The following is a 57671-nucleotide window of genomic DNA, read 5'->3' as shown; positions in this document are numbered from 1 at the left end:
CATAGACATTCACATCAATTAAATCTAGTTGTAATTGTTGATGTTTTTTCAAGAGGTAGCAAGAAAGTACACCAGCACCACAACCAAAGTCTAAACCTTGTCCACTTAGCTCCTCTGGTAAATTATTTAATAATAATTCACTGCCTTTATCTAATTCGCCAAAACTAAATACACCAGGTAAAGAACGGATCGTAAGTGAAATGTCATTAATATTAAGCTGATAGTCTTTTATCCACTGCTGTTGGTTAAAAACAGCGACAGGCTTGCTCAATTGAGCATAAATAACACTACAATGACGCGCTGAATCGATAGCATTACTGTGGTTTGAATAAGGCGTTAATAATGTCGCGACACTTTTTATGCCACACTTTTTTTCGCCGACTAAAATAATATCTGCATTTTCTTTAAGGTGAGGTGTTAAGTTTGCAAGTAAGTATTCAATTTCAGTTTTTGCTTTAGGAATATAAATTAATAATAGGTCGAACTTTTCTTGGTTCTCTTTTCCTTGGTAATCCGCTGTGAAGTGAACATTCGATGATGTTAATTTATCTTTTAGTTTGTCGTAATAACGAAAATCATTAAAACAAAAGCAGCTTGATGATGCTATTCTTTCAAGGTTAATAGGGTAGCTGTCGTCGATATTACCTGCGACCAAAATAGATTTGCCTGTAAATAACGATTCATTACGCTGTAAAACCTGGCTTGGATTTGAAAAAACTTGATTAAGTGCCATTATAAATTCCTGTTACAGCTTGTTATTCGAAGCTTAAACGATGATGCAAAGTGCAAGGAAAAGCATTATACCAATCGTAATTAGTATGTGAGCTAATATTTCGGTTTGTATTATATTGTTATTTTAGCGATTACTCACCTACACATGAAAAAAAGTTTGTCACAAGGATGTTATGAAGTTCACTAATAAATTTACGTTTATTACTAGTGCTATTGTGTTGACCTGTATTAGTTTAGTCTTGATCGGAGGCATGTTTAGTTTGCGGTCACTAACGTTAAAGCATCATCAACAATTACTTGATGGTGTTATTGAAGTGATTGAAAAGCAAATAGATAAACAAACTACTGCAACTCAATTTGACTCTTGGTTGCCTGATTTACTGGATGCTTCTGGTATTGTCCGTTTAGAAGTTAAACGCGATGGTTTGACGGTCTATCAAAACTATTATGCAAGTCGTCAATATTATCCGATGCGCTTGTTACTGCGTTATTCCTATGAGCTAGAAAAATATCCTGGTGTGCGTTTGATACTGCATACCCGCCAACCTTTTTCTGAACTTAAATTTACCTTTTGGCCATTGGCTGGTGTCGGCACAGCCATCTTGTTGAGCTTAAGTTTGTTGTATTTTGCGCTGCGTTGGATAAGGCGATCTTTCTACGGTGCTGAGTTATTAGAGCGTCGCGCACATTATTTATTACAAAACAATCCAACTGCACGTTTCGCACAAGAGGGCGAGTGGCCTAAAGCGGCAAGCCAAGCGTTGGACGTATTATCGGAACGATTAGAAAACAGCCTTAAAGAACGTAGCGTTTTTGATATTCATATCAGGGGCAAAGCGTTTTTAGACGAAGATACAGGGCTTGGTAACCGTTTAGCCTTTGATAATATGCTAGAGACAGTAGCAAATGATGAAAGTTATACATCAAATGCATTAATATTAATTAGTTTGACTGAATTAAGCACATTGAAATATGAGTTCGGTGCAGAACAAGGCGCGAAGGTCATTGAGCAAATGGTTGATTTACTCAAAAGCTTTTGCAGTCGTTATGACGATAGTTTTTATGGCAGTGTTAAGAAGCCTGAATTTGTTATTCTATTACCACAAATGGCTTATCAAGAAACAAAAGTGGTTGCAAAACAATTAACTAAAGCGTTATATCAATTGCAATTACCAGACTCTTCCCTCATTGAAACCTTTTTTCATATCGGTGTGGTTAATTTTCCTTTCGGTACACAAATCAATCATATTATTGATGATGCTAATCGTGCTTTATTAGTCGCTGAACACCAAAAAGTAAGCGGATGGCATTTATCTGAAGAGAACTTGAAACATACTGTGATTAGTAAGGGCACGGTGCATTGGCGTGGTTTGTTAACGGATGTATTAAACAAAGAAGCGCTGTTGTTATATCGACAACATGTTGTAAAGCGCGATCCTACCCATATTCTCTATTCAGAATTGTGGTCTCGTATCATAGGATATGACAATGAAGTTATCGCCGCAGGCACGTTTATGCCAATGGCTGAAAAGTGTGGGCTGTGCGATCAAATAGACAGGCAAATGTTAGAAAAAGTACTGGCATTATTAGTGGTTAGAGGTGAATCCTGCAAGCCAATAGGCGTTAACTTAAGTGCTCGTTTCTTAATGAATAAAGAAAGTCGTAAATGGTTAATGTTTGAGTTAATGCAAAAAACTAAAATGATTCGAAATAACTTAGTGATTGAAATATCTGAGCATTTGATTGAACAACATTATACTCCTTTACGTTCCGCGTTGATCGCGTTACAAAAAATAGGCTGTAAAATTGCAGTAGATAATGTCGGTAAGTCTGTTGTGAATACGCAATATATACTCGACTTCAATATTGATTATTTAAAGCTTCATGCAAGTTTAATAAGAGATATTCACCTTCGTAGTACCAACAAAGTTGCAATACAAAGCTTAATGGCTAGTTGTTTGAATAGTCATGCTCAAGTTATTGCTGTTGGTATTGAAACTGAACAAGAATGGAAGTGCTTACTTCGCCTAGGCGTTTGTGGAGGACAGGGGACTTTGTTCTCAATTCCAAAAGAAATGAAAGTTTAAATACACCAAGGATAAGCTCAGTAAAGTTTGCATATTACCTAAAGAGAACATAAAGTTTTCAGGATAGTTTGCTTGTTTAAACTGAAGGGGTAAATCTTTTTTGTGCTTTTAGCCCTGCTAAACCTTGTAAACCTCCTGTATGTAAAGCAACTATGTTAGTGCCTACAGGGAAATAATCTTGTTCGATTAACTGCCACAATGCATAAAACATTTTACCGCTATAAATTGGCTCAATAGGGATATCGGTATCCGATGTAAATTGACGACAAAAATCAGCGAGTGTCGGTGAAATTTTTCCATAACCACCTTCATGAAAATTAGTATGTAAATGCCAGTTTATTTTTCTTTCTTGTTCTACAAAGTCTTTAACTGTTTGCGTTAAATAATGTGCATCTTTGAGCACTGCAATACCATTAACTATGGTATTCGGGCTGTATTTTAATGCTCCACTAATAAGACCTGCTAGTGTCCCTGCACTGCCTGTTGCAGTGAATATATGATCGATTGATTGCTGCTTATCTGTTTGTTTATTTATTAGCTTATATTGCTGGGTTAGCTCTTCTACAACTTCCTCTACTCCAGGTATGGCTAACTTATTACTGCCTCCTTCTGGGATAATATAAGCAGTGGGGTATTGAGCTTGAAGTGTTGTTAAATATTCATATTGTTCTTTTAATCGATAGGTTTTTCTATCTATAAACTGTAATTCCATCCCCCATTTTTGGACCTGAGCTAAAGTAGGGTTCGATGCATAATGTGCCTCACCTCTAATAATGCCTGTTGCCTGAAACTTAAAATGGTTACAAGCTGCCGCTAAAGCGTGAATGTGATTTGAAAATGCACCCCCAAAGCTAATTAGGTGGTTTTTATTATTAGCCTCTGCATAAAGTAAGTTATATTTTAATTTTCGCCATTTGTTCCCTGAAATATCTGGATGTAATAAATCATCACGTTTAACGGAGACTGTAATAGATTTTTCAGTAAGCAGTGGGTGAGTAAGTACTTGCAAGGGACTGTGTCCCATTGTTTGATATAAAGTGCTTTCTATAAAACTCATCTCTCTTCCTGCTGTATTTAAAGTAGCTATTTTCCTTATATTTTACCTTATAGTTGAATATATTTAGTTTTTATTTAGAGTCGATTTTGTGATTGTTGTTTAAGTAAGACGCTAAGCTTGTAACAATGATGGAAGACTAAGATCATGATTTGTAATCATGCTTAAAATTAAAATTAAAATTAAAATTAAAAAACTAAAACTGCGTATCATTCAGCGATACTTAAGGAATATTATGTTTGAATTTAAAACCATCGCATTATTTATAGTGACGGCTGTTGCTGAAATAGTAGGGTGTTATTTACCTTACCTTTGGCTTAAGCAAGAAAAAAGTATTTTGCTTTTGATTCCTGCTGCCTTCAGTCTCGCTTTATTTGCTTGGTTATTGTCATTACATCCAGCAGCTTCTGGTCGTGTCTATGCGGCATACGGTGGTGTTTATATATTTGTTGCGATGATATGGCTTTGGGCTGTTGATGGCGTTAAACCTACTTTATGGGACATGGTAGGCGCATCAATCGCGCTTGTTGGTATGGCTATTATTATGTTTGCGCCAAAAAGTTCATAGAGATTATTAGGAGTATAGAGTGAGAGAGCAATTAAGAACGAAAATAATTGATGTCTGCAATAAAAAAATAAGCGCCAAAGGTGATGGTGTTGGCGTTTCATTTTATGCTTTTTTTGCAAATAAAAATGATAACCCTGATTTGTTGATGGAGGCTGCAATATGGTGGATTCAAATCCATGAATTAGATCATTTTGTTAAAGCTAAGGTTATTAAAGAGATGGTTGAAAGAGGTTTGTAATGATCTCTTAGCAAAAGAATAAGTATTGTTCATTCATTTTATTTTATATTTGACGTTAAGAGCTCGTTAAAAATTTAACTGTATTTAAGTATCTTTATCGTCATTTTTACTTTTGATTACCCGCTAATTATTTCCTCGTACTGTCGTAAGTCCCCTTATTATGTCGTAAATATATAATCGCTCAATTGATGAATAGGTATTTATTTTCATTTTTAATTTATGTTTTATGCGCTTAAAGCATCATGCCACCTCACTTTAAACTTAAAATGTAAGTGGACTTTTTTTCTTTTTTATTGCGCAACCACACTTTAATGATTAAAAAAAAAGAGAGCTTGTGATGTAAGTTACAAATTAATAATTAAAGAAATTTTTATTTTTGCGTGTATGGCAGTCTGTTAACAACTTAGCAACAACAAATGAGTATTTTTGAAACCTATTTGACTTATTTAATTGGTCGTTTCATCTCTTAGTTTATTGCTTAGATGACAAATCATTCAATCATAACCTTACATGGAGTTTAAAATGCTAAAGTCTTTTTATAAAAGTACCTTAATAGCAGCTGTAGTCATGGTGACAAGTGCTAATGCTTTTGCAGCCGATAAAGTTTACCGATTAAAATTAGCTGAAACATGGGGGCCAAATTTTCCAGTGTTTGGTGATTCTGTTAAAAATATGGTCAAAATGGCAGAAGAAATGTCTAACGGCCGTTTAAAAATTCGCGTTGATTCAGCTAACAAACATAAATCACCATTTGGTGTGTTTGATATGGTTAAAATCGGGCAATACGATATCGGGCATTCTGCAAGTTATTATTATAACGGTAAAGTACCTAATACTTTATATTTTACAACGATGCCATTCGGTATGACGGCTAGCGAACAATATGCTTGGTTCCAATATGGTGGTGGTCAAGAGTTAATGGATGAAGTGTATAGCGCTCATAATCTAGTCCCTTTTCCTGGCGGTAACACTGGCGTACAAATGGGGGGGTGGTTCCGCAAAGAAATTAATACTGTTGAAGACCTTAAAAACTTAAAAATGCGTATTCCTGGTTTTGCTGGGGAAGTGTTAGCTAAATTAGGTGCTACACCGGTAAATATTCCACCAGGTGAGCTTTATACTTCACTAGAACGTAATACAATCGATGCATTAGAGTGGGTAGGCCCATCATTAGATTTACGTATGGGCTTTCATAAAATAGCACCTATTTATTACATGGGGTGGCATGAACCTGCAACAGAGTTAATGTTTATTGTTAATAAGAAAAAATTAGAAAAACTTCCTGCCGATTTACAAGCAATTTTAAAAGTAGCAATGCGTAAAGCGTCATACGATATGTATGTGCAGTCTTATGCATTAAGTGCTGAAAACTGGGCTGTAATGAAAACTGAATACCCTGATATTCAAGTTAAAACATTCCCGCCAGCTGTGTTAAGTGCGATGAAAAAAGCCAATGATGAAATTCTTGAAGAAAAAGCAAGTAATGACCCAATGGCTGCCAAGATCATCAAGTCACAAGAAGACTATTTAAAATTAGTACGAGTTTGGACTGATATATCTGAATATGGTTATATTAAAAGCACCAAAGAGCTAGCTAAATAGCAATACAAAGGCTACTTATCGTAGCCTTTTTCTTTTCTCGCCTGTCTACTAGAAGGAATTATCTTAAATGGAAAGTCTGCAAAACGTCTTCGATCGCTTTTCTGATGTCATCGGTAAAATAGCCGCTACATTGATGATTTTATTATTAATCAATGTTTTTTATGATGTGGTTGCACGTTACTTTTTTAAATCTAGTTCTATCGCTTTTCAAGAATTGGAATGGCATATATTTGCCTCTATGTTTTTACTGGGTATCGCTTATACATTAAAAGAAGAAGGGCACGTACGTGTTGATATTCTTTATGAAAAGCTCAGTGATAAAAATAAAGCTTGGATTAATAGTCTTGGTTGTATTTTCTTCCTTTTACCTTTCTGTAGCCTTGTCATTTGGTATGGCTATGACTTTACTCTGGAATCTTACAGTTTAAATGAAGTGAGTGGTGATCCTGGTGGTTTATCGCATCGCTGGCTAATTAAAGCAATGATCCCTCTTTCTGCCCTTGCACTTATTTTTAGTGGTTTAGGTATGTTGATAAAAAATCTGCGCTGTATTTTTGAAAAAGATGTTTAAAAGGGAGTTTTTATGATTGGCATTATTATGTTTGGTGTAGCACTCGTGCTATTACTGACAGGTTTTCCCGTCGCATTTGTATTTGCAGGTGTTGCATTAATTTTTGGTGTGTTTGCTGAAGGTTTTGAATTATTTGCCTTTATGCCATACCGTATTATGAGCATCATGGAAAATTCAATCATGATGGCAGTTCCTATGTTTATTTTCATGGGGAACGTATTACAAAAAACCAAATTAGCCGAGCAATTGTTAGAAGCAATGGGGCAGTTATTTGGCCGCGTTAGAGGTGGTGTTGCTGTTTCCACTATTCTAGTAGGTTGCTTATTAGCAGCATCAACTGGGGTTGTTGGGGCCTCTGTCGTTGCAATGGGAGTTATCTCTCTACCTGTTATGCTTAAATATAATTACGATAAAAAATTAGCGACAGGGGTTATTTGTGCGTCTGGTACATTAGGACAAATCATACCTCCATCTATTATCTTAATTATTCTTGGCGATGTAATGGGGGTACCTGTTGGTGACCTATTTAGAGCTGCGGTGTTGCCTGGGGCAATATTAGTTGGTGCGTTTATATTATATGTTTTAATTTACGCTTACTTTAAACCAGAAGCCGCGCCTGCGTTACCTGAGTCTGAGTTTTCTGGTCCTGGGGGATTTGCACCTTATTGGATTGCGTTTAAAGCTATTGCGCCACCTTTAGTGTTAATTTTCTCCGTATTAGGTTCAATCTTTTACGGCATTGCTACACCGACCGAATCATCTGCCATTGGTGGTGCAGGCGCTATTTTATTAGCTCTTCTATATAAACAATGCTCATGGAAGATCTTGTGGGAGTCATCGATTGAAACTGTCAAAGTAACTGCGATGGTATTTGCTATCTTTATTGGTGCAACTGCATTTTCAATGGTATTTTCTTACACGGGTGGTGAAGAGTTAATTGAAGAGTTAATGTTTAGTTTACCTGGTGAGAAATGGGGCTTTTTAATTATTACCATGCTGGTTATTTTAGTACTTGGTTTCTTTATCGATTTTGTAGAGATTTCATTTATTGTCGTTCCTATGCTGTACCCAATCGCTGAAATGATGGGCATTGATTTAACGTGGTTTGCTATCTTAATCGCAATGAATCTACAAACATCCTTCTTAACACCCCCCTTTGGCTTCAGTCTCTTTTATCTAAAAGGGGTCGCCCCGCCCGAAGTCAAAACGATGGATATTTACAAAGGTGTTATTCCGTTCATTGGATTACAGTTATTAGTATTAGCTTCAATTGTTATTTTTCCAGGCTTTTATGGCTTCGAATAATAAGGTGAAATGGACTAACGCATAAAGGCATTTAATACATAAGCCATTATGATCGCAATAATCTATTAATAATTCATAAAGCCTCTCTCGTAGAGGCTTTATTTATTCTCATTAAATATTTTATTGCTCTATTTCTAAAGCCTACTGATAAAGTCGTTCTACAAAGCCATTCTCTGAACATTCTTAATAATATCTTTAAGTACCGTTTTATAACGTTGATCAGCGTTGTAAGCATCTACACCAATAGTAGCCTTATGGATACGAGTGATTGCTATTATAACAATCTGGATAAATAAATAGTCTATTTAGGCATTAGGAAAAATGGATGATAGCAAGGCGTTGATTACAGTAACTCGTTATTCTCATTACAAAATTAACAACGAAGCTAGGGTTTATTTTAACAAGCATAAATGACTAGATAATTACTTAGATTGGTATTAGTAGGAAGGTTGACAGTAGAGCACTAAGCATCATAAGTTAAGCATTTAAAACATTAATGTTAGTCGTGTAAATATTTTATTGGAAGTGACTGTTTAGATTGGAAGGTATTGCGTTAATACAATTATATTTTATGGGGAGCCAATAACAAAGAAGCCTGTTTAAAACAGGCTTTTTATAATGATACGTTTATCTATCTTATTTTACTTCTTTACCTGATGCTTGTAAGTCAGCATGGTATGAAGAGCGTACTAATGGGCCACAAGCAGCATGTTCAAACCCCACTGATTTTGCCATCTCACCTAAAGCATCAAACTCTGCTGGTGGAACGTAACGTTCAACAGCAAGATGTTGTAAGCTAGGTTGTAAGTATTGACCTAATGTTAGCATCGTCACGCCATGAGCCGCTAAATCTTTGATTACGACTTCAATATGCTCATTCGTTTCACCCAGACCCATCATCACACCTGATTTAGTCGGGATGGTAGGATGTTGTTCTTTAAATTTTTGTAACAGTTGTAATGACCATTTGTAATCAGCGCCTGGACGTACTTGTTTGTACAAGTGTGGTGCGGTTTCTAAGTTATGGTTAAATACGTCTGGTACGTCTTTTTCAAAACAAGCTAATGCTTTATCCATACGGCCTTTAAAGTCAGGCACTAGAATTTCAATTTTAATGGCTGGATTCAATAGACGAATTTCACGAATACAGTCAGCAAAATGTTGCGCTCCACCATCACGTAAATCATCACGGTCAACAGAAGTAATCACTACATATTTTAGCTTCATATCTTTTATTGTTTCAGCTAGTTTCTTAGGCTCATTTTCATCAACAGCAAGTGGCTTACCATGGCCAACATCACAGAAAGGGCAACGACGTGTACAGATATCACCTAAAATCATAAAGGTCGCTGTACCGTGGTTAAAACACTCATTTAAGTTAGGGCAAGACGCTTCTTCGCACACAGAATGTAGTTTGTTCTTTCGTAACGCAGCTTTAATTTCGTTAACGCGAGTGTTATCTGCCGCTAGCTTTATCTTCATCCAAGATGGTTTCTTTAAAATAGTACCTTTATCAGATGGAATTACTTTAATTGGAATATGAGACATTTTATCTGCGTCACGCAGTTTGTTGCCGGCTGTTAATTGGCTTGGCTTAGTGTTCATTAATGAAACTCTCTATCTGTGTGTATTGTAAATTCTGATTTAATTTTTCAATCAATAACGGCGATAATTCTGCGACAGAAGATGTTATTCCTAGATCGCGACACTGGGTCATTTCTAATCCAGCATAACCACATGGGTTAATTTGTAAAAAAGGTGAAAGGTCCATATCCACATTTAACGCTAAACCATGAAATGAACAACCTTTGCGGATTTTCAATCCTAATGACGCAATTTTTTTTCCATCAACATAAACACCAGGTGCATCGGGTTTAGCTACTGCGACAACATTATTATCTGCTAATACATCAATAATTGCTTGCTCTATAATACTGACTAAGCTGCGTACATTGAAATTTTTACGACGAATATTAATCAATAAATAAGCAATTAATTGGCCAGGAGCATGGTAGGTAATTTGCCCACCACGATCGCTTTTTACCACAGGAATATTACTATTAGTCAATAAATGCTCTGCTTTGCCTGCTAACCCTTGGGTAAAAACAGGTTTGTGTTCAACTAACCATATTTCATCAATACTATTTTCGTCACGTTGTTCTGTGAAGTCACTCATCGCTTGCCATGTTTCTTGGTAAGGAGTAAGACCTAAATAGCGTATGATTAATTTATCTTGAATTGCAGTCATGATGTCGGCTTATAAATGTATTGGTTTATAAAATAAAACGAACGTGTTCAAGTTTATTTAATTCAGTATAAATCTCTTCTATATGTTCTTTGCTCGTCACAATAACGGGGACTGCTAAAGAATGGTAAGTCCCTTTAGAGCTAGGCTTTATTGTCGGAGAATAATCACCCGGCGCAATTAACTGAATAACGCGAATAACGTCAGGGAGCAGTTCTGGATGAGCGACACCCATCACTTTAAATGACAAACTACATGGGAATTCTAATAACTCATCAAATTTAGTATTTAATGCCATGCTTGCCTCCAGAGCAAAATAGACGTTGAAACTAAAAAGTGAGGTTTCTTAACCTCACTTTAGATTATTGGTTAATGTTATACGATAAACATTATTGGTATATGGGGATGTTTTTAGCCAAACCAACCAATAAATAACAATTTAATGTAATCAATAACACGACTGAAAATACCACCTTCTTCCACTGTTTCTAGTGCAATTAAGTCGTAAGTCGCAATTGACTCGTCAGCAAGTGTATAATTTACTTGGCCTACTTTATCACCTTTTTGAATTGGTGCGCGTAGCTCGTTATTAATGACAAAATCAGCTTTTAAATTTTGAGATTGATTGCGTGGTAACGTTAATGGTGTATCAACAGGAACACCTAAACGAATGTTTGCTTGTGTACCCATCCAGATGCGTTCACTTGCAAGCTGATCATTTGCTTTATACGGTGTGATTGTTTCGAAGAAACGGAAACCCCAGTTAAGTAATTTTTTACTTTCTACTTTACGTGCATCATCAGAACGAGTCCCCATCACAACACTGATTAAACGCATGCCATCTTTTGTTGCAGATGACACTAAGCTGTAACCTGCTGCACTAGTGTGACCTGTTTTCATACCATCTACATTTAGGCTTTTATCCCATAACAAACCATTACGGTTGTATTGTACGATACCATTGTATTTGAATGATTTTTCGCTATATATTTTGTACTCATTTGGTACGTCAGTGATAATTGCTTTTGCTAATATTGCCATATCTTTTGCAGTGGTATGGTGCCCATCAGCATGTAAACCGTGGCTGTTTACAAAGTGCGTATCATTCATGCCTAACTGTAATGCCCAAGAGTTCATTAAATCTGCAAAAGCGGGTTCACTACCAGCAATATGTTCAGCCATTGCAACACAAGCGTCATTACCTGATTGAATGATGATACCGCGGTTTAAATCTTCGACGGTTACTTCTTTACCAATTTCGATAAACATTTTTGAAGAATCAGGGAAATTCTTTGACCATGCATTATTAGAGATAGTTACTTTATCTGTCAGTTTAAGATTTCCTGACTTTAGCTCTTGGCCGATGATATAGCTGGTCATCATTTTAGTTAATGACGCTGGTTCTAGCGTATCTTCACTATTATTTTCAGAGAGAACTTTTCCTGAATCAAAATCAATTAATAAATATCCTTTGGCGGCAATTGAGGGAGCTTTAGGAATAATCATAGGAGCGGAAAACGCATTAATACTAAATAGGAAAGTGATAAGCAGTAGGCTTATTTTTTTCATGTTACATACCTTCAAGGTTGTTAAGTCGAAAAATTGTTACGCACTATAGCAGATGAAGCTTTATTTGCTAAGGGGCTATACAGATTAGTTGGTTAATTTTAATGCCTTTTTATATTTAAAATATTTAAATAATAACCGTTTAGTCATTTTATTAACATAAGAGGGTTAGGCAAGTAAATGTTGAGTAAGTTCGATTATGGTTTTATGAGAGATCATTTAATTGTGACATATCGGTGCATTGCAATAGCAAGTGGCGCACCAAAGTGGTGCGTAAAAGTTGTTGGAATTTGCTTTTTTAATGCTAAGTTATTGTTATAAATGGTTTATATTTTTTGGCACGTTAGTTGTTAATAAATACACATAAACTAACGTTAATTACACCTTGAAGGAATATACGATGAAAATGTTAACCGCAATTATTAAACCATTTAAATTAGATGAAGTACGCGAAGCTGTAATGGGTATTGGCATCGCGGGTGTGACGGTTTCTGAAGTAAAAGGATTTGGTCGTCAAAAAGGGCACACGGAGTTATACCGTGGTGCTGAATACCAAGTTGATTTTTTACCAAAAGTAAAATTAGAAATTGCGGTTAAAGACGATGATATTGAACGTTTAGTTGAAGCTATTATTAGCGCAGCTAATACAGGGAAAGTAGGTGATGGCAAAATTTTTATTCAGCCATTAGAGCAAGTTGTTCGTATTCGTACTGGCGAATTCGACGAAGAAGCACTTTAAACCAAATTTAATAAGTTAAGGATTACTATTATGGAAACAACAGTTACAGAACTACGATTTGCGCTGGATACCTTTTATTTTTTAATATCAGGTGTCCTTGTTATGTGGATGGCAGCAGGTTTTGCCATGTTAGAAGCAGGTTTAGTTCGCTCTAAAAATACCACTGAAATTTTAACTAAAAATATCGTGTTATATGCAATTGCTTGTACGATGTTTTTATTAGTGGGTTACAACATTATGTATGTTGATAACAGCGCTGGCGGTTGGTTACCTTCTTTTGGTTCTTTAATCGGTACTCAAGCTGAAGGTGCAGACCATTCTTTAGAGTCTGATTTCTTTTTCCAAGTGGTATTCGTTGCAACTGCAATGTCTATTGTATCGGGTGCTGTTGCTGAGCGTATGAAACTATGGGCATTCTTAGTTTTCACTGTCTTCTTAACTGGTTTTATTTACCCAATGGAAGGTTACTGGACTTGGGGCGGTGGTTTCTTAAGCGAAGCTGGATTTAGTGATTTCGCTGGTTCAGGTATTGTTCACATGGCCGGTGCTGCAGCAGCATTAGCAGCGGTATTATTATTAGGTGCTCGTCGTGGTAAATACGGTAAAGATGGTAGTGTTCACCCGATTCCTGGTTCAAACATGCCACTTGCTACATTAGGTACATTCATTCTATGGATGGGTTGGTTTGGTTTTAACGGTGGTTCTCAACTACTTATCTCTGACGCTGAAAATGCATCAGCTGTAGGCCTTATCTTCCTTAACACTAACGCAGCAGCAGCAACAGGTGCTATCGCAGCATTGTTAGTGAGCAAATTCAAATGGGGTAAAGCAGATTTAACGATGATTCTGAATGGTGCATTAGCAGGTCTAGTTGCTATTACAGCTGACCCACTATCTCCATCACCATTATTTGCAGCCGTTATTGGTGCAGTTGCTGGTGTGATTGTTGTTTACAGCATCATTACTTTTGATAAATTGAAAATTGATGATCCAGTAGGTGCTTTATCTGTACACGGTGTGTGTGGTCTATTTGGTTTATTAGTTGTTCCAATGTCAAATGACGGTGCTTCAGTAATGTCTCAGTTATACGGTGCAGCAGTTATCTTCGGATTCGTATTTGCAGCATCTTGGGTTGTTTGGTCTATCATCAAAGTAACAATGGGTATCCGTGTTACTGCTGAAGAAGAAGATGCAGGTATGGATTTACACGATTGTGGTGTTGAAGCTTACCCTGAATTTAAAGACTAATTACAACTTATAACTCATACCTTAACAGTATGAGTAAATTGTGAATCAAATAAAAATCCCTATCTTATTCATTAAGGTAGGGATTTTTTTATATTAAATTTTTATGAATCAATCTAAACTCGTTTTATTGAGTGCGTACTTTTATTTTAATTAAGGAATGATTATGTCTAAAAAATTTCATTTATTAAGTCTTTCTGCGATCGTATTGTTGAGTGCGTGTTCTAGCAGCGAACCAACGCAAGAAACAGTTGTTGGTGACATCCCAAGTTGGATATTAAATCCTCAAGTCGAAGATGGTATTGCAGTCTCTGAGTGTGTTTTATGGTCTGGTAATCTTTCTATTGATAAACAACAAGCCCTTGCTAATGCCCGAACATCACTGGCTCAGCGTATCGAAACACGTGTCAGTGCAATGGATAAAACTTACCGTGATAAAATAGAAGTGGCTTCAGGTGCTGAATCTGGTTCTACTTTCTCTAGTGTTTCAAAACAAATTACGCAACAGACATTAATCGGTACTAACCCACTTAAAACAGACATCGTTAAAATCGCAGACAGAAATAATTTATGTGTATTAGTTGGAGTTGGCCAAGAATCAACAAAAGCTATTTTCGATGGTTTAGTTAAGACCTCAGAACGTCCAATGAATGCAGGGCAAAAAGATTTGTTGTATCAAGAGTTCAAAGGGCAACGAGCAAGTCTTCAACTTGATAAAGAGCTAGATAAACTTAACGTTCAATAAATACTAAATGTAATCTCTGAGTTTTGAAAAAAAGGTATTAACTGTTGTTAATGCCTTTTTTTTTATTGTTTTTTTAAGATAAGATGTAGTTACCTATTTGGAGGTGTTTATTGATGGTATTAAAATTCAACTGGCATAGTTATTGCTTTTTACTATTACCAGTGTCAAAAAGAGGCTAAATACAATGAATATCAATGCAGCATCAATGTTTCAAGAGTTACAAACACAAGGTTTAGAAGCAAAAGGCTTAAACAATGAGTTAAGTACTAAAGCCACTAATCCTGCACCAGCTGATTTTTCTGCCATGCTTAAACAAGCAATTGACAATGTTAATGGGCTACAACAAAGCTCATCAGAATTACGTAATGGTTTTGAAATGGGTAATCAGGACATTAGCTTATCTGATGTCATGATTGCCTCTAATAAATCAGGTCTAGCCTTTGATGCGACAGTACAAGTTCGTAATAAAATGGTTGAAGCTTATAAAGAAGTAATGAGCATGCCTGTTTAACTGCAATTATTTTACATTTAATCGTTAAAAGGAAAGTCTGTGCCTAATACAGAAAATAATGCAAATTTATTGTTAGATAATAATGAAAGTGCACCAATAACCTCAGAGAAAGGGGCGATCTCATCATTTTTCTCTAATGTGGATGTATTGCGCCAAATCAGCATGATCATTGGTTTATTGATTGTATTAGCTATCGTGGTCATTATCTGGTCATGGGGTAAAGAAGCGGACTACCGCCCTTTAGGTACTTATCAAACAGACGAACTTATTACTACATTAGACTTTTTAGACCAACAAAAAATCCCTTATAAATTAGAAGGGAACAACGTGTCGGTCATGTCAGACCAATATCAAAAAGTTAAACTACTGATGACTCGCGCAGGTTTGGTTAATGATAATACTGAAAATGGCGATGATATCTTATTACAAGATATGGGGTTTGGTGTAAGCCAGCGCGTTGAAAAAGAAAGATTAAAATTAAGCCGTGAGCGTCAATTAGCATTAGCAATTAAAGAAATGAAGAATGTGACTAATGCCCAAGTCTTATTAGCTATCCCTAAAGAAAGTGTGTTTGCACGTAAAGAGCGCCAAGCCAGTGCGACAGTGGTTGTGACGACAACACGATCTTATGCATTATCTGCTCAAGAAGTTGATTCTATTGTTGATTTAGTGGCTTCTGCAGTACAAGGGTTATCACCAAATAGCGTAACAGTAACCGATCAACGAGGTCGTTTATTGCATTCAGGTAGTAGTACAGGAAGCTCAGCACAAACTAGCAAAGAATTTAGCATGCAGCGTGAGCGTGAAGAAGAATACAAATCAAAAATAGACGCTATCTTAATTCCTGTATTAGGTATTGCAAACTATGCTTCTGAAGTTGATTTAGTCATGGATTTCACTGTTGTTGAAGAAACTAAAAAAACCTTTAACCCTTCTAATCAAGCGGTGCGCAGTGAAATGTTGATTGAAGATAAATCATCATTATCGTCATCTTTTGGCTCTGTTCCTGGTGCTCTGTCTAATCAACCACCAGCAAATGGCGCCATTCCTGAAGAATTAGAAGAAGCCAATGACAGCACTAATAATAGCAATGGCAGTTCTCGAACGGAGTCGACCCGAAACTATGAAGTTGATACTACGATCACACATACAAAACATAAAGTTGGAAAGGTAGACCGCCTCGCTGTTTCTGTGGCGCTAGACTATATTAAATCAGTCAATGATGCGGGTGAAGTGAGTTACTCACCAAGAAGTGTTGAAGAAGTAGAGAATCTTAAGCAGTTATTATTAGGTGGATTAGGTATTAATGCTGAACGTGGCGATATTTTGGCGCTGGCTTCAGTCAGCTTTAATCGCCCTGAAATGGAAGCTATTGTTGAAGAAGCCTTCTGGGAAACGGAAACATTTCAAGGTTATGTAAGATTTGGTGGTAGTTTGTTTGTCATTATTTTGACCTTGTTATTAATTGTTCGTCCGATCATGAAAAAACTACTGTATCCAGATGCTATTGAAAAAGCGGAAGATTACGAATTAGGTGGCGCGATTGGTTCGGTAGGCAATGATAATTTACAGTTATTGTCAGATGAAAATAACGAAAGCCTTGATTTCGGCATGACGAACGGACAAATACAATTACCTGACTTACATAAAGATGAAGACCTATTAAAAGCAGTGAGAGCCTTAGTGTCAAACGAACCTGGGTTATCAGCACAAGTTATTAAAGAATGGTTGGTAGAAGATGAGTGAGAACGATAAAAAGAAAGAATCAACTAAAGTTGCTACCTTTGATGTTACAGAATTAAGTGGGGTAGAAAAGTCTGCATTATTGATGTTGAGTCTAACCCCTGCGGATGCTGCGCAAATTTTTAGAAATTTAGAGCCCAAGCAAGTACAAAAGCTAGGGATGAAAATGGCTTCATTAGAAGACTCATCGCAAGCAAAGGTAAGTAGTGTTCATCGCGCTTTCATAGAAGACATTCAAAAATTCAGTAATATTGGATTGGACAGTGAAAACTTTGTTCGTACTTCATTAATTGAAGCGTTAGGTGAAGATAAAGCGGGTAATTTAGTCGACCAAATTATTCTGGGTAGTGGCTCTAGAGGTTTAGATTCTTTGAAATGGATGGATGCTCGTCAGGTTGCTAGTATTATCCTTAATGAACATCCTCAGATTCAAACCATTGTTTTATCTTATTTAGACCCAGAACAGTCGGCTGAAATTTTAACGCAATTCCCAGAAAAAGTGCGTTTAGATTTGATGATGCGTATTGCTGATTTGGAAGAAGTTCAACCAGCTGCATTACAAGAACTTAATGAGATTATGGAGAAACAGTTTGCCGGGCAAGCTGGTGCACAAGCGGCGAAAATGGGTGGCGCTAAAGCTGCTGCTAATATTATGAACTATTTAGATACCGCTATCGAAGGTCCTCTGATGGACTCTATACGCGAGTCAGATGAAGATATGAGTCAACAAATTCAAGATCTTATGTTTGTATTTGATAATCTTATCGATGTTGACGATCGAGGCATTCAAACATTGCTACGTGAAGTGCCACCAGAACAATTGCAATTAGCACTTAAAGGCGCTGACGAACTCCTTAAAAATAAAGTCTTAGCGAATATGTCGAAACGAGCAGCTGACATGTTAGCTGATGATATTGAAGCAATGGGACCCATCAGAATTAGTGAAGTAGAAAGTGCGCAAAAAGAAATTCTTAATATTGCACGTCGTTTGTCTGATGCTGGTGAGTTAATGTTAGCCGGTGGTGGCGGTGATGAGTTTTTATAACCTTAGTTATTAATTAACGTTTAATCTCTATTTTTTAAGCATCACTTTTAATGAAATTAAGGTACATGAATGGCTGCTGATACAGATAACGATTTTCAAGAATGGGTATTACCTGATTTTGAAAATGATGATGCTTTAGATCAAGGTGAAGTTGATTTATTTGGTCGACCTGCTAGTTGGTATCAAAAGCAAGAACCAGAAGATATAGAATTGAAAGAAGATGCACCCAAACCATTAACCTTAGAAGACATTGAATCAATTCGTGCATCTGCTTATGAAGATGGTTTTAATGAAGGCAAAGAGGCTGGTTTTGCTGAAGGGATAGAGGAAGGAAAGTTACAAGGTTTAAATGAAGGCCATGAACAAGGGGTAGCTCAAGGTTTAGAGCAAGGTTTAATGGAAGGTAAAGTGAAAGTGGAGGCTCAAACGCAGCATTGGGAACAACTTGTTTCTAGATTACATGCTCCGTTAGAAAAGTTAGATGATACTGTTGAGTTCCAACTAATTAAACTGGCGACTAATCTTGCAGAGCAAATGGCACGATGTGAAGTCACTATTAACCCTCAAATTATTCTACAAGCCTTAAAACAAGGTGTTGAGGCATTACCTGTTAACGAGCAGAGTCTTGTTATCTCACTTAACCCAGAAGATCTCATTTTTGTGCAAGACGCTTTTTCAGAAGAAGAATGTAAAAAAAGAGGTTGGGATCTCCGTGCTGAACCTACTTTGCTGCGTGGTGATTGTCAGATACATACACAAACATCCAGTATTGATTACGCTTTTTCAATCCGTGTTGAACAAGTCTTAAAAAGCTTCCTCAAAGAGAATTATCAAAATACGCCTGAAGTTAGTAACGATGGTGATATTAGTAATGATCAGCCATTAGATTATGAAATGAAAACCGAAGAGGAATTACACACAATACTTGAGTCTGAAGCTGAACAAGCGAAAAGCGATAACGATCTCAGCGCCGCTGAACATTCAGAGGCTGAATTGAATAAGACTGAAGTAGGCAATATTACAGATAATACCGAAGCAGTTTCTTCAGGGGCAAATTTTTCAGACTCTGCTGAGTTAAATCAATCTGAAGACATCACCGAAACGAATTTTGATGCAAAGTCAGAGACGGTAAACTCTTAGCATGAATAAACTATCGCAACGTATTGAACAATATCAAGTTAGTGAAGCGATTACTCACCCTGTTGTCGCGGGAAAGTTAGTGCGTGTGGTAGGGCTTACTTTAGAAGCCGTTGGTTGTAGTGCTGCCGTGGGTAGCATGTGTAAAGTGCAGACCAATGACGGTTATATTGATGCAGAAGTCGTTGGATTTTCAAATGACCGATTATTCCTGATGCCAAGTGAACGTCTTACTGGCGTGTTGCCTGGTGCTAAAGTTATTCCTCAAACAACAGAGATAGGTATTCCTGTTGGCATGGAGTTATTAGGCCGTGTCTTAGATGGGATGGGTAATCCTATTGATGGTAAAGGGGAAATCAAAACAAATTCTATGAGTGGTTATAGCAATACGCGTATTAATCCTCTTTCACGTAAAGCGATTAAGCAACCTCTTGATACTGGAATTAAAGCAATCAATGCTTTGCTTACTGTTGGTCAAGGCCAACGTATGGGGCTTTTTGCTGGTTCAGGCGTGGGTAAAAGTGTTTTATTGGGCATGATGACACGTGGCACTAATGCCGATGTTGTTGTGGTGGGTTTGATTGGTGAGCGTGGTCGAGAAGTAAAAGAATTTATTGAAGAGATTCTAGGTGAAGAAGGACGTTCTCGTGCCGTTGTTATTGCTGCTCCTGCTGATGCATCGCCATTAATGCGTTTAAAGGGCTGTGAAACTTCATTGACGATTGCGGAATATTTTCGAGATCAAGGGTTGAATGTTTTATTGTTAATGGACTCATTAACACGTTTTGCACAAGCACAACGTGAAATAGCATTAGCTATTGGTGAACCGCCAGCAACAAAAGGATATCCACCTTCTGTGTTTGCTAAATTACCGGCTTTAGTAGAACGGGCGGGTAATGGTAATGAAAATCAAGGATCAATAAGTGCCTTCTTTACAGTATTAACTGAAGGGGACGATCTTCAGGATCCTATCGCTGATGCATCACGAGCTATTCTAGATGGACATATCGTATTATCTCGAACATTAGCCGATTCTGGTCATTTCCCTGCCATTGATGTTAGCAAATCAATTAGTCGTGTCATGCCAATGGTGACTTCAGATGAACACCAAACATTAGCGCGTGTGTTGAAACAGGCATATTCTTTATATGAAGAAAATAAAGAGTTAATCACCATCGGAGCCTACTCACGTGGTAGTGATCCTCGTATCGATAAAGCGATTCTAATTAAGCCAAGGTTGGATCATTTCTTGCAGCAAGGAATGAAAGACAGTATCAGTTATAACGATTGTTTGACACAGCTTGCTATATTGACGCAGGAGTTTGTTAATAGTTAAAGGATTTAAGTCATGGCCGCTAATGCATTACAGCTTGTTTATGAGCAAAGAGAAAAGCAAGTTGAACAAGCTCTACATACTTATCAGCAAGCTCAAAAAGAATTGTTTGAGCAGCGTAATCAATTACAAAACTTACATCAATATCGCCGCCAATATATAGCGCAGTTGAGTGAAAAAGGCTCGCAAGGGTTAACGATATCTACACTTGCTAAATACCAACAATTTATTGTTCAAATAGATCAAGGTCTCTCCAATCAACAATCTACTTTAGTTAAATTCGAATACGCAGTACGTAATACAAAACGTAAATGGACAGATAGCCAAATTGCGCATAAAGCAATGGGCTTATTATTAGAAAAAAAAGCTCGTGAAAAAATAAAGTTAGAAGACAAAAAAGAACAGCAACTATTAGATGAGTTTGCCACTTTCCAGTTTTTCAGAAAGAAACAAGCAGAACAAGAGTTTAATTAACTTTTTGGACTACAAATTGCTTACCTAAAGTGATTGATGGCGTTTTATAAAAGCGGCAATAACTTACATATTAAACAAACATAAAAATCAGAGAGAATATTTTATGGTTCAGTCCTTGTTATTAAATGGTTCAACAAGCTTAAAGAATAGCGAATTGAAAGTGCGCAATGATAATGATATTGCAAGTAAAAGTGAGGATGTTTTAAAGCAAGTCGACTCTAAAAATAAACAACAAAATTTCTCTGAAGTGTTAAAAGAAAATATAAATAGCGACAGCCTTAATAAAGAAGCTATTAATAAAGAAAGTGCTGATAAAGAAAAGAGCACGGATGTATCTGCATTAGAAGAAGCATTGATTAGTAAAGAGCAGCAGTCTAAGTTAAGTCACAATGTAGATGATGCTAAGGATGAAGATTCACAAAATTTATTAAATGAAGAGCTTGAGAATAATCTAGATTCAAGTGTTGAAATCAATGTGCTTATTACTGAAAATAAAATCAATAATGAAGTTAAAAATGAAGCTCAATTAGCAAACTTAGAAAAAGTCGGTTCTGAAAGTATTAACGATGATATTGATTATTTGGATCGTGTTGATGAGACCAATGATGTTGATATTATTAATGCCGATAATCAACAATTAAAAGTCACAAGTTCACAGCAAGATCAATTATTATCAAGCATTCAAGCGGCACAACAAGTCAATACTAATATAAGCAATACAAATACTTCCGTAGAAGAAGCTTCAGTAATAAGTACTGAAACAATAAAGAGCGAGCTAATAAACAATAATGCAATAAATACTAAGGCAATTGAAATTGACCAATTTTCTAATGCAGATGAAAAGAATAAAAGTGATTTACTCACTTCTACAGAAAAAGTAGGACAAGCATTAACAGGTAAAGCTATTAATAATAGTGTTGAAAACACAAGTGATGAAGCGGAGTTGACACTAACAGATTCAAACAATGAAAGTAGCCTACAATTGCTAAACACTGATAAAAGTGATGTCGCTCTGAATCCAGTAAAAGCTGAAGCATCGATTACTTCGTCTGTCGCAGATGTTAATGGTACAAAACCGATTCAAACTAACCTAATGCAAACAGAAAAATTAGTTGCTGTAAATCAACAGGTTCAAGCTAATAATAATTTATTAGAGCAGCCTTTAGATATTCAATCGAAACAAGCTGCATCAGCTATCGGTGAACGAGTCATGATGATGATTTCACAAAGTAAACAAGAGGTTCAAATTAGGCTAGACCCCGCTGAATTAGGATCTATTTTTATTAAAGCACATGTTCATCAGGATCAAGTTCAACTCAACATTCAAACTCAAGCTGGGTTAAGTAAAGATATTATTGAGCAAAATATGCCTCGATTACGCGAACAATTAGCCCAACAAGGTCTTCAATTGGGAGAAGCTAATGTCGAGCAGCAATCTCAACAACAAAACCAATCGAGTGGGCATGGTCAAGGTCAAATGAGTACCATGGCTGAAAAGCTTGGTCAGAATGTAGATCTCACTGAAGACAATCAAACAGCAATGTGGATACCCTCTAAAATCGCCTCTAAAGAGCAAGGAATTGATTATTATGCATAAAACATTAATAGTTACTGGCTAACGGCAAAATAACAATTAAAATCAGTGTATTATTCACAGAAATACGCCGCATGCTAACCGTAAAAGTAATGAAGGAAGTAAATTAAAATGCCTGAAGCAAATGAATCATTAGATGGAACTAATCCTAAACCAGCAGGCAAAAAGAAGCTGATCATTATTATTGTTGCTGCCGTGCTTATTCTTTCAATTGTTGGTGCCGCTGTCTTTTTTGTTTTTTTTAGCGGAAACCCTGAAAGTTCAAATGAAAATACTGAGCAAACGAGCGAAGAGGTTGTCGCTGAAACACCGAAAATGACCGCTAATTATGTGCCTATGCCAAGACCTTTAGTTTTTAATGTATTAGAAGGTAATCGTAATAGAACCGCACAAATTAAAGTACAGTTAATGGTCATCGATAAAGCGAGTGAAATATTGGTTAGAAAACATATTCCTTTATTAGAAAGCACATTAGTGAGTGTTTTTGGTGAAGCTTCTGCAGAGCAATTACGCAGTCCACAAGGCAAAAATGAATTACGAAAAACGGTTCTTGAAGCACTTAATAAAGCAACCACAATGGTTGAAAATCGTGCACTTATCCATACGGTATTATTTACCGGTTTTGTTTTACAGTAATCGATAAGGATTAAGTATGGATTTATTATCTCAAGAGGAAATTGACGCGCTATTGCATGGTGTTGATGACGTTGATGAGGATATGATTGAAAATAATGAAATGAACTCGGGTGATTCCCATGCGCATTTCGACTTTTCATCTCAAGATCGTATTGTACGTGGACGTATGCCAACATTAGAATTGGTAAATGAACGTTTTGCGCGTCATTTACGGATCAGTTTATTTAATATGTTACGTCATACCGCAGAGGTTTCTATTAATGGCGTACAAATGCTTAAATTTGGAGAGTACGTTCACACTTTGTTCGTTCCAACTAGTCTGAATATGGTGCGTTTTCGCCCACTAAAAGGCACCGCGTTAATTACCATGGAAGCGCGGTTAGTGTTTATTCTTGTTGAAAATTTCTTTGGTGGCGATGGTCGTTACCACGCTAAAATTGAAGGCCGAGAATTCACTCCAACAGAGCGTCGTATTATTCAAATGTTATTAAAAATAGTCTTTGAAGACTATCACAATGCTTGGGCACCCGTTATGGATGCTGAATTTGAATATTTAGATTCTGAAGTCAATCCAGCGATGGCTAACATCGTTAGCCCAACAGAAGTGATTGTGGTTAATTCTTTTCATATTGAATTGGACGGTGGTGGTGGTGATTTCCATATCGCAATGCCGTATTCAATGCTTGAACCTATTCGAGAATTATTAGATGCAGGCGTACAAAGCGATAAAGAAGATACAGATCAACGTTGGTCACAAGCACTTGAAGACGAAATAATGGATGTTGAAGTTGAAATTGAAGCTCGCTTAGTTGAAAAGCAAATGAAGCTACGAGAAATGATGGACTTTAAAGCGGGTGATATTATTCCTATTGATTTACCGGATAGCTTATTGGTCTCCGTAGAGGGGTTACCTTCTTACAGAGCGACATTAGGTAAAACCAGTGATAATTACGCATTAAAAATAACTGAAAAAATCAAACGTCCTGAGATGCAAAAAACACAAATTCATTTAGAAGATTTAAAAGAAACAACCAAATAGCTACACGCAGTTAAATTATACGTAGCTAAATGATACATAGTTAAATAACTCGTTATTCAAATTATTGGTTACCCAAATAGATAGGAATTAAAGTATGAGCACAGAGCAAGATATGGCAGATGATTGGGCGGCAGCATTAGAAGAGTCTGGTGATGCAGATTCAAGTGCTAAAACGATTGATCTTGATGAGTTAAAAGATACTGCCAAACCAATGAGTGAAGAAGAGTTAGCGCGTTTAGATAATATATTGGATATCCCCGTAACGATCTCGATGGAAGTGGGGCGAAGCAAGATTAACATACGTAACTTATTACAGCTTAACCAAGGTTCTGTGGTGGAATTAGAGCGCATTGCTGGTGAACCGTTAGATGTATTAGTTAATGGTACCCTTATTGCGCATGGTGAAGTAGTGGTTGTAAATGATAAGTTTGGTATTCGTTTAACTGATGTTATCAGCCAAACTGAACGTATTAAAAAATTAAAATGAGCCGAATCATTCCTACATTCATAAAGGCTATCCTTTTAAGCTTATTGAGCTTACCTGTGATGGCATTTGAAGAAACAAGTGAACGCCCTGAGTTAGCAATAGGAACTATGCTTGGATCTTTGATATTAGTGCTTGCTTGTATTTTCTTATTTGCGTTTTTAATGAAAAAAAGCAACTTATTACGTCATGGAAGCAATAAAAATCCAATTAAAATCATTGCAACACAGTCATTAACTAACAAAAGTCGTGTTCAAATTATTGAAGTGCATGGTAAGCAGTATTTACTAGGTGTAAGTGAGCAATCTGTTAATTTATTAGATCAACTAGAAACACCTCTGATTGATAAAGAATTAGAAGTAGACGTTCAAAGTACACCGTCATTGGCGGCTGCTTTTGCGACTGTATTATCTAAAGCAGGGAAGAAAAAATAATGAAGAAACTGCTTATCTTGTTATGCACTGGCTTATTCCTGTTTGCCTCTAATGCAATTGCAGAACCAGGTGCTTTATCTGCCGTGACGGTAACGACGAGTGCTTCTGGCGATCAAGAATACAGCGTGACATTACAAGTCCTCGCATTCATGACCGCACTGAGTTTCTTGCCTGCTATGTTAATTTTAATGACCTCTTTCACACGTATCGTGATTGTTATGTCAATTTTACGACAGGCGCTTGGTTTACAAAGCTCTCCTTCAAATCAAGTCATTAATGGCATCGCTTTATTTCTTACTTTTTTTATTATGGCGCCCGTTTTTGACCGTATTAACGAAACTGCATTACAACCTTATCTAAATGAAGAAATGACCATTGTTCAAGCGCTTGAGCAAGGTAAAAAGCCGATGATGAAATTTATGTTGTCGCAAACGCGTCTAAAAGATTTAGAAACCTTTATGGAAATAGCGAATGTTCAAGTTGATACGCCAGAGGAAGTGCCTATTACAGTACTTATACCTGCTTTTGTCACCAGTGAATTAAAAACCGCGTTTCAAATTGGTTTTATGTTATTTATCCCTTTTTTGATTATCGACTTAGTTGTTGCAAGTATTTTAATGGCGATGGGGATGATGATGTTATCGCCAATGATTATTTCATTACCTTTTAAATTAATGCTGTTTGTCTTAGTTGATGGTTGGAATTTAGTGATGGGTAGTTTAGCTAATAGCTTCGGATTATAAGGGTACTTATGGAACCGGAAGTTTTTGTAAATATTTTCAGACAAGCTTTATGGTTGGTGATGATTTTAGTCTCCGCCGTCATTATCCCAAGTTTGTTAATTGGTTTAATCGTTGCTGTATTTCAAGCGGCAACTTCTATTAATGAACAAACATTGAGTTTTTTACCGCGTTTAATCATGACATTATTTGCATTAGCTTTCGGAGCTCATTGGGGGTTTGGTAAGTTAATGGAATTTTTTATAGCCATGATTAATCAAATCCCACAAGTGGTGGGGTGATGGTTTTTTCGGCTGATCTTATCTTAGATTTTATTGCTAGTTACCTATGGGCATTCAGCCGTATTGCCGCAATGTTAATGGTCATGGTCGCGATTGGTTCCAATACGGTGCCTACTAGGATCCGTTTGTTTTATGCGTTAAGTGTTACCCTTCTTGCTTTACCTTCATTACCGCCAGCCCCTGATAATATAGAACTGTTCTCACTCGGTAGCTTTATCGTTGTGATGCAACAAATATTGATTGGTGTTGCGATTGGTACTATTTCAGTTTTTGTAGTGCAAACATTTGTAATTGCAGGCCAAATTATTGCTATGCAAACCAGTTTAGGTTTTGCTTCTATGGCAGATCCTATGAGTGGCCAAACATCTCCCGTTGTTGGGCAATTCTATGTGTTGTTGGTTACTTTATTATTTTTAGGTGTGGACGGGCACTTATTAATGATTGAAATGATCATTAATAGCTTTGAAACGTTACCCATTTCTGAAAGTGGTTTACTCGCCTTAGATTATTATAAAGTCGCTGGTTGGTTTGCCATTATGTTCCATGCAGCACTCGCTTTTTCTATCGCGTCTATGGTGGCAATGTTATTGGTTAATCTATCTTTTGGGATCATGACTAAGGCCGCACCCCAATTAAATATTTTTAGTTTAGGATTTTCGATTAGCATGGTATTTGGTTTATTTGTTCTATGGATTACGCTATTAAATGTGCCATTTCATTTTGAAAATCAATGGATCAAAGGGATTACCAGTATGTGCGAAGTGCTTAATAACCCTTGTGTAAAACCCTAATGACTCTTCTTTTTGCTAACTCGACATTAAAAGGCTAATCAATGGCTGAAAATGAAAATGGTACTGAAAAGTCCGAGGAAGCCACCCCCGACAAAATCCGAAAATCCAAGGATAAGGGACAGGTTGCTCGATCTAAAGAATTAGCAACCGCGTCAGTTTTAATTGCCGCCGCACTGTCTATTTTTATGTTTGGTGATCGCTTAGCTTACGAACTATCAATCATGATGAAACGTGCTTTTACATTTGAACGTGCTGATATTTATGCACCTGAACAAATGTGGCATGCATTAGTTGATGGCTTTAGTGGTTTGGGCATGCCCATGTTTATGATCTTACTGATGCTCTTTATTATCTCTATTTTAGGTAGTTCATTATTAGGAGGAATGATCTTTAGTACGAAAGCAATGATGCCTAAATTTAGCCGCATGAGCCCTAAAGCGGGTTTTAAACGTATGTTTGGTATGCAAGCTTGGGTTGAATTAATCAAATCTATTTTGAAAGTGGCTGTGGTTATTTGTGGCGCTTGGGCTATTTTAGCCGCAACGTTCGAGCATATATTACACCTGTCAGTAAGTCAGCTACCGGGTAGTGCATTTGAAGCCTTAGATATGCTGAGCTGGATGTTTCTTTTATTGTGTTTATCGTTATTAATTATTGTGGCGGTGGATGTCCCTTATCAAATCCATAAGCACAGTGATGAGTTGAAAATGACCAAACAAGAAGTGAAAGATGAGTATCGTAATTCTGAAGGTAAACCTGAAGTTAAACAGCGTATCCGTCAATTACAATATGAAATGTCGCAACGAACCATGATGCAAGATGTGCCAGATGCGGATGTTATTGTGACTAATCCAACACATTATTCAGTCGCATTAAAATATGATAAAGAAGGCGATAGACCGCCTTATGTTGTTGCTAAAGGTGTCGATTTTATGGCGCTCAAAATTCGCGAAGTAGGTCGTGAGAATGAAATCCCTGTGATGCAGTCTCCACAACTATGCCGTGCTGTTTACCATACAACGGAAATAGGTGAAGATATTCCAGAAGAGTTGTTTATCGCCATTGCAAAAATATTAGCTTATATCTATCAATTAGAGCAGTTTAGAAAAGGTAAGTCGGGTCGCCCTAAAACATTACCAACAGATATCCCTGTACCAGATGGTTTTATTTACCCTAACTAAGATGTTTGATTAATAAGCATTAATTGAATATATATTAGATGTATTGAGGTCGAACCCTATTTTTTACTGTTATTTATAAAATATTACTTTGTAGTTAGTAATTCGATGTAATTATCTTTATATTAATAAGCTAAACTGATTAGATTGAATTACGATTAAAAATCCTGGGTTGCAGCAGATAAAATATAAACATCGCTAGATAACATGTAAATATCATCACATTCATTTTTAGGTGGCACTATCAATAGTATTTTAACATCTCTATGGTCTAAACGTTCCGTTGTACTCGGTGGATTAGGCACGCCAATAATCGTGTTAGCGGCGTTGGGCATGGTTATTTTACCTATGCCGACTCTGTTACTCGATATCTTATTTACGTTTAATATTGCACTCGCATTAGTTGTATTATTGGTTTCTATTTATACAAAACGCCCATTAGATTTTGCCGCTTTCCCAACCGTTCTTTTAATTGCAACACTGTTACGTCTCGCCTTAAATGTTGCATCAACTCGAGTCGTATTGTTAGAAGGGCATGAAGGTGGGGATGCCGCGGGTAACGTTATCGAAGCATTTGGTTCGGTTGTTATTGGTGGTAACTTAGCGGTTGGTTTAATTGTTTTCATCATATTAATGATCATTAACTTTGTGGTGGTTACAAAAGGTGCCGGGCGTATCTCAGAAGTAAGCGCACGTTTTACCTTAGATGCAATGCCGGGTAAACAAATGGCTATTGATGCAGATTTGAATGCAGGATTAATCAATCAAGAAGAAGCGCGCTTACGCCGACAAGAAGTGACCATGGAAGCTGATTTTTACGGGTCAATGGATGGTGCGAGTAAGTTTGTTAAAGGTGATGCTATTGCAGGGATCATGATCCTATTCATTAATATTATTGGTGGTTTTATTATTGGAATGGTGCAGTACGACTTACCTTTGTCACAAGCTGCTGAGATTTATACCTTGCTAACGATTGGTGATGGTTTAGTTGCACAAATACCTTCTTTATTATTATCTATTGCCGCGGCAATCACTGTTACGCGTGAAAATACTGAAGCAGACATGGGTAGCCGTATGCTGGGGCAAATGTTTGATGACCCTAAAGCATTAATGATCACCGCAGGTATTTTATTGGTGATGGGTATCGTACCGGGTATGCCACACCTTGCCTTTTTAACGTTAGGTGGTATCGCCGCTGGTGGTGCATATTGGCAATTAAAACGTATCAAAACTAAAGAAGAAACTGCATTAGCGATTAAAAACAATGGTGGGCCGGTAAATGATGGGCCTGCGGAAGTTAAAGAGTTAGGTTGGGACGACGTTCGTAGCGTTGACACTATCGGTTTAGAAGTGGGTTATCGACTTATTCCTTTGGTCGATAAAGCACAAGGAGGGCAATTATTGGATCGCATTAAAGGGGTACGTAAAAAGCTATCTCAACAAATGGGTTTTTTAATTCCACCTGTTCATATCCGCGATAACTTAGACCTAGCACCGAATAACTATTCAATTTCTTTGATGGGCGTTACTTGCGGACATGCTGATATTTATCATGATAAAGATATGGCGATCAATCCTGGACAAGTTTTTGGCCCTATTGATGGTGTTACAGGTATCGATCCTGCCTTTGGATTAGAAGCCGTATGGATTGAAGAGGCACAACGGGAGCAAGCGCAAGCATTAGGTTATACAGTTGTTGATACGGCAACAGTAGTTGCAACACATCTGAGTCAAATTCTTAGTAACCATGCTGCGCAATTATTAGGGCATGAAGAAGCTCAAAATTTATTAGAGATGCTCGCTAAAAAGCACCCTAAATTGGTCGAAGGTTTAATACCTGAAGTGCTGTCATTGAGTACGGTGGTGAAAGTATTACAAAGCTTATTAAATGAAAACGTAGCGATTAGAGATATCCGCTCAATTGTTCAAACGTTAGTCGATTATGGGCCGCGTAGTCAGGATGCCGAAGTTTTGACAGCAGCATGTCGAATTTCATTAAAACGTATGATAGTTCAAGAAATTATTGGCAACGAGCCTGAGATCCCTGTTATTACGCTATCCTCAGAATTGGAACAGATATTGCACAAGTCTATACAGGCTGGTGGAGCAGATGGCGCAGGTATCGAGCCTGGATTAGCAGAGCGTATTCAGAATTCATTAATTGAAGCGTCACAACAGCAGGAATTATTAGGTCAACCAGCGGTATTATTAACATCTGGTGTATTACGCGGTACCTTAGCTCGATTTGTTAAAAATACAATACCGAGTTTACACATACTGTCTTATCAAGAAATACCTGATGATAAACAGATTAAAATCATTAGCTCAATTGGGCAATAACGGTTGTAATGAATGAAAATTAAGCGATTTTTTGCAAAAGATATGCGTACAGCAATGGTTGAAGTTAAAGAGGTCTTAGGGCCTGATGCTGTGATCATGTCTAATAAAAAAGTGGTGGGTGGCATTGAGATTGTCGCAGCAGTTGATTACCAATCACAATCTACTGCAGACTCAAAATCAGATAAATCGGATCCACTCTCTCAACTTAAGGAAGATAGCGTTCAGTTGTCTTCAAAAAGTACTGAAAAAACACCAAAAATAAAGTTACCTAATAGTATTCGTAGCAATCGTAAAGAAAGTGGTGAAGACTTTGCTAAGTCATTAAATTCATTTTTTGGCAAAGTGAATGCGCATCAAAATAAAAAGTCAGCTTTTAAAAAACGCGAAGAATTACCTGCTTTTTCATTTAAAGAAGAAGCTGAAAAAGGCCCTAAACCTTTTGCCTCTTCGCAGCCTGCGACATTAGCAGAACAACAAAGCTGGAATAGTAGTCCTGATCGCCGTACTTCAACATTAAAAAATGCTTCGCAAGCAAATCGCAGTAGTGAAAATAAAGATATTGCAAAAATTAGCGAGGAAGTTGCCTCTTTACGTAAACTGTTAGAGCATCAAGTTTCAGGTTTAATGTGGCAAGAAATGGAGCGTAAAGAACCCGTTAGAGCAATGATCATTAAATGGTTAAACAATGCAGGGTTTTCCGATGAAATCGCTGATAATTTAGCAAGTTATGTCCCTGAAGATGCATCTTCAAGTGAAGTACAGCAATACATACAAGCGTTATTACAAGACAAAATATCCATTGGTAAAAATGAAATCCTATTAAAAGGTGGCGCCATTGCTTTATTGGGCCCAACAGGTGTAGGAAAAACCACTACTATTGCTAAGTTGGCTGCTCAATTCGCTATTAAATATGGTCCAGAACAAGTTGCGTTAATTACCACCGATACTTATCGTATCGGTGCTCACGAGCAATTAGCCACTTATGGAAAAATAATGGGCTGTGCAGTACGTGTCGCTAAAGATGCAGATGAACTGTCACAAATCTTATATCAGTTTAGAGAAAAAAGATTAGTCTTAATTGATACCGCAGGAATGGGACAACGAGATGTTCGCCTTTCTGAACAACTAGAAACGTTAATGAGTAGTAGCGGTGTCAATATTAGAAGTTATTTAGTAGTTCCATCAACTGCGCAACGACGAGTCGTTGAGGAAGCATTACAGCACTTTAAACGGATCCCATTATCGGGTTGTATTTTAACTAAAATCGATGAAAGTATCGGTTTAGGTGAAGTATTGAGTGTGACAATGAAGCATGCATTACCAATCAGTTATATCACGACAGGGCAGCGCGTTCCTGAAGATATTGAAATTGCTAAAGTAGAAAATTTAATCAGCAGTACTTTAGCAATGATGGATAACCAAGAACAACAAGATAAACATCAATGGTATAGCAGTACTGACGATTAATATCGATGTTATAGTACGCTGCATATTAGTTTAATTAATTTAAAAAATGAGTAAGTAAGATGATGGCAGATCAAGCAAGCGGTTTAAGAAAAATGACCAACCACCAAGTTAAAGTAATTGCGGTTACTGGCGGTAAAGGTGGTGTTGGTAAAACTAATGTTACTCTTAATATGGCTGTATCACTTGCTAAAATGGGTAAGCGAGTGATGGTACTTGATGCCGATTTAGGCCTTGCTAATGTCGATGTGTTATTAGGTATTCGTGTTATTAAAAACTTATCACATGTTTTATCCGGCGAATGTACTTTAGATGAAGTTATCGTACATGGCCCTGAAGGGGTGATGATTATACCTGCTACTTCAGGGACTCAATCAATGGTTGAGTTAACCGATGTTGAACATGCAGGTTTGATCCAAGCTTTTAGCTCATTACAAACTCCAATCGATATTCTATTAATTGACACGGCTGCCGGTATTTCCAACATGGTCGTGAGTTTTGCACAAGCAGCCCAAGATGTCTTAATGGTGGTTTGTGATGAACCTACATCGATCACTGATGCTTATGCATTAATTAAAATTCTCAGTAAACAAAACGGTGTTTATCGCTTTAAAATCGTAGCTAATATGGTGCGCAGTTTACGTGAAGGCCAAGATTTATTTACTAAATTAACGCGTGTGACCGATCGATTTTTAGACGTGTCTTTAGAGCTTGTTGCCTGTATTCCTTTTGATGGCAATGTTCGTCAAGCTGTGAGAAAACAAAAAACAGTGGTGGATGCATTTCCAAAAACACCCGCTTCACTGGCTTTTAAAGCATTAGCTAACCGAGCTTGTGATTGGCCTATCCCACATCAGCCAGGTGGCCATTTAGAGTTTTTTATTGAGAAACTATTGTTGAATGATGACGAAAGTATCAAAGAGCTTTTATAAGTGCTCACAACACGAGGGTTTCTATAAGTGATTAAAGCGCAAGGATATCAAACAGATACTTCAGATCTAATCACTCGTCATTTAGCGCTAGTACAAAAGATAGCTTATCATTTGTTGGCAAGATTACCGGCTAGCGTGCTGGTAGATGATCTCGTCCAATCTGGCATGATTGGTTTATTAGAAGCCGCTCGTAACTTTGATGCCTCTAAAGGCGCCAGTTTTGAAACGTTTGCAGGTATTCGTATCCGCGGTGCTATGTTAGATGAAATGCGAAAAGGTGATTGGGTTCCTCGTTCAGTGCATAAAAATAGCCGAACGATTGCTAGTGCTATTGATGCAGTTGAAAAGCAAAGTGGTGAAGATGCAAAAGAAATTGATGTTGCTAATTATTTGCAAATCTCACTGAGTGAGTACCAAAAAATGCTGCAAGACGTCAATTGCGGAAAACTTATCGCTTATGAAGACTTGCCAAACCCTGACGATATGTTCGCTCAATCAAGTAAAACATTCGATAGTACTTTTGACCACGTTGCAGATAACCAGTTTACCCAACAACTAGCACAATTGATTGAACAATTACCACAGCGAGAAGCTTTAGTCCTATCACTTTATTACGATGAAGAGATGAATCTAAAAGAAATTGGGCTCATTTTGGAGGTCAGTGAATCACGTGTTAGTCAAATCCTTAGTCAAGCGATACATAGACTGAAATCTAAAATTAATTCTGATAGAATATAACCAATAAGAGGTAATAGTTTGGAATGGCTCACACAATTGTTAATCACCTACTGAATAACGTAAAAGATTAATGTGTTTTTGCAATTTTTACCTATATATAACAGAGATATAAAATAGGCCTACTTTTGCCTTAAGGGAATGTTTTGAATAAAAATATGAAAATATTAATTGTTGATGATTTCTCAACAATGAGAAGAATAATTAAAAACTTATTAAGAGACTTAGGTTTCACTAATACATTAGAAGCTGATGATGGTCATACTGCTTTACCAATGTTACAAAATGGTGATTTTGAGTTTGTAGTGACCGATTGGAATATGCCGATAATGGAAGGGATTGATCTGTTAAAAGAGATCCGTAAAGACCCTAAATTAAAGCACTTACCAGTATTAATGGTAACTGCTGAAGCGAAACGAGAGCAGATCATTGAAGCTGCTCAAGCTGGTGTTAACGGTTATATTATTAAGCCTTTTACAGCTGGTACATTGAAAGAGAAATTAGATAAGATATTTGAGCGTTTAGCTTAATTAATGGAGTAATGTATGGCTAATGAAGTTATGCCGCATCTCTCACTTTCTCAAGCTAAAGCGCTAGTTGCTCATTTAGAAGCAGAGCAAATTAATGAAGCTAATAAGATTGTAGAGAGTGTTGATTTTTCTGGATCAGCAGATCATCTTTTGTTTGGGCAAGTTGGCGAATTAACGCGTGAATTACATGAAGCATTATTAAGTTTTAATCATGATACACGTTTAATGGATCTCGCTGGTCATGACCTACCAGACGCTAAAAATCGTTTAAATTATGTGATTGAAATGACAGACAAAGCGGCAAATACCACAATGGATGCCGTTGATCATTGCTTACCTATTGCTGATAAGCTAATTCACGATTTAGATAAAGTGATGCCAAGCTGGGAAAGCTTGATGACACGTAATTTAGAAGTCGGGGAATTTAAAGTATTGTGCCACTCTATTGATGAGTTTTTCACTTACTCTAAAGTCAGTGCTGTAGAGTTACGCGATAAATTAACTGAAATACTAATGGCTCAAGAGTTCCAAGATATAACCGGACAAATCATCAATAGAGTGATAGCACTAGTACAAGAAATTGAATCTAAACTCGTTGTTATATTGACCGTCTGTAGTAAACAAAGCGAATTAGATGCTTCTGTAGGGCAACAAAAAGAGAAAAAAGAACCAAAAAGTATTGTTGCGGAAGGCCCCATTATAGATGCAGAGTCTCGTGTAGATGTGGTTAATGGACAAGATGAAGTGGATGATTTGCTTTCAAGCTTAGGATTTTAAAGGAACCTGTAATGACATTTGAAATAGATGATGAAATCTTGCAGGACTTTTTAGTCGAAGCGGGAGAAATTTTAGAATTATTATCTGAACAACTCGTTGAGCTAGAAAATAACCCTAATGATTCCGAGTTATTAAATGCAATTTTTCGAGGCTTCCATACCGTTAAAGGTGGGGGAGGTTTTTTATCTCTAAATGAACTTGTTGAAACTTGCCACGGTGCAGAGAATGTCTTTGATGGTTTACGTCAAGGTGCACGTCTCGTCGACTCTGAATTAATGGATACTATTTTAGCTGCATTAGATATTATCAATGAGCAGTTTTCAGCCGTTCAAAATGGTGAACAAGGTGTAAAAGCCCCGGATCATATTTTAGATGCATTACACCGCTTGAGTAAACCCGCTAGTATCGATGAGCCAGTTATTCAGGAGGTAGTTGTTCAAAAAGTCGCTCCTGAGCCTGTTCCTGAACCTATTGTAGAAACGGCTAAAACGATTGATGATATTGATGCATTTGAATTTGACGCATTGTTAGATGAATTACATGCAAGTTCTGAATCATCTGCTAAATTTTCTAGCGCTGAAAACGTTGCTGCAGAAATAGATAGTGATGAAATTAGTGAAGATGAATTTGAGTCGTTATTAGATGATTTACATGGCGTTGGAAAACACTCTGTACCAGTAATGGAAAAAGCACCAGCTACAAATAATGTGGTGGCTAGTGACGAAATTAGTGAAGATGAATTTGAGTCACTATTAGATGACTTACATGGCGTTGGAAAACATTCACTATCCAGTACCGCGGCAACACTTGTTGTCGAAAATGTTGTTGAGTCCATTGCTAGTGATGACATTACCGATGATGAATTTGAAAGTTTATTAGATGATCTACATGGTAAAGGTGCACATAGAGGTGCTCCGTCTACAAATAAAAGTGCTTCAGATGACATTACAGATGACGAATTTGAGTCTCTATTAGACGAATTACATGGCGTAGGAAAAATTACTCCTGACGTCACTCAAAATAAAACACCGAATTCAAGTGCATCTGTAAGTACTGCTAACGTTAGTCATAATCAAACAGTTAAACCTCAAGCAGAGCCTATTAAACAGCATGCTAATCCAGTAGCAAAAGCAACACCTGCAACGACCACAAAAAATCCACCTAATAAAGTGAATCAAGCCGAACAAACGGTCAGGGTTGATACGAGTACACTTGATGAGATCATGAATATGGTCGGTGAACTTGTGCTAGTGCGTAATCGTTTAGTCAGCTTAGAATCGACTTCAGACAATGAAGAGATTTCTCGTGCTGTTGCTAATTTAGCGATCGTAACAAGCGACTTGCAAGGGTCTGTAATGAAAACCCGTATGCAGCCTATCAAAAAAGTATTTGGTAAGTTTCCGCGTGTTGTCAGGGATTTAGCCCGCCAGCTTGGTAAAGATATTCGTTTAGAATTAGTCGGCGAAGAAACTGATTTAGATAAAAATCTAGTGGAAGCATTAGCAGATCCATTAGTGCATTTAGTCCGTAATTCGGTAGATCATGGTATTGAAATGCCACAGATTCGTATGCAATCTGGAAAAGAAACGCAAGGTCGCGTTTTATTATCAGCCGCCCAAGAGGGAGACCATATTTTGTTAGTCATTGAAGATGATGGCGCAGGAATGGATGCTGATAAATTGAAGCAAATAGCGATTAATAAAGGCATTTTAGATCAAGATGGCGCAGATCGCATGACTGATACTGAAGCCTATTCATTAATCTTTGCCCCTGGTTTTTCCACCAAGGTTGAAATTTCTGATATTTCTGGTCGTGGTGTTGGCATGGATGTTGTAAAAACGAGCATTACGAAACTAAATGGCACCATTTCAATTGATTCTGCGATTGGTAAAGGTACTCGATTAGAAATTAAAGTGCCGTTAACATTAGCCATTTTACCGACGTTGATGATTGTTGTTGCTAAGCAAACATTCGCATTACCGTTGACTAATGTAAACGAAATATTCCATTTTGATTTGGCTAAAACCAATATTGTTAATGGTCAGTTAACCGTTGTTATTCGTGACCACGCTATTCCATTATTTTATTTAAGAGAGTGGTTAGCACCTCATTCGCCTTTAACTGATAAAGGCAAAGGTAAAGGACATGTTGTTATTGTCCAACTTGGCACACAGCAAGTAGGTTTTGTTGTTGATGGTCTACTCGGACAAGAAGAAGTCGTTATTAAAGCATTAGATAAATTACTTTCTGGTACACCTGGAATGGCAGGCGCTACTATTACAAGTGATGGTGGTATTGCTTTAATTTTAGATTTACCAAGTTTATTAAAACATTATGCATAAAGGAAAGTAGATGACGATTAAAGTTTTAGTGGTTGATGACTCGAATTTTTTTCGTCGTCGAGTTAGCGAAATAATTAATGCATCACCTTATTTAGAAGTGATTGCTACCGCTAATAACGGTAAAGAAGCCATTGATATGGTGGTCAAACATAAGCCTGATGTAATCACTATGGATGTTGAAATGCCAGTGATGGACGGTATTACAGCAGTCCAAAAAATAATGGATTTAGCACCGACCCCTATTTTAATGTTTTCATCATTAACGCACCAAGGTGCGAGTGCAACATTAGATGCATTAGATGCTGGCGCGTGTGATTTTTTACCGAAAAAGTTTGAAGACATTGCTCGTGACAAACAAGAAGCAATCACTTTGTTACAACAACGTATTCAAATGATCGCGAGAAGACGTGTTCAAAGAGTACCTGAGAAAATATCTGGTCTTGCTAAACCCACTGCTAATATAGCCTCTGCAACATTAAAGCCTGTTTTGAATAGAGTACCGCCTAAACATGAAAATAATGGTGTTATTGCAAAGTCGACACCTATCCACCGTGTTAAAGCGTCTGGAAAATCCTACAATGTACTTGCTATCGGTACATCAACTGGCGGTCCTGTTGCATTACAAAAAATATTAACGGCATTACCACAGAATTTTAAATTACCTATCGTGTTAGTACAGCATATGCCTGGTACCTTCACTAAAGCTTTCTCTGAACGTCTAAACAGTAATTGTAAAATCACTGTTAAAGAAGCTGAAACAGGCGATATATTAAAACCTGGTTGTGCTTATTTGGCACCTGGTGGTAAGCAAATGTTAATTGCTGCTAATGGCCAAATAAAAATACATGAAGGTAATGAAGCACTGAACTATAAACCAAGTGTTGATATTACCTTTGCGTCACTTGCTAAATCTTATACTAATAAAGTATTGGCTATTATATTAACGGGAATGGGAGCGGATGGCCGTGACGGTGCTCGTTTACTAAAAAGTAAAGGCTCTGAAATTTGGGCTCAAGATGAAGCAAGCTGTGTCGTTTATGGCATGCCACAAGCGGTAACTAAAGCAGGTATCTCCACAGAGTCTATCGCATTGGAGCAAGTTGCTAAACGTATTTTAGTGGAACTAAAGCATGAGTAAAATCGGACTGATTGGTTTTGTTGTTATTATTGCGAGTATCGTTTTTGCACAGCTTTATCACGATGCTCCTCTTAGTGGCTTATTAGATCTTTCTGCCTTTTTAATCGTTTTTGGCGGCACTGTTGGCGCGATTCTAATCCAATCTTCAAGTAAACAGCTTAGCCATGCTTGTAAGCAATTATTGACCTTATTTGCTAAACCTCAATACCAGTTAGATCAACAAATAGCATTGATTAAACGTTGGTCTGTTATTTCTCGTCAAGATGGTTTACTCAGTTTAGAAAAAGAAAATATAGAAAATGTAGATAGTTTTACTGAAAAATCATTATCGATGCTGGTAGATGGATGCGACCCTATTGCTTTACAAGAAATCCTACAGCAAGAAATTGAACTAGAAATAGATAAAAATGAACGTAGTGCACAAGTGTTTGACGCTATGGGAGGGTATAGCCCTACTATTGGAATTATTGGTGCTGTACTAGGTTTAATTCAAGCGATGGCGTTTTTAGACCAACCAGAGTTATTAGGGCAAGGTATTGCTATTGCTTTTGTGGCAACAATATATGGCGTTGCCTTTGCTAATTTTATTTTTCTACCTGTCGCGAATAAAATCCGTTTAAATTATCAACATCAAGCGTTATTTGAAGAGATGTCGATGGTCGGGATCATTGCCATTGCACAGGGAGAAAATAGTTTATTATTAGAACGTCGTTTAAATGGGTATTTATCTAGAGCTGCGTATTAATGCCAATCTATAATCGTCGTCATGCTCATAAATCACATAATAACCATGTTCATCGTTGGACGGTTTCTTATGCTGATTATATGACCTTAATGTTTGCTTTGTTTGTGGTGCTTTATGCAGTGTCATTGAACAATGAAGAAAAGTACCAAGAAATCATTGAAGTGATTCAAAGCGCGAGTCAGTTTGTACAACCTAATAATAGTGGATCAGATGCAAAAGGCATATTAACCAAGCGCAGTAATGACATTAAAGATGATACCGGCCCTGCATTAATAAGCGATGGAGATAGCCATAATTTAGGGTACGTCAGTGAATTAGAAAGTGAAAAATTATCCGATCCTGATCAAAGCTACACAGGGAAATCATTAGAGGAAATACAATTATCCTTAAAATCAGCACTACGAACTGAATTAGAGACAGGTGCTTTTAGCGTCGATTTAGACGGTGATTGGCTAACGATTAAAATGAGTGGACCTTTATTGTTTGCAGGTGAAAGTCATACTTTATTAAATGGTGCAAAACATCAAATAGAACAGATTGCTACCGTGTTAAAACCAGTTAATAATATGATCAGATTACGTGGGTATACTGATGTAGATGTCGTTGCCAATGAAATATATAAATCTAATTGGGAGCTTTCCGCATTACGCGCTATCAGTGTCTTACATGCTTTTAATGAGCGAGGGATAGTAGGAGAGCGAATGGTAATAGAAGGCTATGGAAAATTTCAACCGATATTAAATAGCAACGGTAAAGAAGATAAATTAAAAAGTCGACGTGTTGTGATTGCTATCTCTAAATTTGCTTTTTTTAAAAAGCAACAACCTAATGGCAACAATAAAACGAATTCAGATAGTAGTAAAACAGAAAAAATAGAAGCACAGAAAATACCGCGTACGCCAAAGCCTGATAGTGATGAAATACGCCAAATATACCACCCAGATGGTCGAATTATCATTACAACAAGGCAGGAGTGACGATGAAAATTTGGACTATTTCAAATCAAAAAGGGGGCGTTGGAAAAACGACAACCGTTATTTCAATCGCTGGTCTTTTAGTGGAGCGAGGTTTTCGTGTTTTATTAATTGATACTGATCCGCATGCGTCTTTAACCAGTTATCTACAATATGATTCAGACCATTTACCTGTTAGTTTATATGATTTATTTCAAGATCCTGCGACAACCAAAGCAGAGTTAGATCAAGTTATACTGCCTACTGAAATCAATAACTTGTCACTAATTCCGGCTTCGATGTCTTTAGCTACGTTAGATCGTGTGTTAGGAAATCAAGAAGGCATGGGGCTGTTTCTACATAAGCAGTTAAAATTAGTAAAAAATGACTATGATTTTGTATTAATAGATTGCCCACCGGTATTAGGTGTCATGATGGTTAATGCATTAGCCGCTTGTGAGCGGATTTTAATTCCAGTGCAAACAGAATTCTTAGCGTCTAAAGGTTTGCAAAGAATGGTACAAACGCTTGGAATAATGCAACATTCAAGAGGAGATGATTTTAATTATTGCATCATTCCTACTATGTTTGATAAACGTACTAGAGCGTCAATTAATACGCTAGAAGAATTAAAAAGCACTTATAAAGGCAAGGTGTGGAATGGTGTTATTCCTATTGATACTAAATTCAGGGATGCAAGCTTAGCCCACTTACCTATTTCTCTTTATATAAAGAGTTCTAGAGGTTCGTTTGCCTATGAAACATTGTTAAATTATTTGCTACAAACTGAGCACAATTAAATGAAAAACAATAATAATGACGCAATGAAAAACTATTTTGACTCAATGTTGCGCAGTGATAATAAAACAACATTAAATGAAGATGCTATCGCTGATAGCCAGTCTGAATTTGCAGAACCTGATGCATTATCTGAGCAGTTAGTTTTTTCTAGTCCAACAATAAATGTTCAACAAGCACCAGACGCTGAAACTGTTCGTCAAGATGATGAGTGGGAAAACTTGATTGTTGAAGATCAATTCCAAGTATTATTCTTCGAACTTAACCATATTACCTTTGCAATACCATTAACTGATTTAGGCGGTATTTATCATTTAAGTGATTCGCTTAATTTTTTAATGGGTAAGCCTTCATGGTTTCGTGGTGTAATGAGTCACAATGAACGATTATATAACATCGTAGATACGTCCTCATGGTTGCAACTTGGTCGTAATGCGACTGATCTGAACTATACTCATTTCATACTATTAGGTGATACTGCTTGGGGCTTGTCTTGTGAAAAGCTACTAGGCACTGAAAACCTCAGTAAAGATCAAGTTAGATGGCGTGATAAGAAAGGATCTCGACCATGGCTAGCGGGAATGGTTAAGCAAAAAATGTGTGCGTTGATCCATGCAAAAGAACTAGTGAAACTATTAGACCAAGGAATGGATATTCGTGGCTAATATAGCCTGAATTTAAAATAACCAATAATTTAAGTAGAGATAAAATGAATAGAGAAACTAACTTAGCCAATAAAACTGCTAATGATGAAATATTACAACGTGTTACTTTTTTATTAGATAATGAAACTTACGGCATTAATGTAATGCAAGTACAAGAAATTTTGCGTTACAGTGAAATTGCTGCAGTACCTGGTGCTCCTGACTATGTGTTAGGCATTATTAATTTACGTGGTAATGTTGTTACCGTTATTGATACACGTACACGTTTTGGTTTAATGCCTGCCGATATTACAGATAGCAGCCGTATTGTTATCATTGAGTCTGAAAAGCAAGTGATTGGCATTTTAGTCGACAGTGTTGCTGAAGTGGTTTATTTGAAAAAATCAGAAATTGAACCTGCACCTCATGTTGGCACAGAAGAAAGTTCGCAGTTCATTCAAGGTGTCTGTAATCGTGATGATGGTTTGTTAATTTTAGTCGATTTAAACAAATTATTAAGTGATGACGAATGGGATGAATTAAATTTATTATAATTTATTTTTGCTATTAGAGTCGAGTCGTACATGTTTATTGAATATATTTCCTGGTTAGCATTAGTGCTAGCCATTGTTTTTTTTGTTACTACACTCATATTATTGAGTAAAGTGAATAAAAAAAATCATAGTCTTGAGGTATTAATTAAATCATTGTTAATGCAACAAGAGACAACTAAAAAACAATTTACTGAAATCCATTCAGGCGCAGTGGGTATTGGTAAAAAACTACAGCAATTAGATGCTGAAGTGAAAAAAACGCAAGAGAATCAAGTTAATTTAGTGGCTTCGGCGCCTGAAAATAGGCTTTATACTCGTGCAACTAAAATGGTTGAATTAGGTGCAAGTATCGAAGAGCTGATGACTGAATGCGAGTTGCCACGTGCAGAAGCTGAGTTATTACTGAATTTACACCGCAAATAATTTTCATTTACCGCAAATAAATAAGACAACAATATGTTAATTTAAACAAAAATATTTGAATTTTGTCTTTTATTTTCATCTGTTGTCTCTCCCTGATAGTTACTCATAAGCTTTTTCTATGTTAGGATCCGCTCACATTTTATGACATTAAATGGCATAATATGACGATTCTACTTTGTTGTGCGTTATTTATTGGTGAAGGTAAGTCTGAATGCTTGAGTGCAAAAACTTAACTTGTGTGCGTGAAGAGCGAGTTTTATTTAATAATCTAAACTTTGCACTTTCCCCTGGTGAAATTTTGCATGTCGAAGGTCCTAATGGCATTGGAAAAACCAGTTTATTTCGCTTACTTGTTGGTTTGTCTTCTCCTTATTCTGGTGATATTTACTGGCAACAACAAAACATAATGTCAGATCGTGAATCTTATTATCAAAATATGCTTTATCTTGGCCATAAGTCAGGTGTAAAACCTGAATTGACAGCACTTGAAAATCTGCAATTCTTTCATCGTTTATATAATCCTAGTGTTGAGTTAGATCTTTGGGATATTTTAACCTTAGTAGGTCTTGTTGGTTATGAAAATATCCCTACTGCACAGCTTTCGGCAGGGCAACAGAGACGTGTTGCACTAGCAAGAATGTGGTTTAGTGATTGTCCTTTATGGATTTTGGATGAACCCTTTACAGCCATCGATAAAAGCGGTGTTAAAGTCATTGAGAATTTGTTAATTAAACATGCTCACAAAGGTGGAATGATCATATTAACCACCCATCAAGATTTATCATTGCCTACTGATCTCTATAAAAAATTAACGTTACAAAAGCCTGCTATTGGAGAACAATATGTTTGATGCTTTTGTACAAATTGTGCGTAAAGATTTATTAGGTGCATTTCGTCAACAAAGCGATATTTTAAATCCCATTTGGTTTTTTGTTATCGTTGTCACTCTATTTCCCCTGGGGATCGGAACTGACCCTGCCTTATTAGCGCGGATTGCCCCTGGCATTATCTGGGTAGCGGCATTATTAGCCGCCTTACTCTCTTTTGAGCGTTTATTTAAAGATGATTATATCGATGGATCGTTAGAGCAAATGATGCTCGCACCACATTCTTTAACCTGGTTAGTGTGTGCCAAGGTATTTACTCATTGGTTGCTAACAGGGTTACCTATTTTATTCGTTTCTCCACTACTAGCTGTTTTTTTGTCATTGGAAGAAAATACATTTTGGGCGTTATTTTTAACACTATTGATTGGCACTCCTATATTAAGTTTATTAGGGGCTATTGGTGTGGCACTAACCATTGGTTTACGTAAGGGCGGCGTGTTATTGAGCTTGATTATGTTACCGCTAAGTATTCCGATTTTAATTTTTTCAACCATGGCAATTGATGCTGCTTCATTTGGGCAACCTTACCTTGGTTTATTGGCGTTATTAGGTGCAATGTTAGTCGGTGCGATTACGTTAGCGCCTTTTGCCATTGCAGCATCTTTACGAGTTAGTGTGAGTTAATTCGTTTTAGTTATTCTTACTTATTGAAAATAAAGACATAGATAGAGATACAATTATGTGGAAATGGTTACATCCTTATGCAAAAGCTGAGAAAAGCTATGCGTTATCTGGGAAATTAATGCCTTGGTTTTTAGTCATTGCGATCCCGACATTTTTTGTTGGTATTATATGGGGCCTCGCTTTCGCGCCTGCTGATTATCAGCAAGGTGATAGCTTTCGAATTATCTACATACATGTCCCCGCTGCGATGATGGCGATGGGCGCGTATTCAACGATGGCGGTTGCTGCTTTTATTGGTTTAGTGTGGCAAATTCGTTTAGCTGAAATGACCGTTGCTGCCACTGCACCGATTGGTGCTGTTTATACTTTTATTGCATTATTTACTGGCGCTGCATGGGGTAAACCCATGTGGGGAGCTTGGTGGGTTTGGGATGCTAGGCTGACCTCTGAATTGATTTTATTATTTGTTTATTTAGGTATCATTGCTTTATACAATGCATTTTCAGATAAAATTTTGGCTGGGCGTGCCGCTTCTATCTTAACGTTAGTTGGCGTGATCAATTTGCCCATTATTCATTTTTCAGTCGTTTGGTGGAATACCTTACATCAAGGTGCAACCATTACTAAGTTTGATCAGCCTTCAATGGCGACTGAAATGCTTATTCCTTTATTGATTATGATTGTGAGTTTTGCGAGTTTCTTAGGCCTTATGATTTTATATCGTTTTCGTAATGAAATATTACAACGAGAAAGTCATCGTCCTTGGGTAATTGCTTTAGTGAAGCAATCCTTAAAAACGAATAAGAGAGGTTAATATGGCATTTACATCATTGTCAGACTTTATCGCCATGGGCGGTTATAGTTTTTATGTTTGGTTATCTTATGGTGTGTCACTATTGAGCATTATTTTACTCATTACTAATAGTGTATTTAAACGTAAAAAAATATTTCATCAGGTTGAACAACGGTTACAACGCGAACAACGTATTAAAGCAGCTGAAAATAGAGAAGACATTTTATGAATCCAAGACGTAAAAAACGCTTATTAATCACTTCTTCATTAATTGCAGGATTGTCATTAGCGATCGGGTTAACGCTATATGCTTTACAGCAAAATATTGATTTGTTTTACACTCCTAATGAAATTCTGAATGGTAAAAATGAAACAGGTGAAAAGCCTGAAATTGGCCAACGTTTACGTATTGGAGGCATGGTTTTAAATGGCTCTGTTCAACGAAATCCTGAAAGTCTTAAAGTCAGTTTTGATTTAATAGATAATAAAGCAGGGCAAGTAACGGTCTATTTTGATGGTATTTTGCCAGATCTATTTCGTGAAGGTCAGGGGATCGTTGCGCAAGGAGTGTTAAAATCAGAAAATTCAATTGAAGCATTCGAAGTACTTGCTAAACATGATGAAGAATACATGCCGCCAGAAGTCGCTGAAGCGTTGAAAGGTATGGAACATTTAAAAACGGAAAGTGAATTAGCAAAATAAAGCTAATAAAACTTAATTCATAAAAAAAGGGTTAGATTAATGCTTCCTGAAATTGGTCAATTTACTTTAATTTTGGCGTGTGTACTGTCATTTTTACAAATGGTTTATCCATTATATGGTGTTCAAACTGGCCATCAAGGTGCTATTCGTAGCGCTAGAATTCTTACTATTTTACAATTTATCGCCGTTGCTTTTTCTTTTGCAATTTTAGCTTATTCTTTTTTAATTAATGACTTTACGATTGGGTATATTGCGACTAACTCTAACTCTGCAATGCCTTGGTATTTTCGATTGTCTGCCGTATGGGGAGCACATGAAGGGTCATTATTGCTGTGGGTTTTCCTTTTATCAGGGTGGAGCATTGCCGTCGCCTTAATGAGTAAGCGTTTGCCTATTGAGTCAGTGGCTCGAGTGCTTGCAGTATTAGGTTTGTTATCTTTTGGGTTTTATCTGTTTGTTATTTTAACGTCTAATCCTTTCGAACGTACTTTGCCGTATTTCCCGATTGATGGGCGTGATTTAAACCCATTATTACAAGACTTTGGTTTAGTTATTCATCCTCCTATGCTTTATATGGGTTATGTCGGATTCTCTGTTGCCTTCGCTTTTGCTATTGCCGCTTTGCTTGAAGGACGTTTAGATAGTGCTTGGGCTAAATGGTCTCGTCCTTGGACAATGGCCGCATGGGTCTTCTTGACAGTTGGTATTGCACTGGGCAGTTGGTGGGCATACTACGAATTAGGCTGGGGCGGATGGTGGTTCTGGGATCCAGTAGAAAACGCTTCATTTATGCCTTGGTTAGCAGGTACTGCTTTGATCCATTCATTAGCAGTGAGTGAAAAACGTGGTGTCTTTAAATCATGGACTGTATTACTGGCGTTAAGTGCATTTTCATTAAGTTTATTAGGTACTTTCCTCGTTCGTTCTGGTGTATTGGTTTCAGTACATGCGTTTGCTAGTGATCCAACACGTGGTCTATTTATTTTAGGCTTCTTAGTGCTGGTTATTGGCGGTTCATTATTATTGTACGCGATACAAGCTTCAAAAGTGAAAAGCCGTGGACGTTATGAATTAGCATCAAGAGAAAGCATGTTGTTGATCAATAACATCTTGTTAATTGCCGCATTGATCGTGGTGTTATTAGGCACTTTATTACCACTTGTGCATAAAGAGATTGGCTTAGGCAGTATCTCTATCGGCGAACCGTTCTTTAATCGTATGTTTACCATTTTGATTGTGCCATTTTCCTTGTTTTTAGGTGTTGGTTCATTGTTCCGTTGGAAGCGTCAGCAACTAAATGATTTGAAAAAACCGTTATCACTTATTTTAATTTTAAGTGTGCTATCGACGATTGCTTTCTTATTTGTATTTGCACCATTCCTGACTTGGTTAGCAGTATTAGGTACTTTCTTAGGATTTTGGATAATTGTTGCCGTTGTTTACGAAATTTATTTACGTTCAACGCATCGCCATGCATTTAGTAAAGGTGTGATGAAATTAGGTAACAGTCATTGGGCGATGAGTCTTGGGCACCTTGGCTTAGCAGTGATCATTATTGGCATTACCATGACACAAAATTTTTCTATCGAAAAAGATATTAAGTTAGCGGTAGGTGACCATATTACCTTTGAGCATTATGATTTCCACTTCGACCAAGTAAAACCACTTAACGGTCCAAATTATACGGGCACAGTAGGTATTTTTACGGTTAAACAAGATCAAAAACAAATTGCAGTAATGAAAGCGGAAAAACGACTTTATACGGTACAACGTATGCCAATGACAGAAGCGGCTATTGATGCAGGTATAACACGTGACTTGTATATCGCAATGGGTGAACAATTACCTGATGGTGCATGGGCAGTTCGAATTTATTATAAACCGTTTATTCGTTGGATTTGGTTAGGGCCATTAATCATGGCATTTGGTGGCATATTGATGATGTGTGATAGACGTTACCGTAGTAAAAAAGAAAACGCCGATCAGGATCCGATGACGACTGATAAAGAAGGAACAGAGAATGCTTAATAAACGCCGAGTATTAACACTGTTAGTCCCTTTTATCATCTTTATTATAGGCGCTGTATTGTTAGCAACACCATTATTAAAAGGCAGCGATCCAAGTAAATTGGATTCTGCATTGGTCGGACAAACTGTCCCTGCTTTTACTTTACAAGATATTTACGACGAAAATAAACAATATGACGCGAGTATTTTTAAAGGTCAAAAAATGTTGCTAAACGTCTGGGCAACATGGTGCCCAACTTGTTATGCAGAGCACACGTACCTTAATAAATTAGCTAAACAAGGTTTGTATATTGTTGGTATGAATTATAAAGATAATCGTAAAAAAGCAATCCGCTGGTTGAATGATTTAAATGACCCTTACCAAATTAGTTTATTTGACCAAAATGGCATGCTAGGAATGGATCTGGGTGTTTATGGTGCGCCTGAAACCTTTTTAATTGATAGCAAAGGGATCATTCAATACCGTCATGTTGGGGATTTAAATGAGAAGGTTTGGAATGATAAATTGCTTGCAATTTATGAGGGTATGGAATAATGACCTTTAATAAAAACAGTATGTTAATGGCTTTAATGCTTTCTTTTAGCTTAATGTTATTTAGCCATAATAGCCAAGCGGCAATAGATACCTTTGAATTTGATAATGCTCAACAAGAGAAAACTTTTCATGAGTTGACTAAGTTATTACGTTGCCCTAAATGTCAGAACAATAATATTGCAGACTCGAATGCTGAATTAGCAAAAGATCTCCGTAATAAGACATACGAGTTAGTGACACAAGGGCAAACGAAAGAACAAGTCATTGATTATATGGTGGCGCGTTTTGGCAATTTTGTTCGTTATGATCCACCTGTAACACCTATCACCATCTTTTTATGGTTAGGTCCTGCACTGTTTATTATTTTTGGTTTATTGGTTTTGTTTCGACAAATTAAAAAACAACCCACTAAAGCAACCGTTTTAGATACAGAAGAACAAGAAAAGTTACAGAAGTTGTTAAAGCAGCATGTTAAGGATACGAAATAATGATATTACAGTTTGTTATTGCCGCTTTGTTATTGTTGGTGATTTTTAGTGTCGTGATAGCGATTCATTTTACTCGTGATAAATCGAATCAAAGCACGACTCAAGAAAGACGAAATCAACTTAACCATGAGCTTTATGATATTCGTGTTAAAGAAGTTGAAGATGATATTCAGCAAGGCGTGGTCATTGATAAAGACACTATGATTGCTGAACTTCAATACAATTTACTTGATGACATCGATGACACTGTTTCGAGTAAACAAAGTCAGCAAAATAATTCACAGCGTATTTGGATCCCTGGTGTTGTTTTTTTAATACTCGCTAGTCTTAGTTTATATTGGTCAGTGGGGGCGTTTAAAGAAATGAATGATTGGCAGGGAGCATTACAACGTTATCCTGAAATTCACAAAAAATTATTCGAAGATAATGATTCGACACCTAATGAAAAAGAATTAGAAGACCTCATGTTAGGTTTAAGAACACACTTAGAGAATGAACCAAACGATGCTCAAGGCTGGGTGTTATACAGTCGATTAGGACGTGTGTTTAAAGATAAAGAACTCGCATTAGATGCGATTAAAAAAGCCATTCAAGCTGCTCCTAATAATGCAGAAATCGAATTAGAATACATCGAATTAAAAATGAAACTCGGTGATGAGTATTCACAAGCAACAGCAGAGTCGATGTTAAATCGTTTTTTACAGAAATATCCTGATAATTATGAAGGTTGGTCAATGTATGGCTTTATGGCCTTGCAACAGGAAAACTTTGTAGGGGCAATCGAACGTTGGCAAAAAATGTTAGCTTTGGTTGATCAAAGTAGTGAGAAGGCAAGCATGTTAAAAAACAGCATTGCTTATGCTCAAGAGCAATTAGCATTACAGAAACAGCCTGAGCAAGTAGAACAAAAAACCGTATCTGCAGAGCAAAGTGGCGTAGAGCAAAACAATGATGCACCGGCTATTATTGGCGCGGCTTATGAAGTGAATGTTTCGTTGTCAGAGCAAGTTAACTATGCAAAAAATAGCACGTTATTTGTCTATGCTCAGTCAGTGAATGGTTCACCTATGCCTATTGCTGCCATTAAGTTACCTATAAGTACATTCCCTGTGAAGGTTGTTTTGTCTGATGCTAATGCCATGATGCAAGGTATTAAATTAAGTGATCATCCTCAATTTATTATTAAAGCTCGTATATCAGCTGACGGTACAGTGAATAAAGATGTTGGTCAGTGGTCTGGTGAAAGCGGTGTTATTAATGCCGGAGAAGAGAATTTGATTAATATTAAAATTGATCAGCAATCTTAGAATCTCTTTAAATTTATTAATACAAATTTCAACTTAACTATTTAAACTTAACTATTAATAATGAAAACGTAACGGTTAATAATAATCAGCAATACTTGTTATAAGGTAAGTATTGCTGATCTAACACGTTATTTAGTTTATGTTAAAATTGTTTGATTTTGTCATTAATTTATTTTTTAAAGTAAACTAATGACAAAATCAAATAGCAATGACGCTTAATGATTAAAAACACTACTTGGATACTTGATATGTTTATACGACATTTATTATTTGTTTTTTTATTCTCCACTAGTTTTGCAGTATCCGCTCAAACGGTGCAGGGTAACGATTCAACTTATATGAGCGACCCTATCGAACCAGTGAATCGTTTAGTATGGGATTTTAACTATTATGTATTAGATGGTTATATTTATAAACCAGTGACAGAAACCTATGTTGATTGGGTACCTAAAGCCGGACGAGTTGCCATTAATAATATGGTATTAAATCTAGATGAGCCTTCTACTATTGTGAATAACTTATTACAGTTAGAGTTTGGGCATGCGACAGATGCATTATTTCGTTTTACCTTTAATTCAACCTTTGGTTTGTTAGGTTTGTTTGATGTGGCAAAATACGGTGGTGTAGAACGTCGTAGAGAAAGTTTTAGCAATGTTTTAGGTCGTTGGTCTGTTCCACATGGACCTTACTTAATGGTGCCTTTTATAGGACCTCGCAGTACACGTATTTTAGTCGGTAGTGTTGTTGACAGTTTATATTTACCTTACAGTTACTTTGAACTATGGCAAACAGGTGTTGTGATGGGGCTTAATGGTTTAGATGTTCGTGAAGGATTATTAGGTCAAGAAATATTACTTGAACAATCATTAGACCCTTATACTTTTGTAAAAGAAGCTTATATGCAGTTTGAGGCATTTAAATTTAATGCTAATGGTCAAAGTACTGATGATTTTATTCTATTAAAACAGCAAGAATCACAGAAAAAAACCGATGAAAATCTTAGTGATTTCTTAGACGAAATAGATTAACGGTTAGTACCACAATACATATTTAATAACAGGCTCGGAGTGACTATGTCAGTTTCAAATTTAATTACTATCGATGGTCCAAGTGGATCAGGTAAAGGCACGGTATGCCATATCTTAGCTAAAAAATTACAATGGCATTTGTTAGATAGTGGAGCGCTCTACCGTATTCTTGCTTATGCTGCATTAGAAAACAATATCCTGTTAACTGACTCTGAAAAGTTAGCCGATTTAGCCTTAACACTTGATGTTTCTTTTGTGTCAAATGGCAGTGGTGTTGATACCTTATTAGCCGGTAAAAACATCGGTGATAAATTACGTACTGAAGTCGTTGGTCAAGCTGCTTCTGAGGTTGCTTCTATCGAGCTGGTACGATCTGCATTGTTAGCAAGACAAAAAGCATTCTTACAAAAACCAGGTCTAATTGCAGATGGTCGAGACATGGGAACGGTTGTCTTTCCTGAGGCTAAAGTTAAAATTTTCCTCGATGCGAGTGCTGAAGAGCGAGCCCAACGCCGTTTTAATCAGTTGCAAGATAAGGGCTTTAATGTTAGCATCGCGCAAATTTTAAGCGAGATTAAAGAACGTGATTATCGAGACCGTAACCGAGCAATTGCTCCATTACAGCCTGCAGATGATGCATTTGTTATCGATTCTACTGAATTAACTATTAATGAAGTGGTCGAACAAATCCTGACTTTAACTGAACTTAAATTAAAAATTTCAACTGAATAATCAGTTGTTTACTAAAACTACTTTATGGATGAAGTGGTAATCTTTCTTGCCTCCCGTACGAATGGATTGTATGTGGTTGTATAAAATAAGTGTGAATAAATAGATGATGGAATCTTTTGCTGAACTATTTGAAGAATCTCTTCAACAAGTAGAAACTCGCCCAGGAACAATTGTTAAAGGTACAATCGTACGTATTAGCAATAATTTAGTATTCGTTGATGCTGGTCTTAAATCTGAAGCTGCTATCCCAGTTGAAGAATTCAAGAACGCTGCTGGCGAAATTGAAGTTGAAGTTGGCGATGTTTGTGATGTAGCTCTAGACGCTGTAGAAGATGGTTTCGGTGAAACTAAACTTTCTCGCGAAAAAGCTAAACGTCACGAAGCTTGGATCCAGTTAGAAAAAGCGTACGAAGACCAAGAAACTGTTATCGGTGTTATCAACGGTAAAGTTAAAGGTGGTTTCACTGTTGAATTAAACGGTATCCGTGCTTTCCTACCTGGTTCATTAGTTGACGTACGTCCGGTACGTGACACTGCTCACCTTGAAAACAAAGATATTGAATTCAAAGTGATCAAGCTAGACCAAAAACGCAACAACGTTGTTGTATCTCGTCGTGCTGTTATCGAAACTGAAAACAGTGTTGAACGTGATGAACTTCTTGAAAATCTTCAAGAAGGTCAAGAAGTTAAAGGTATCGTTAAGAACCTTACTGACTACGGTGCATTCGTAGACTTAGGCGGCGTAGACGGCCTATTACATATCACAGATATGGCTTGGAAGCGTGTTAAACACCCAAGTGAAATCGTAACTGTTGGTGAAGAAATCAACGTTAAAATCCTTAAGTTTGACCGTGAGCGCACTCGTGTATCTCTAGGTCTTAAGCAATTAGGTGAAGATCCATGGGTTGCAATCGCTAAGCGTTACCCAGAATCAACTCGTCTAACTGGTAAAGTGACAAACTTAACTGATTACGGTTGTTTCGTAGAAATTGAAGAAGGCGTAGAAGGTCTTGTTCACGTTTCTGAAATGGATTGGACTAACAAAAACATCCACCCATCTAAAGTTGTTAACTTAGGTGATATGGCTGAAGTTATGGTTCTAGACATCGACGAAGAACGTCGTCGTATCTCTCTAGGTCTTAAACAGTGTAAAGCTAACCCGTGGGAAGAGTTCTCTTCAACACACGATAAAGGTCAAAAAGTTTCTGGTAAGATTAAATCTATCACTGACTTCGGTATCTTCATCGGTCTTGATGGCAACATCGACGGTCTAGTTCACCTTTCTGACATTAGCTGGGAAGTTGAAGGCGAAAAAGCAGTACTTGATTACAAAAAAGGCGACGAAATCGAAGCTGTTGTATTACAAGTTGACCCAGAGCGCGAACGTATCTCTCTAGGTATCAAGCAAATTGCTGCTGACCCATTCAACAACTACCTAGCAGAATTCAAGAAAGGTACTATTGTTAATGGTACTATTTCTGAAGTTGATGCTAAGGGTGCAACTGTTACTCTTACTGAAGGCGTTGAAGGTTACATCCGTGTTGCTGATATCTCACGTGATCGTATCGAAGATGCATCTACAGTATTAAAAGCTGGTGAGCCTGTTGAAGCTAAATACGTTGGTGTTGATCGCAAAAACCGCGTAATCAGCTTGTCTATCAAAGCTAAAGATGAAGCAGATGAGAAAGATGCTATCGATAGCTTGAAGCAACAAGACGAAGCAAGCATGGGTAATGCAATGCTTGACGCGTTTAACGCTGCTAAAGGCAAATAATTAGATGTGGCTGGTAACGGCCACATTTAAAGCATTAACTGGAGTCTTTTTAATTTGTATTCACATAATACGAGGTAAGTTATGACTAAGTCTGATTTGATCGAAAGACTAACCAGCAAACACTTTCAATTGTCGGTTAAAGAAGTTGAAGATAGCGTGAAAGAAACGTTAACGCTAATGACCAATTCTCTTGCTTCTGGCGAAAGAATTGAAGTTAGAGGTTTTGGTAGTTTTTCACTACATTACCGTGCTCCACGCGTTGGCCGTAACCCTAAAACAGGTGATAAGGTTGAGCTAGGCGGTAAATATGTTCCTCACTTCAAACCGGGTAAAGCATTGAGAGAACGTGTTAATGCGTTAAATGTCTAAATATAAATGGTGCTGAAAAGCACCATTTTTTTAACTTCAATTTCTATCTACTCTTTTCTGAGTATTTATCATCTAACTATACCAATTTGATCACTATCTGAGTCAATAATGTTAAACGATTCATTTCAATGATTTATTCCCTGATTGATTTATAATACACTCATTACTTCTTATTCTTGTGTAGGTATCAGTATGAAACGTTTTCTAACTATATTAATCACAGTGGTGTTTTTTATTGTCGTGATTGTCTTGGGTTTACAAAACCAACAACTTGTCACAATAAACTACCTCATTGCGCAAAATGAATTACGTCTATCCACTTTAATGGCGATTATATTCTCCGTTGGATTTGCTATTGCATTATGTTTTGCGAGTTACTTTTACTTGGCGCAGAAAATGAAAATTCGTCAACTAACTAAATTGAATGTAAAGCAACGTAGAGAGCTTAATGATCTACGTGATAGCATTGAAAAAGATTAACTCTTAGTGCAAGAGATTTTTTTCTTATTGTTACCTGTTGCTGCCTTTTATGGTTGGTATATGGGTGTGCGTAGCGTTTATCAAAAAAAGCAAAAAAAAGGCAACCAATTAAGTCGAGATTACGTTCAAGGTTTAAACTTTTTATTAAACGAACAACCTGACAAAGCCGTCGACCATTTTATTGCTTTACTCGATGTGGATGATGAAACTATTGAAACGCATCTCGCATTAGGTAACTTATTTCGTCAAAACGGCGAAGTAGATCGTGCTATACGTATCCATCAAAATCTTATTGCTCGTCCGTCTTTGACATTAGAGCAGCGTGATTTAGCGATGTTTCAATTAGGAAAAGACTTCTATCATTCAGGCTTGTTTGATCGTAGTGAAGAAATCTTCATTCAACTTAAAGAGTCACCTGAATATAAACAAGCAGCACTAGAAAATTTATTGCTTATTTACCAACAATTAAAAGATTGGCAAGAAGCAATTAATTGCACCGAATTAATGAATAAGATCGATAAATCAAAAGCGAAACCTAGAACGCTATCTTATTTGTACTGCAGTTTAGCTTGCGAAATGAAAAAACCAGAACAACAAAAACAAGCCATTAAGCTATATCAAAAAGCATTAGTGACTTTTCCTAAGTGTATCCGCGCCTGTTTAGCGATGGCTGAATATTATGAACAAAACCAGCAACCAGAAAAAGCGCTTAGTATCCTAGAACAAGTACCTGAGTTAGATATTGACTTCACAGAAGTCATTTTAGAAAACTTATATGCGCTACATAAACAACTGAAGACAGAACAAGAATTAATTACCTATTTACAACGTATTGTTAATTTAGGGGCAGGGGCCAGCGCGGTCATACTATTGGCTAAATTAATTGCTGAGTTTAATAGTGTCGAAAAAGCACAAAATTTTATGCTACAAGAATTACGCCGTAATCCGACCATGAAAGGCTTTAATCATTTAATGACCTATCATTTGCAACTAGCACAGTCTGATAACGAAAAAGAAAGTTTAGTGTTTTTGCATAAGCTAGTAAGTGAACAAATTACATTGAGGCCACAATATCGTTGTCAAAAATGCGGTTATTCGACTAAAAAGCTATTTTGGCAATGTCCATCCTGTAAAAGTTGGGGAAGAATTAAGCCGATCAGAGGCTTAGACGGCGAATAAAATATTGTAACGTCGCATTGATTACAAAACGTAGCATTGATTACAAAACGTAGCATCGATGACACAACGTAGCATTGATGACACAACGTAGCATTGATGACACAACGTAGCATTGATGACACAACGTAGCATTGATGACAAAACGTAGCATTGATGACAAAACGTAGCATTGATGACAAAACGTAGCATTGATGACAAAACGTAGCATTGATGACACAACGTAGCATTGATGACACAACGTAGCATTGATGACAAAACGTAGCATTGATGACAAAACGTAGCATTGATGACAAAACGTAGCATTGATGACAAAACGTAACATTGATGACAAAACGTAACATTGATGACACAACATAGTATTGATTACAAAACTTAATATTGCTTACAAACTGTTTAGATAGGAAAAAAAATGAATCAGCTAACTGATCCTAAAGTTGTTATCGCATTAGATTATGATGACAAACAACAAGCATTGGCTTTTATAGAGCAATTAGATCCAAGTACATGTCGCCTAAAAATCGGTAAAGAAATGTTTACACATTTTGGACCTGAATTTGTACAGCTTGTTGTCGCAAAAGGATTTGACGTATTTTTAGATTTAAAATTTCATGATATTCCAAATACAGTGGCTAAAGCCGTTAAAGCGGCAGCTGATCTTGGTGTATGGATGGTTAACGTACATGCCAGTGGTGGGCGCCGTATGATGGAAGCAGCTAAAGCAATTTTAGAACCTTATGGCGATAAAGCTCCTTTACTAATTGCGGTCACTGTTTTAACCAGTATGGATCAAAGTGATCTAACAGAGTTAGGCATCAACCTGACACCTGCAGAGCAAGTGAAGCGTCTTGCTACATTAACTAAGTCATCAGGCTTAGATGGTGTTGTTTGTTCTTCACATGAAGCGGAAGAACTTAAAGCGTTATTAGGTGCCTCATTTAAATTAATTACACCTGGTATTCGCCCCGCGGGATCAGATGCAGGTGATCAACGTCGTATTAAAACGCCAAAGCAAGCAATCGATAGTGGTTCTGATTATTTAGTGATTGGTCGCCCTATAACACAAGCAACAGATCCTGTTGCAGTACTAAACGATATTAATGCATCATTGAATTAATGTCAGAGAGTTAAGGAAAGATCCTTTTTTATGAAAAAACTTGATATTACTAAATACAAAGCGGACTTTATGCAAAAGTTTGCTTTTGATTTTAAGCAGTGGATGTCTCCTGCAGTTCGTGACTATTACTCTCTTTTTCTTAAAAATGCGCACTATAAACGTGCTCATTTATTGTCATGGGTGAAAGAATATTCAGTTTTAGAAAATGGTCGCTCAGTTAAAGTTGCTCAAAAACCTATTCAAGTTTCATCGGAAGCGCGTGAACTCTATTTATGCCTTCAATCAAGAATTGGTGATGAAGTGCACGTGGGTGAGTGGTTAACGATCAGCCAGAATTGTGTTGACCAGTTTGCAAATGTCACCCGAGATCATCAATGGTTACATAATGATGTTGAACGCGCTGAAAAAGAATCGCCTTTTAAAACTACTATTGCGCATGGATTTTTAACGTTATCTTTATTGCCTTACTTAACCGATAGCGTTGATGCAAGCCGCCCCGCTTATGCGAATGCTAAAATGACCGTTAATTATGGCCTTAACCAAGTACGTTTTCCGTATCCTGTTAAAACGGGTAGTGTGATACGCGCGCACAGTCGTTTAATTAAAGTTTCACCTATCAAACGTGGTTTAGAGATTGAAAAAGAGATCTCAGTTGAAATACAAGGCACACGTCGCCCTGGCTGTGTTGCCGTATCTGTTGTGCGAGTTTACTTCTAAACTAATTAAAATAAGCTATTTTAATTCAATAAGTTAAATTAATATAAACTTATTTTTAAAAGGCGTTAGATCGATAAGATCTAACGCCTTTTTTATTACCTCTAAAAAAATACCACTTTATTTCCAAAAAGCCCTAAAGAAATTATTGAGCGAGTCGATACAGTTATTAAGTCTGAACATCGACTGTTTTAAAAATGAACCGTTGCTTTACTTCATTAATATCAACAACAGAAAGTAAGCAAAATAAACAATAGTTTAAAAACATAGTTTAAAAGCATAGTTTAAAAAAATAGTTGAAAAACATTAAAGTTATTTTTTAAGCGGTCGATAAAGAATATATGCACCAACAAATACTTAATCCTAACTTCACTCAGCGAAGTTAGGGAACAAATAAACCAAGGAGCTCATCATGGCATCAGTAG

The 57671-nt window shown here is 36.9% G+C and carries 63 protein-coding genes (2 of these 63 cut by a window edge); 56 read left to right on the top strand and 7 right to left on the bottom strand.

Going from position 1 to position 57671, the window contains the following annotated elements:
- Positions 1 to 733: the 5' portion of a 16S rRNA (guanine(1207)-N(2))-methyltransferase RsmC gene (rsmC, locus tag SP041_RS07665; RefSeq protein WP_025565664.1), read on the bottom strand. 317 nt of this gene lie to the left of the window's left edge; 733 of the gene's 1050 nt are visible here — the first part of the coding sequence; it begins with the start codon at positions 731 to 733; its stop codon lies beyond the left edge, outside the window.
- Positions 734 to 905: 172 nt separating this feature from the next.
- On the opposite strand from rsmC, the gene SP041_RS07660 reads away from it, so the two are divergent.
- Positions 906 to 2819: an EAL domain-containing protein gene (locus SP041_RS07660; protein ID WP_025565663.1), complete on the top strand. Its 1914-nt coding sequence runs from the start codon at positions 906 to 908 to the stop codon at positions 2817 to 2819.
- Positions 2820 to 2895: 76 nt separating this feature from the next.
- Here the strand turns inward: SP041_RS07660 and SP041_RS07655 are convergent, their stop codons facing one another.
- Positions 2896 to 3876, bottom strand: coding sequence for a pyridoxal-phosphate dependent enzyme (locus tag SP041_RS07655; protein ID WP_025565661.1), 981 nt, complete (start codon positions 3874 to 3876; stop codon positions 2896 to 2898).
- Between the two features lie 232 nt (positions 3877 to 4108).
- Here SP041_RS07655 and SP041_RS07650 point away from each other — a divergent pair, with 232 nt between their 5' ends.
- From SP041_RS07650 to SP041_RS07630, 5 genes are all read left to right on the top strand, one after another.
- Positions 4109 to 4441 (top strand): YnfA family protein, encoded by a 333-nt coding sequence (locus SP041_RS07650; RefSeq protein ID WP_025565660.1) that lies wholly within the window; start codon positions 4109 to 4111, stop codon positions 4439 to 4441.
- Between the two features lie 19 nt (positions 4442 to 4460).
- Complete coding sequence (locus SP041_RS07645; RefSeq protein WP_025565659.1) at positions 4461 to 4679, top strand: DUF6500 family protein; 219 nt, start codon at positions 4461 to 4463, stop codon at positions 4677 to 4679.
- Positions 4680 to 5201: 522 nt separating this feature from the next.
- On the top strand, positions 5202 to 6281 hold the full coding sequence (locus SP041_RS07640) for a TRAP transporter substrate-binding protein (protein ID WP_037050047.1): 1080 nt from the start codon (positions 5202 to 5204) through the stop codon (positions 6279 to 6281).
- A gap of 67 nt (positions 6282 to 6348) precedes the next feature.
- Entirely contained in the window at positions 6349 to 6852 is a 504-nt protein-coding gene (locus SP041_RS07635) for a TRAP transporter small permease subunit (protein WP_025565656.1), read from the top strand.
- Between the two features lie 12 nt (positions 6853 to 6864).
- A complete protein-coding gene (locus SP041_RS07630; RefSeq protein ID WP_025565655.1) occupies positions 6865 to 8157 on the top strand; it encodes a TRAP transporter large permease subunit in 1293 nt (430 codons plus the stop codon).
- Between the two features lie 636 nt (positions 8158 to 8793).
- On the opposite strand, the gene lipA is transcribed toward SP041_RS07630, so the two are convergent.
- From lipA to SP041_RS07610, 4 genes are all read right to left on the bottom strand, one after another.
- The gene (gene lipA, locus SP041_RS07625) at positions 8794 to 9762 is read right to left on the bottom strand and encodes a lipoyl synthase (protein ID WP_137297521.1); all 969 of its coding nucleotides are present in this window, start codon (positions 9760 to 9762) and stop codon (positions 8794 to 8796) included.
- Positions 9752 to 10405 carry a lipoyl(octanoyl) transferase LipB gene (gene lipB, locus SP041_RS07620; protein ID WP_137297520.1) on the bottom strand — a complete coding sequence of 218 codons (654 nt, stop codon included), beginning with the start codon at positions 10403 to 10405 and terminating at the stop codon, positions 9752 to 9754. The genes lipA and lipB overlap by 11 nt, the downstream gene beginning before the upstream one ends.
- Positions 10406 to 10430: 25 nt before the next feature.
- Positions 10431 to 10700, bottom strand: a complete 270-nt coding sequence (ybeD, locus tag SP041_RS07615; protein WP_137297519.1) for a DUF493 family protein YbeD — start codon at positions 10698 to 10700, stop codon at positions 10431 to 10433.
- A gap of 113 nt (positions 10701 to 10813) precedes the next feature.
- A complete protein-coding gene (locus tag SP041_RS07610; protein WP_137297518.1) occupies positions 10814 to 11971 on the bottom strand; it encodes a D-alanyl-D-alanine carboxypeptidase family protein in 1158 nt (385 codons plus the stop codon).
- A gap of 397 nt (positions 11972 to 12368) precedes the next feature.
- Here SP041_RS07610 and SP041_RS07605 point away from each other — a divergent pair, with 397 nt between their 5' ends.
- The 18 genes from SP041_RS07605 to flhB all read left to right on the top strand — a co-directional run bounded on the left by SP041_RS07605 (position 12369) and on the right by flhB (position 28120).
- A complete protein-coding gene (locus SP041_RS07605; RefSeq protein ID WP_137297517.1) occupies positions 12369 to 12707 on the top strand; it encodes a P-II family nitrogen regulator in 339 nt (112 codons plus the stop codon).
- Between the two features lie 30 nt (positions 12708 to 12737).
- A complete protein-coding gene (locus tag SP041_RS07600) occupies positions 12738 to 13955 on the top strand; it encodes an ammonium transporter (protein ID WP_137297516.1) in 1218 nt (405 codons plus the stop codon).
- A 163-nt stretch (positions 13956 to 14118) separates the two neighbouring features.
- Positions 14119 to 14697: a hypothetical protein gene (locus SP041_RS07595; RefSeq protein ID WP_137297515.1), complete on the top strand. Its 579-nt coding sequence runs from the start codon at positions 14119 to 14121 to the stop codon at positions 14695 to 14697.
- A 184-nt stretch (positions 14698 to 14881) separates the two neighbouring features.
- Entirely contained in the window at positions 14882 to 15208 is a 327-nt protein-coding gene (fliE, locus tag SP041_RS07590) for a flagellar hook-basal body complex protein FliE (protein ID WP_137297514.1), read from the top strand.
- Positions 15209 to 15247: 39 nt separating this feature from the next.
- Positions 15248 to 16954, top strand: coding sequence for a flagellar basal-body MS-ring/collar protein FliF (fliF, locus tag SP041_RS07585; RefSeq protein WP_137297513.1), 1707 nt, complete (start codon positions 15248 to 15250; stop codon positions 16952 to 16954).
- Complete coding sequence (gene fliG / locus SP041_RS07580) at positions 16947 to 17996, top strand: flagellar motor switch protein FliG (protein WP_137297512.1); 1050 nt, start codon at positions 16947 to 16949, stop codon at positions 17994 to 17996. The genes fliF and fliG overlap by 8 nt, the downstream gene beginning before the upstream one ends.
- A gap of 69 nt (positions 17997 to 18065) precedes the next feature.
- Complete coding sequence (gene fliH, locus SP041_RS07575; protein ID WP_137297511.1) at positions 18066 to 19136, top strand: flagellar assembly protein FliH; 1071 nt, start codon at positions 18066 to 18068, stop codon at positions 19134 to 19136.
- A 1-nt stretch (position 19137) separates the two neighbouring features.
- Positions 19138 to 20469 carry a flagellar protein export ATPase FliI gene (gene fliI / locus SP041_RS07570; RefSeq protein ID WP_137297510.1) on the top strand — a complete coding sequence of 444 codons (1332 nt, stop codon included), beginning with the start codon at positions 19138 to 19140 and terminating at the stop codon, positions 20467 to 20469.
- Positions 20470 to 20481: 12 nt separating this feature from the next.
- Positions 20482 to 20940, top strand: a complete 459-nt coding sequence (gene fliJ / locus SP041_RS07565) for a flagellar export protein FliJ (RefSeq protein ID WP_137297509.1) — start codon at positions 20482 to 20484, stop codon at positions 20938 to 20940.
- Positions 20941 to 21043: 103 nt separating this feature from the next.
- Complete coding sequence (locus SP041_RS07560) at positions 21044 to 22537, top strand: flagellar hook-length control protein FliK (RefSeq protein WP_137297508.1); 1494 nt, start codon at positions 21044 to 21046, stop codon at positions 22535 to 22537.
- A 108-nt stretch (positions 22538 to 22645) separates the two neighbouring features.
- Positions 22646 to 23170, top strand: coding sequence for a flagellar basal body-associated FliL family protein (locus SP041_RS07555; RefSeq protein ID WP_137297507.1), 525 nt, complete (start codon positions 22646 to 22648; stop codon positions 23168 to 23170).
- 16 nt (positions 23171 to 23186) lie between these two features.
- On the top strand, positions 23187 to 24209 hold the full coding sequence (gene fliM, locus SP041_RS07550; protein WP_025564992.1) for a flagellar motor switch protein FliM: 1023 nt from the start codon (positions 23187 to 23189) through the stop codon (positions 24207 to 24209).
- 94 nt (positions 24210 to 24303) lie between these two features.
- The gene (fliN, locus tag SP041_RS07545) at positions 24304 to 24696 is read left to right on the top strand and encodes a flagellar motor switch protein FliN (RefSeq protein WP_025564991.1); all 393 of its coding nucleotides are present in this window, start codon (positions 24304 to 24306) and stop codon (positions 24694 to 24696) included.
- Positions 24693 to 25127 (top strand): flagellar biosynthetic protein FliO, encoded by a 435-nt coding sequence (fliO, locus tag SP041_RS07540; protein ID WP_037049478.1) that lies wholly within the window; start codon positions 24693 to 24695, stop codon positions 25125 to 25127. The genes fliN and fliO overlap by 4 nt, the downstream gene beginning before the upstream one ends.
- Positions 25127 to 25870 (top strand): flagellar type III secretion system pore protein FliP, encoded by a 744-nt coding sequence (fliP, locus tag SP041_RS07535; protein ID WP_025564989.1) that lies wholly within the window; start codon positions 25127 to 25129, stop codon positions 25868 to 25870. The genes fliO and fliP overlap by 1 nt, the downstream gene beginning before the upstream one ends.
- 8 nt (positions 25871 to 25878) lie before the next feature.
- Positions 25879 to 26148 (top strand): flagellar biosynthesis protein FliQ, encoded by a 270-nt coding sequence (gene fliQ / locus SP041_RS07530; RefSeq protein ID WP_025564988.1) that lies wholly within the window; start codon positions 25879 to 25881, stop codon positions 26146 to 26148.
- Entirely contained in the window at positions 26148 to 26939 is a 792-nt protein-coding gene (gene fliR, locus SP041_RS07525) for a flagellar biosynthetic protein FliR (protein ID WP_025564986.1), read from the top strand. The genes fliQ and fliR overlap by 1 nt, the downstream gene beginning before the upstream one ends.
- 41 nt (positions 26940 to 26980) lie before the next feature.
- On the top strand, positions 26981 to 28120 hold the full coding sequence (flhB, locus tag SP041_RS07520; RefSeq protein ID WP_025564985.1) for a flagellar biosynthesis protein FlhB: 1140 nt from the start codon (positions 26981 to 26983) through the stop codon (positions 28118 to 28120).
- A gap of 155 nt (positions 28121 to 28275) precedes the next feature.
- On the opposite strand, the gene SP041_RS21045 is transcribed toward flhB, so the two are convergent.
- Positions 28276 to 28452, bottom strand: coding sequence for a hypothetical protein (locus SP041_RS21045; RefSeq protein ID WP_205961183.1), 177 nt, complete (start codon positions 28450 to 28452; stop codon positions 28276 to 28278).
- Between SP041_RS21045 and flhA the strand changes: the two genes are divergently transcribed.
- The 32 genes from flhA to SP041_RS21350 form a co-directional block, all read left to right on the top strand.
- Complete coding sequence (gene flhA, locus SP041_RS07515; RefSeq protein WP_240791434.1) at positions 28370 to 30457, top strand: flagellar biosynthesis protein FlhA; 2088 nt, start codon at positions 28370 to 28372, stop codon at positions 30455 to 30457. The genes SP041_RS21045 and flhA overlap by 83 nt on opposite strands.
- A gap of 12 nt (positions 30458 to 30469) precedes the next feature.
- Positions 30470 to 31924: a flagellar biosynthesis protein FlhF gene (gene flhF / locus SP041_RS07510; protein ID WP_025564983.1), complete on the top strand. Its 1455-nt coding sequence runs from the start codon at positions 30470 to 30472 to the stop codon at positions 31922 to 31924.
- 59 nt (positions 31925 to 31983) lie between these two features.
- Positions 31984 to 32853: a MinD/ParA family protein gene (locus SP041_RS07505; protein WP_025564982.1), complete on the top strand. Its 870-nt coding sequence runs from the start codon at positions 31984 to 31986 to the stop codon at positions 32851 to 32853.
- Between the two features lie 27 nt (positions 32854 to 32880).
- Entirely contained in the window at positions 32881 to 33591 is a 711-nt protein-coding gene (locus tag SP041_RS07500; protein ID WP_025564981.1) for an RNA polymerase sigma factor FliA, read from the top strand.
- 143 nt (positions 33592 to 33734) lie between these two features.
- The gene (cheY, locus tag SP041_RS07495) at positions 33735 to 34118 is read left to right on the top strand and encodes a chemotaxis response regulator CheY (RefSeq protein ID WP_025564980.1); all 384 of its coding nucleotides are present in this window, start codon (positions 33735 to 33737) and stop codon (positions 34116 to 34118) included.
- Between the two features lie 15 nt (positions 34119 to 34133).
- Positions 34134 to 34895: a protein phosphatase CheZ gene (locus SP041_RS07490; RefSeq protein WP_025564979.1), complete on the top strand. Its 762-nt coding sequence runs from the start codon at positions 34134 to 34136 to the stop codon at positions 34893 to 34895.
- 11 nt (positions 34896 to 34906) lie between these two features.
- On the top strand, positions 34907 to 37237 hold the full coding sequence (locus SP041_RS07485) for a chemotaxis protein CheA (RefSeq protein WP_025564978.1): 2331 nt from the start codon (positions 34907 to 34909) through the stop codon (positions 37235 to 37237).
- Between the two features lie 10 nt (positions 37238 to 37247).
- Positions 37248 to 38375 carry a chemotaxis response regulator protein-glutamate methylesterase gene (locus tag SP041_RS07480; RefSeq protein WP_025564977.1) on the top strand — a complete coding sequence of 376 codons (1128 nt, stop codon included), beginning with the start codon at positions 37248 to 37250 and terminating at the stop codon, positions 38373 to 38375.
- Positions 38368 to 39120, top strand: a complete 753-nt coding sequence (locus tag SP041_RS07475) for a flagellar motor protein (RefSeq protein ID WP_081695405.1) — start codon at positions 38368 to 38370, stop codon at positions 39118 to 39120. The genes SP041_RS07480 and SP041_RS07475 overlap by 8 nt, the downstream gene beginning before the upstream one ends.
- Entirely contained in the window at positions 39120 to 40097 is a 978-nt protein-coding gene (locus tag SP041_RS07470; RefSeq protein ID WP_025564975.1) for a flagellar motor protein MotB, read from the top strand. Before SP041_RS07475 ends, SP041_RS07470 begins: the two co-directional genes overlap by 1 nt.
- A 2-nt stretch (positions 40098 to 40099) precedes the next feature.
- The gene (locus SP041_RS07465; protein WP_025564974.1) at positions 40100 to 40873 is read left to right on the top strand and encodes a ParA family protein; all 774 of its coding nucleotides are present in this window, start codon (positions 40100 to 40102) and stop codon (positions 40871 to 40873) included.
- Entirely contained in the window at positions 40874 to 41536 is a 663-nt protein-coding gene (locus SP041_RS07460; protein ID WP_025564973.1) for a chemotaxis protein CheW, read from the top strand. It abuts the gene before it with no gap.
- Between the two features lie 44 nt (positions 41537 to 41580).
- Positions 41581 to 42069, top strand: coding sequence for a chemotaxis protein CheW (locus SP041_RS07455; RefSeq protein WP_025564972.1), 489 nt, complete (start codon positions 41581 to 41583; stop codon positions 42067 to 42069).
- Between the two features lie 30 nt (positions 42070 to 42099).
- Positions 42100 to 42492 carry a DUF2802 domain-containing protein gene (locus tag SP041_RS07450; protein ID WP_037049470.1) on the top strand — a complete coding sequence of 131 codons (393 nt, stop codon included), beginning with the start codon at positions 42100 to 42102 and terminating at the stop codon, positions 42490 to 42492.
- 211 nt (positions 42493 to 42703) lie between these two features.
- Complete coding sequence (gene ccmA / locus SP041_RS07445; RefSeq protein WP_025564970.1) at positions 42704 to 43342, top strand: cytochrome c biogenesis heme-transporting ATPase CcmA; 639 nt, start codon at positions 42704 to 42706, stop codon at positions 43340 to 43342.
- Positions 43335 to 44003 (top strand): heme exporter protein CcmB, encoded by a 669-nt coding sequence (gene ccmB / locus SP041_RS07440; protein WP_025564969.1) that lies wholly within the window; start codon positions 43335 to 43337, stop codon positions 44001 to 44003. Before ccmA ends, ccmB begins: the two co-directional genes overlap by 8 nt.
- A 55-nt stretch (positions 44004 to 44058) precedes the next feature.
- The gene (locus tag SP041_RS07435; RefSeq protein ID WP_025564968.1) at positions 44059 to 44817 is read left to right on the top strand and encodes a heme ABC transporter permease; all 759 of its coding nucleotides are present in this window, start codon (positions 44059 to 44061) and stop codon (positions 44815 to 44817) included.
- 1 nt (position 44818) lies between these two features.
- A complete protein-coding gene (ccmD, locus tag SP041_RS07430; RefSeq protein ID WP_025564967.1) occupies positions 44819 to 45025 on the top strand; it encodes a heme exporter protein CcmD in 207 nt (68 codons plus the stop codon).
- Positions 45022 to 45498 (top strand): cytochrome c maturation protein CcmE, encoded by a 477-nt coding sequence (gene ccmE, locus SP041_RS07425; protein WP_025564966.1) that lies wholly within the window; start codon positions 45022 to 45024, stop codon positions 45496 to 45498. The genes ccmD and ccmE overlap by 4 nt, the downstream gene beginning before the upstream one ends.
- A 39-nt stretch (positions 45499 to 45537) precedes the next feature.
- Positions 45538 to 47526, top strand: a complete 1989-nt coding sequence (locus SP041_RS07420; RefSeq protein WP_025564965.1) for a heme lyase CcmF/NrfE family subunit — start codon at positions 45538 to 45540, stop codon at positions 47524 to 47526.
- Positions 47519 to 48061, top strand: a complete 543-nt coding sequence (locus SP041_RS07415) for a DsbE family thiol:disulfide interchange protein (RefSeq protein WP_025564964.1) — start codon at positions 47519 to 47521, stop codon at positions 48059 to 48061. Before SP041_RS07420 ends, SP041_RS07415 begins: the two co-directional genes overlap by 8 nt.
- A complete protein-coding gene (locus SP041_RS07410) occupies positions 48061 to 48549 on the top strand; it encodes a cytochrome c-type biogenesis protein (protein ID WP_205961182.1) in 489 nt (162 codons plus the stop codon). Before SP041_RS07415 ends, SP041_RS07410 begins: the two co-directional genes overlap by 1 nt.
- Positions 48549 to 49856 carry a c-type cytochrome biogenesis protein CcmI gene (ccmI, locus tag SP041_RS07405; protein WP_025564961.1) on the top strand — a complete coding sequence of 436 codons (1308 nt, stop codon included), beginning with the start codon at positions 48549 to 48551 and terminating at the stop codon, positions 49854 to 49856. Before SP041_RS07410 ends, ccmI begins: the two co-directional genes overlap by 1 nt.
- Positions 49857 to 50074: 218 nt before the next feature.
- The gene (locus tag SP041_RS07400; protein WP_081695404.1) at positions 50075 to 50884 is read left to right on the top strand and encodes a VacJ family lipoprotein; all 810 of its coding nucleotides are present in this window, start codon (positions 50075 to 50077) and stop codon (positions 50882 to 50884) included.
- A 45-nt stretch (positions 50885 to 50929) separates the two neighbouring features.
- Positions 50930 to 51616 (top strand): (d)CMP kinase, encoded by a 687-nt coding sequence (gene cmk / locus SP041_RS07395; protein WP_025564959.1) that lies wholly within the window; start codon positions 50930 to 50932, stop codon positions 51614 to 51616.
- Between the two features lie 103 nt (positions 51617 to 51719).
- The gene (gene rpsA / locus SP041_RS07390; protein WP_025564958.1) at positions 51720 to 53390 is read left to right on the top strand and encodes a 30S ribosomal protein S1; all 1671 of its coding nucleotides are present in this window, start codon (positions 51720 to 51722) and stop codon (positions 53388 to 53390) included.
- Between the two features lie 81 nt (positions 53391 to 53471).
- Entirely contained in the window at positions 53472 to 53759 is a 288-nt protein-coding gene (gene ihfB, locus SP041_RS07385) for an integration host factor subunit beta (protein WP_025564957.1), read from the top strand.
- Positions 53760 to 53951: 192 nt separating this feature from the next.
- Positions 53952 to 54239, top strand: a complete 288-nt coding sequence (locus SP041_RS07380) for a lipopolysaccharide assembly protein LapA domain-containing protein (RefSeq protein WP_025564956.1) — start codon at positions 53952 to 53954, stop codon at positions 54237 to 54239.
- Positions 54240 to 54245: 6 nt separating this feature from the next.
- Positions 54246 to 55418: a lipopolysaccharide assembly protein LapB gene (gene lapB, locus SP041_RS07375; RefSeq protein WP_025564955.1), complete on the top strand. Its 1173-nt coding sequence runs from the start codon at positions 54246 to 54248 to the stop codon at positions 55416 to 55418.
- A gap of 409 nt (positions 55419 to 55827) precedes the next feature.
- Positions 55828 to 56532: an orotidine-5'-phosphate decarboxylase gene (gene pyrF / locus SP041_RS07370; RefSeq protein WP_025563171.1), complete on the top strand. Its 705-nt coding sequence runs from the start codon at positions 55828 to 55830 to the stop codon at positions 56530 to 56532.
- A 30-nt stretch (positions 56533 to 56562) separates the two neighbouring features.
- Entirely contained in the window at positions 56563 to 57249 is a 687-nt protein-coding gene (locus SP041_RS07365; RefSeq protein ID WP_025563172.1) for a MaoC family dehydratase, read from the top strand.
- Between the two features lie 409 nt (positions 57250 to 57658).
- Positions 57659 to 57671: the beginning of a flagellin gene (locus SP041_RS21350; RefSeq protein WP_025563173.1), read on the top strand. It continues 1661 nt past the right edge of the window; only the first 13 of its 1674 coding nucleotides appear in the window; it begins with the start codon at positions 57659 to 57661; its stop codon lies beyond the right edge, outside the window.

Origin of the sequence: Psychromonas sp. SP041 (genome assembly GCF_000470315.2) — a bacterium.
In the GTDB taxonomy this organism is placed as follows: Bacteria; Pseudomonadota; Gammaproteobacteria; order Enterobacterales; family Psychromonadaceae; genus Psychromonas.
Note: the sequence above shows the minus strand (reverse complement) of the source record. Positions and strands in the feature narration are given on the sequence as shown.

What these genes read in the sequence shown, in the direction of transcription:
- SP041_RS07660 (WP_025565663.1), top strand. Translation starts at nt 906, where the DNA reads ATGAAGTTCACTAATAAATTTACGTTTATTACTAGTGCTATTGTGTTG.
- SP041_RS07655 (WP_025565661.1), bottom strand. Translation starts at nt 3,876, where the DNA reads ATGAGTTTTATAGAAAGCACTTTATATCAAACAATGGGACACAGTCCC.
- SP041_RS07650 (WP_025565660.1), top strand. Translation starts at nt 4,109, where the DNA reads ATGTTTGAATTTAAAACCATCGCATTATTTATAGTGACGGCTGTTGCT.
- SP041_RS07640 (WP_037050047.1), top strand. Translation starts at nt 5,202, where the DNA reads ATGCTAAAGTCTTTTTATAAAAGTACCTTAATAGCAGCTGTAGTCATG.
- SP041_RS07635 (WP_025565656.1), top strand. Translation starts at nt 6,349, where the DNA reads ATGGAAAGTCTGCAAAACGTCTTCGATCGCTTTTCTGATGTCATCGGT.
- SP041_RS07630 (WP_025565655.1), top strand. Translation starts at nt 6,865, where the DNA reads ATGATTGGCATTATTATGTTTGGTGTAGCACTCGTGCTATTACTGACA.
- lipA (WP_137297521.1), bottom strand. Translation starts at nt 9,762, where the DNA reads ATGAACACTAAGCCAAGCCAATTAACAGCCGGCAACAAACTGCGTGAC.
- lipB (WP_137297520.1), bottom strand. Translation starts at nt 10,405, where the DNA reads ATGACTGCAATTCAAGATAAATTAATCATACGCTATTTAGGTCTTACT.
- ybeD (WP_137297519.1), bottom strand. Translation starts at nt 10,700, where the DNA reads ATGGCATTAAATACTAAATTTGATGAGTTATTAGAATTCCCATGTAGT.
- SP041_RS07610 (WP_137297518.1), bottom strand. Translation starts at nt 11,971, where the DNA reads ATGAAAAAAATAAGCCTACTGCTTATCACTTTCCTATTTAGTATTAAT.
- SP041_RS07605 (WP_137297517.1), top strand. Translation starts at nt 12,369, where the DNA reads ATGAAAATGTTAACCGCAATTATTAAACCATTTAAATTAGATGAAGTA.
- SP041_RS07600 (WP_137297516.1), top strand. Translation starts at nt 12,738, where the DNA reads ATGGAAACAACAGTTACAGAACTACGATTTGCGCTGGATACCTTTTAT.
- SP041_RS07595 (WP_137297515.1), top strand. Translation starts at nt 14,119, where the DNA reads ATGTCTAAAAAATTTCATTTATTAAGTCTTTCTGCGATCGTATTGTTG.
- fliE (WP_137297514.1), top strand. Translation starts at nt 14,882, where the DNA reads ATGAATATCAATGCAGCATCAATGTTTCAAGAGTTACAAACACAAGGT.
- fliG (WP_137297512.1), top strand. Translation starts at nt 16,947, where the DNA reads ATGAGTGAGAACGATAAAAAGAAAGAATCAACTAAAGTTGCTACCTTT.
- fliH (WP_137297511.1), top strand. Translation starts at nt 18,066, where the DNA reads ATGGCTGCTGATACAGATAACGATTTTCAAGAATGGGTATTACCTGAT.
- fliI (WP_137297510.1), top strand. Translation starts at nt 19,138, where the DNA reads ATGAATAAACTATCGCAACGTATTGAACAATATCAAGTTAGTGAAGCG.
- fliJ (WP_137297509.1), top strand. Translation starts at nt 20,482, where the DNA reads ATGGCCGCTAATGCATTACAGCTTGTTTATGAGCAAAGAGAAAAGCAA.
- SP041_RS07560 (WP_137297508.1), top strand. Translation starts at nt 21,044, where the DNA reads ATGGTTCAGTCCTTGTTATTAAATGGTTCAACAAGCTTAAAGAATAGC.
- SP041_RS07555 (WP_137297507.1), top strand. Translation starts at nt 22,646, where the DNA reads ATGCCTGAAGCAAATGAATCATTAGATGGAACTAATCCTAAACCAGCA.
- fliM (WP_025564992.1), top strand. Translation starts at nt 23,187, where the DNA reads ATGGATTTATTATCTCAAGAGGAAATTGACGCGCTATTGCATGGTGTT.
- fliN (WP_025564991.1), top strand. Translation starts at nt 24,304, where the DNA reads ATGAGCACAGAGCAAGATATGGCAGATGATTGGGCGGCAGCATTAGAA.
- fliO (WP_037049478.1), top strand. Translation starts at nt 24,693, where the DNA reads ATGAGCCGAATCATTCCTACATTCATAAAGGCTATCCTTTTAAGCTTA.
- fliP (WP_025564989.1), top strand. Translation starts at nt 25,127, where the DNA reads ATGAAGAAACTGCTTATCTTGTTATGCACTGGCTTATTCCTGTTTGCC.
- fliQ (WP_025564988.1), top strand. Translation starts at nt 25,879, where the DNA reads ATGGAACCGGAAGTTTTTGTAAATATTTTCAGACAAGCTTTATGGTTG.
- fliR (WP_025564986.1), top strand. Translation starts at nt 26,148, where the DNA reads ATGGTTTTTTCGGCTGATCTTATCTTAGATTTTATTGCTAGTTACCTA.
- flhB (WP_025564985.1), top strand. Translation starts at nt 26,981, where the DNA reads ATGGCTGAAAATGAAAATGGTACTGAAAAGTCCGAGGAAGCCACCCCC.
- SP041_RS21045 (WP_205961183.1), bottom strand. Translation starts at nt 28,452, where the DNA reads ATGCCCAACGCCGCTAACACGATTATTGGCGTGCCTAATCCACCGAGT.
- flhF (WP_025564983.1), top strand. Translation starts at nt 30,470, where the DNA reads ATGAAAATTAAGCGATTTTTTGCAAAAGATATGCGTACAGCAATGGTT.
- SP041_RS07505 (WP_025564982.1), top strand. Translation starts at nt 31,984, where the DNA reads ATGATGGCAGATCAAGCAAGCGGTTTAAGAAAAATGACCAACCACCAA.
- SP041_RS07490 (WP_025564979.1), top strand. Translation starts at nt 34,134, where the DNA reads ATGGCTAATGAAGTTATGCCGCATCTCTCACTTTCTCAAGCTAAAGCG.
- SP041_RS07485 (WP_025564978.1), top strand. Translation starts at nt 34,907, where the DNA reads ATGACATTTGAAATAGATGATGAAATCTTGCAGGACTTTTTAGTCGAA.
- SP041_RS07480 (WP_025564977.1), top strand. Translation starts at nt 37,248, where the DNA reads ATGACGATTAAAGTTTTAGTGGTTGATGACTCGAATTTTTTTCGTCGT.
- SP041_RS07475 (WP_081695405.1), top strand. Translation starts at nt 38,368, where the DNA reads ATGAGTAAAATCGGACTGATTGGTTTTGTTGTTATTATTGCGAGTATC.
- SP041_RS07470 (WP_025564975.1), top strand. Translation starts at nt 39,120, where the DNA reads ATGCCAATCTATAATCGTCGTCATGCTCATAAATCACATAATAACCAT.
- SP041_RS07465 (WP_025564974.1), top strand. Translation starts at nt 40,100, where the DNA reads ATGAAAATTTGGACTATTTCAAATCAAAAAGGGGGCGTTGGAAAAACG.
- SP041_RS07460 (WP_025564973.1), top strand. Translation starts at nt 40,874, where the DNA reads ATGAAAAACAATAATAATGACGCAATGAAAAACTATTTTGACTCAATG.
- SP041_RS07455 (WP_025564972.1), top strand. Translation starts at nt 41,581, where the DNA reads ATGAATAGAGAAACTAACTTAGCCAATAAAACTGCTAATGATGAAATA.
- SP041_RS07450 (WP_037049470.1), top strand. Translation starts at nt 42,100, where the DNA reads ATGTTTATTGAATATATTTCCTGGTTAGCATTAGTGCTAGCCATTGTT.
- ccmA (WP_025564970.1), top strand. Translation starts at nt 42,704, where the DNA reads ATGCTTGAGTGCAAAAACTTAACTTGTGTGCGTGAAGAGCGAGTTTTA.
- ccmB (WP_025564969.1), top strand. Translation starts at nt 43,335, where the DNA reads ATGTTTGATGCTTTTGTACAAATTGTGCGTAAAGATTTATTAGGTGCA.
- SP041_RS07435 (WP_025564968.1), top strand. Translation starts at nt 44,059, where the DNA reads ATGTGGAAATGGTTACATCCTTATGCAAAAGCTGAGAAAAGCTATGCG.
- ccmD (WP_025564967.1), top strand. Translation starts at nt 44,819, where the DNA reads ATGGCATTTACATCATTGTCAGACTTTATCGCCATGGGCGGTTATAGT.
- ccmE (WP_025564966.1), top strand. Translation starts at nt 45,022, where the DNA reads ATGAATCCAAGACGTAAAAAACGCTTATTAATCACTTCTTCATTAATT.
- SP041_RS07420 (WP_025564965.1), top strand. Translation starts at nt 45,538, where the DNA reads ATGCTTCCTGAAATTGGTCAATTTACTTTAATTTTGGCGTGTGTACTG.
- SP041_RS07415 (WP_025564964.1), top strand. Translation starts at nt 47,519, where the DNA reads ATGCTTAATAAACGCCGAGTATTAACACTGTTAGTCCCTTTTATCATC.
- SP041_RS07410 (WP_205961182.1), top strand. Translation starts at nt 48,061, where the DNA reads ATGACCTTTAATAAAAACAGTATGTTAATGGCTTTAATGCTTTCTTTT.
- ccmI (WP_025564961.1), top strand. Translation starts at nt 48,549, where the DNA reads ATGATATTACAGTTTGTTATTGCCGCTTTGTTATTGTTGGTGATTTTT.
- SP041_RS07400 (WP_081695404.1), top strand. Translation starts at nt 50,075, where the DNA reads ATGATTAAAAACACTACTTGGATACTTGATATGTTTATACGACATTTA.
- cmk (WP_025564959.1), top strand. Translation starts at nt 50,930, where the DNA reads ATGTCAGTTTCAAATTTAATTACTATCGATGGTCCAAGTGGATCAGGT.
- rpsA (WP_025564958.1), top strand. Translation starts at nt 51,720, where the DNA reads ATGATGGAATCTTTTGCTGAACTATTTGAAGAATCTCTTCAACAAGTA.
- ihfB (WP_025564957.1), top strand. Translation starts at nt 53,472, where the DNA reads ATGACTAAGTCTGATTTGATCGAAAGACTAACCAGCAAACACTTTCAA.
- SP041_RS07380 (WP_025564956.1), top strand. Translation starts at nt 53,952, where the DNA reads ATGAAACGTTTTCTAACTATATTAATCACAGTGGTGTTTTTTATTGTC.
- pyrF (WP_025563171.1), top strand. Translation starts at nt 55,828, where the DNA reads ATGAATCAGCTAACTGATCCTAAAGTTGTTATCGCATTAGATTATGAT.
- SP041_RS07365 (WP_025563172.1), top strand. Translation starts at nt 56,563, where the DNA reads ATGAAAAAACTTGATATTACTAAATACAAAGCGGACTTTATGCAAAAG.